General features: G+C 38.0%; 60 protein-coding genes, 1 other RNA gene and 1 pseudogene (1 of these 62 cut by a window edge). 28 read left to right on the top strand and 34 right to left on the bottom strand.

The annotated features are described in order from the left end of the window. The first annotated feature begins 39 nt into the window (after positions 1 to 39). A complete protein-coding gene (locus AC1M87_RS00615) occupies positions 40 to 306 on the top strand; it encodes a helix-turn-helix domain-containing protein (protein ID WP_481589973.1) in 267 nt (88 codons plus the stop codon). Positions 307 to 320: 14 nt separating this feature from the next. Here the strand turns inward: AC1M87_RS00615 and AC1M87_RS00620 are convergent, their stop codons facing one another. After that, positions 321 to 1,583 (bottom strand): tyrosine-type recombinase/integrase, encoded by a 1,263-nt coding sequence (locus AC1M87_RS00620; RefSeq protein WP_481592658.1) that lies wholly within the window; start codon positions 1,581 to 1,583, stop codon positions 321 to 323. 310 nt (positions 1,584 to 1,893) lie between these two features. Beyond that, positions 1,894 to 2,127 carry a hypothetical protein gene (locus AC1M87_RS00625; protein ID WP_035270711.1) on the bottom strand — a complete coding sequence of 78 codons (234 nt, stop codon included), beginning with the start codon at positions 2,125 to 2,127 and terminating at the stop codon, positions 1,894 to 1,896. Positions 2,128 to 2,399: 272 nt separating this feature from the next. Here AC1M87_RS00625 and AC1M87_RS00630 point away from each other — a divergent pair, with 272 nt between their 5' ends. Together AC1M87_RS00630 and AC1M87_RS00635 are read left to right on the top strand one after the other, a co-directional pair. Then, positions 2,400 to 2,948, top strand: a complete 549-nt coding sequence (locus AC1M87_RS00630) for a hypothetical protein (RefSeq protein WP_481592659.1) — start codon at positions 2,400 to 2,402, stop codon at positions 2,946 to 2,948. Between the two features lie 148 nt (positions 2,949 to 3,096). Further along, positions 3,097 to 3,573 carry a hypothetical protein gene (locus AC1M87_RS00635; protein ID WP_035263591.1) on the top strand — a complete coding sequence of 159 codons (477 nt, stop codon included), beginning with the start codon at positions 3,097 to 3,099 and terminating at the stop codon, positions 3,571 to 3,573. Positions 3,574 to 3,617: 44 nt separating this feature from the next. On the opposite strand, the gene AC1M87_RS00640 is transcribed toward AC1M87_RS00635, so the two are convergent. The 3 genes from AC1M87_RS00640 to prmB form a co-directional block, all read right to left on the bottom strand. Then, positions 3,618 to 3,971, bottom strand: coding sequence for a hypothetical protein (locus tag AC1M87_RS00640; protein ID WP_143047393.1), 354 nt, complete (start codon positions 3,969 to 3,971; stop codon positions 3,618 to 3,620). A gap of 98 nt (positions 3,972 to 4,069) precedes the next feature. Then, on the bottom strand, positions 4,070 to 5,155 hold the full coding sequence (gene aroC / locus AC1M87_RS00645; protein ID WP_481592660.1) for a chorismate synthase: 1,086 nt from the start codon (positions 5,153 to 5,155) through the stop codon (positions 4,070 to 4,072). A gap of 14 nt (positions 5,156 to 5,169) precedes the next feature. Further along, on the bottom strand, positions 5,170 to 6,180 hold the full coding sequence (gene prmB, locus AC1M87_RS00650) for a 50S ribosomal protein L3 N(5)-glutamine methyltransferase (protein ID WP_481592661.1): 1,011 nt from the start codon (positions 6,178 to 6,180) through the stop codon (positions 5,170 to 5,172). Between the two features lie 371 nt (positions 6,181 to 6,551). Here prmB and AC1M87_RS00655 point away from each other — a divergent pair, with 371 nt between their 5' ends. The 6 genes and pseudogenes from AC1M87_RS00655 to AC1M87_RS00680 all read left to right on the top strand — a co-directional run bounded on the left by AC1M87_RS00655 (position 6,552) and on the right by AC1M87_RS00680 (position 12,018). Next, positions 6,552 to 6,761: a cold-shock protein gene (locus tag AC1M87_RS00655; RefSeq protein WP_035263597.1), complete on the top strand. Its 210-nt coding sequence runs from the start codon at positions 6,552 to 6,554 to the stop codon at positions 6,759 to 6,761. 123 nt (positions 6,762 to 6,884) lie between these two features. After that, on the top strand, positions 6,885 to 7,190 hold the full coding sequence (locus tag AC1M87_RS00660; protein ID WP_481592662.1) for a hypothetical protein: 306 nt from the start codon (positions 6,885 to 6,887) through the stop codon (positions 7,188 to 7,190). 143 nt (positions 7,191 to 7,333) lie between these two features. After that, on the top strand, positions 7,334 to 8,707 hold the full coding sequence (locus AC1M87_RS00665; RefSeq protein ID WP_481592663.1) for an ABC1 kinase family protein: 1,374 nt from the start codon (positions 7,334 to 7,336) through the stop codon (positions 8,705 to 8,707). Between the two features lie 227 nt (positions 8,708 to 8,934). Beyond that, on the top strand, positions 8,935 to 10,230 hold the full coding sequence (locus tag AC1M87_RS00670) for an acyl-CoA dehydrogenase family protein (RefSeq protein WP_481592664.1): 1,296 nt from the start codon (positions 8,935 to 8,937) through the stop codon (positions 10,228 to 10,230). A gap of 30 nt (positions 10,231 to 10,260) precedes the next feature. After that, complete coding sequence (locus AC1M87_RS00675; protein WP_035263603.1) at positions 10,261 to 11,460, top strand: acyl-CoA dehydrogenase family protein; 1,200 nt, start codon at positions 10,261 to 10,263, stop codon at positions 11,458 to 11,460. Positions 11,461 to 11,533: 73 nt separating this feature from the next. Next, positions 11,534 to 12,018 (top strand): annotated as a pseudogene (locus tag AC1M87_RS00680) (GNAT family N-acetyltransferase). Between the two features lie 38 nt (positions 12,019 to 12,056). Here the strand turns inward: AC1M87_RS00680 and AC1M87_RS00685 are convergent. Continuing rightward, positions 12,057 to 13,268, bottom strand: a complete 1,212-nt coding sequence (locus AC1M87_RS00685) for an alkane 1-monooxygenase (RefSeq protein ID WP_035263607.1) — start codon at positions 13,266 to 13,268, stop codon at positions 12,057 to 12,059. 188 nt (positions 13,269 to 13,456) lie between these two features. On the opposite strand from AC1M87_RS00685, the gene AC1M87_RS00690 reads away from it, so the two are divergent. Then, positions 13,457 to 14,389 (top strand): AraC family transcriptional regulator, encoded by a 933-nt coding sequence (locus tag AC1M87_RS00690; protein WP_481587489.1) that lies wholly within the window; start codon positions 13,457 to 13,459, stop codon positions 14,387 to 14,389. Positions 14,390 to 14,464: 75 nt separating this feature from the next. On the opposite strand, the gene AC1M87_RS00695 is transcribed toward AC1M87_RS00690, so the two are convergent. The 3 genes from AC1M87_RS00695 to AC1M87_RS00705 all read right to left on the bottom strand — a co-directional run bounded on the left by AC1M87_RS00695 (position 14,465) and on the right by AC1M87_RS00705 (position 17,328). Then, positions 14,465 to 16,330, bottom strand: coding sequence for a SurA N-terminal domain-containing protein (locus AC1M87_RS00695; protein ID WP_481592665.1), 1,866 nt, complete (start codon positions 16,328 to 16,330; stop codon positions 14,465 to 14,467). A 128-nt stretch (positions 16,331 to 16,458) separates the two neighbouring features. Beyond that, the gene (locus tag AC1M87_RS00700; RefSeq protein WP_035263613.1) at positions 16,459 to 16,731 is read right to left on the bottom strand and encodes an HU family DNA-binding protein; all 273 of its coding nucleotides are present in this window, start codon (positions 16,729 to 16,731) and stop codon (positions 16,459 to 16,461) included. Between the two features lie 168 nt (positions 16,732 to 16,899). Continuing rightward, positions 16,900 to 17,328 (bottom strand): phasin family protein, encoded by a 429-nt coding sequence (locus AC1M87_RS00705; protein WP_092766445.1) that lies wholly within the window; start codon positions 17,326 to 17,328, stop codon positions 16,900 to 16,902. Positions 17,329 to 17,561: 233 nt separating this feature from the next. Between AC1M87_RS00705 and AC1M87_RS00710 the strand changes: the two genes are divergently transcribed. From AC1M87_RS00710 to fdx, 8 genes are all read left to right on the top strand, one after another. Beyond that, the gene (locus AC1M87_RS00710) at positions 17,562 to 18,212 is read left to right on the top strand and encodes a hypothetical protein (protein ID WP_481592666.1); all 651 of its coding nucleotides are present in this window, start codon (positions 17,562 to 17,564) and stop codon (positions 18,210 to 18,212) included. 139 nt (positions 18,213 to 18,351) lie between these two features. Beyond that, positions 18,352 to 18,825: an Rrf2 family transcriptional regulator gene (locus tag AC1M87_RS00715; RefSeq protein WP_035263618.1), complete on the top strand. Its 474-nt coding sequence runs from the start codon at positions 18,352 to 18,354 to the stop codon at positions 18,823 to 18,825. A 1-nt stretch (position 18,826) separates the two neighbouring features. Then, positions 18,827 to 20,044 carry an IscS subfamily cysteine desulfurase gene (locus tag AC1M87_RS00720; RefSeq protein ID WP_035263620.1) on the top strand — a complete coding sequence of 406 codons (1,218 nt, stop codon included), beginning with the start codon at positions 18,827 to 18,829 and terminating at the stop codon, positions 20,042 to 20,044. A gap of 103 nt (positions 20,045 to 20,147) precedes the next feature. Further along, positions 20,148 to 20,534, top strand: coding sequence for a Fe-S cluster assembly scaffold IscU (gene iscU, locus AC1M87_RS00725; RefSeq protein ID WP_035263622.1), 387 nt, complete (start codon positions 20,148 to 20,150; stop codon positions 20,532 to 20,534). 30 nt (positions 20,535 to 20,564) lie between these two features. Beyond that, positions 20,565 to 20,885, top strand: a complete 321-nt coding sequence (gene iscA, locus AC1M87_RS00730) for an iron-sulfur cluster assembly protein IscA (protein WP_035263624.1) — start codon at positions 20,565 to 20,567, stop codon at positions 20,883 to 20,885. Positions 20,886 to 20,986: 101 nt separating this feature from the next. Next, complete coding sequence (gene hscB / locus AC1M87_RS00735; protein WP_092766335.1) at positions 20,987 to 21,502, top strand: Fe-S protein assembly co-chaperone HscB; 516 nt, start codon at positions 20,987 to 20,989, stop codon at positions 21,500 to 21,502. 37 nt (positions 21,503 to 21,539) lie between these two features. Beyond that, the gene (gene hscA, locus AC1M87_RS00740) at positions 21,540 to 23,399 is read left to right on the top strand and encodes a Fe-S protein assembly chaperone HscA (RefSeq protein WP_481592667.1); all 1,860 of its coding nucleotides are present in this window, start codon (positions 21,540 to 21,542) and stop codon (positions 23,397 to 23,399) included. A 16-nt stretch (positions 23,400 to 23,415) separates the two neighbouring features. Then, on the top strand, positions 23,416 to 23,754 hold the full coding sequence (gene fdx, locus AC1M87_RS00745; RefSeq protein ID WP_035263630.1) for an ISC system 2Fe-2S type ferredoxin: 339 nt from the start codon (positions 23,416 to 23,418) through the stop codon (positions 23,752 to 23,754). A 65-nt stretch (positions 23,755 to 23,819) separates the two neighbouring features. On the opposite strand, the gene AC1M87_RS00750 is transcribed toward fdx, so the two are convergent. The 7 genes from AC1M87_RS00750 to AC1M87_RS00780 all read right to left on the bottom strand — a co-directional run bounded on the left by AC1M87_RS00750 (position 23,820) and on the right by AC1M87_RS00780 (position 31,989). Further along, a complete protein-coding gene (locus AC1M87_RS00750) occupies positions 23,820 to 25,262 on the bottom strand; it encodes an adenylate/guanylate cyclase domain-containing protein (protein WP_481588186.1) in 1,443 nt (480 codons plus the stop codon). A 52-nt stretch (positions 25,263 to 25,314) separates the two neighbouring features. Continuing rightward, on the bottom strand, positions 25,315 to 25,752 hold the full coding sequence (locus AC1M87_RS00755) for an HIT domain-containing protein (protein WP_035263634.1): 438 nt from the start codon (positions 25,750 to 25,752) through the stop codon (positions 25,315 to 25,317). 224 nt (positions 25,753 to 25,976) lie between these two features. Continuing rightward, complete coding sequence (gene mfd / locus AC1M87_RS00760) at positions 25,977 to 29,435, bottom strand: transcription-repair coupling factor (RefSeq protein ID WP_481592754.1); 3,459 nt, start codon at positions 29,433 to 29,435, stop codon at positions 25,977 to 25,979. Positions 29,436 to 29,536: 101 nt separating this feature from the next. After that, positions 29,537 to 29,887 carry a hypothetical protein gene (locus tag AC1M87_RS00765; RefSeq protein WP_180027816.1) on the bottom strand — a complete coding sequence of 117 codons (351 nt, stop codon included), beginning with the start codon at positions 29,885 to 29,887 and terminating at the stop codon, positions 29,537 to 29,539. 99 nt (positions 29,888 to 29,986) lie between these two features. Beyond that, complete coding sequence (locus AC1M87_RS00770; RefSeq protein WP_180027815.1) at positions 29,987 to 30,772, bottom strand: glutathione S-transferase N-terminal domain-containing protein; 786 nt, start codon at positions 30,770 to 30,772, stop codon at positions 29,987 to 29,989. Between the two features lie 30 nt (positions 30,773 to 30,802). After that, complete coding sequence (rraA, locus tag AC1M87_RS00775) at positions 30,803 to 31,312, bottom strand: ribonuclease E activity regulator RraA (RefSeq protein WP_180027814.1); 510 nt, start codon at positions 31,310 to 31,312, stop codon at positions 30,803 to 30,805. An 11-nt stretch (positions 31,313 to 31,323) separates the two neighbouring features. Beyond that, positions 31,324 to 31,989, bottom strand: a complete 666-nt coding sequence (locus AC1M87_RS00780) for a Rossmann-fold NAD(P)-binding domain-containing protein (RefSeq protein WP_481592668.1) — start codon at positions 31,987 to 31,989, stop codon at positions 31,324 to 31,326. A gap of 215 nt (positions 31,990 to 32,204) precedes the next feature. Between AC1M87_RS00780 and rpsT the strand changes: the two genes are divergently transcribed. Beyond that, entirely contained in the window at positions 32,205 to 32,474 is a 270-nt protein-coding gene (gene rpsT / locus AC1M87_RS00785; protein WP_035263646.1) for a 30S ribosomal protein S20, read from the top strand. A 78-nt stretch (positions 32,475 to 32,552) separates the two neighbouring features. Here the strand turns inward: rpsT and AC1M87_RS00790 are convergent, their stop codons facing one another. From AC1M87_RS00790 to AC1M87_RS00800, 3 genes are all read right to left on the bottom strand, one after another. Next, on the bottom strand, positions 32,553 to 33,290 hold the full coding sequence (locus AC1M87_RS00790) for a histidine phosphatase family protein (protein ID WP_481592669.1): 738 nt from the start codon (positions 33,288 to 33,290) through the stop codon (positions 32,553 to 32,555). A gap of 61 nt (positions 33,291 to 33,351) precedes the next feature. After that, the gene (locus tag AC1M87_RS00795; RefSeq protein ID WP_180027811.1) at positions 33,352 to 34,200 is read right to left on the bottom strand and encodes a 3'(2'),5'-bisphosphate nucleotidase CysQ family protein; all 849 of its coding nucleotides are present in this window, start codon (positions 34,198 to 34,200) and stop codon (positions 33,352 to 33,354) included. 322 nt (positions 34,201 to 34,522) lie between these two features. Then, the gene (locus AC1M87_RS00800; RefSeq protein WP_171076720.1) at positions 34,523 to 34,660 is read right to left on the bottom strand and encodes a hypothetical protein; all 138 of its coding nucleotides are present in this window, start codon (positions 34,658 to 34,660) and stop codon (positions 34,523 to 34,525) included. A 297-nt stretch (positions 34,661 to 34,957) separates the two neighbouring features. On the opposite strand from AC1M87_RS00800, the gene AC1M87_RS00805 reads away from it, so the two are divergent. The 4 genes from AC1M87_RS00805 (at position 34,958) to AC1M87_RS00820 (ending at position 37,958) form a co-directional block, all read left to right on the top strand. Then, on the top strand, positions 34,958 to 35,650 hold the full coding sequence (locus AC1M87_RS00805; protein WP_180027810.1) for an HAD-IA family hydrolase: 693 nt from the start codon (positions 34,958 to 34,960) through the stop codon (positions 35,648 to 35,650). Then, positions 35,634 to 36,074, top strand: coding sequence for an RNA-binding S4 domain-containing protein (locus AC1M87_RS00810; RefSeq protein ID WP_035263651.1), 441 nt, complete (start codon positions 35,634 to 35,636; stop codon positions 36,072 to 36,074). Before AC1M87_RS00805 ends, AC1M87_RS00810 begins: the two co-directional genes overlap by 17 nt. Positions 36,075 to 36,220: 146 nt before the next feature. Beyond that, on the top strand, positions 36,221 to 37,264 hold the full coding sequence (gene recA / locus AC1M87_RS00815; RefSeq protein WP_035263652.1) for a recombinase RecA: 1,044 nt from the start codon (positions 36,221 to 36,223) through the stop codon (positions 37,262 to 37,264). 67 nt (positions 37,265 to 37,331) lie between these two features. After that, positions 37,332 to 37,958 (top strand): regulatory protein RecX, encoded by a 627-nt coding sequence (locus AC1M87_RS00820; RefSeq protein WP_481592755.1) that lies wholly within the window; start codon positions 37,332 to 37,334, stop codon positions 37,956 to 37,958. Between the two features lie 27 nt (positions 37,959 to 37,985). Here the strand turns inward: AC1M87_RS00820 and ffs are convergent. Beyond that, positions 37,986 to 38,082, bottom strand: an RNA gene (gene ffs / locus AC1M87_RS00825) — signal recognition particle sRNA small type. 285 nt (positions 38,083 to 38,367) lie between these two features. Here ffs and AC1M87_RS00830 point away from each other — a divergent pair. After that, complete coding sequence (locus tag AC1M87_RS00830; protein WP_481592670.1) at positions 38,368 to 39,195, top strand: YbgF trimerization domain-containing protein; 828 nt, start codon at positions 38,368 to 38,370, stop codon at positions 39,193 to 39,195. Between the two features lie 48 nt (positions 39,196 to 39,243). Here AC1M87_RS00830 and lpxA read toward each other — a convergent pair whose 3' ends face one another. The 12 genes from lpxA to rimO form a co-directional block, all read right to left on the bottom strand. Continuing rightward, positions 39,244 to 40,032, bottom strand: coding sequence for an acyl-ACP--UDP-N-acetylglucosamine O-acyltransferase (lpxA, locus tag AC1M87_RS00835; protein WP_481592671.1), 789 nt, complete (start codon positions 40,030 to 40,032; stop codon positions 39,244 to 39,246). Continuing rightward, positions 40,029 to 40,511: a 3-hydroxyacyl-ACP dehydratase FabZ gene (fabZ, locus tag AC1M87_RS00840; RefSeq protein WP_035263658.1), complete on the bottom strand. Its 483-nt coding sequence runs from the start codon at positions 40,509 to 40,511 to the stop codon at positions 40,029 to 40,031. The genes lpxA and fabZ overlap by 4 nt, the downstream gene beginning before the upstream one ends. A gap of 1 nt (position 40,512) precedes the next feature. After that, the gene (lpxD, locus tag AC1M87_RS00845) at positions 40,513 to 41,583 is read right to left on the bottom strand and encodes a UDP-3-O-(3-hydroxymyristoyl)glucosamine N-acyltransferase (RefSeq protein ID WP_481592672.1); all 1,071 of its coding nucleotides are present in this window, start codon (positions 41,581 to 41,583) and stop codon (positions 40,513 to 40,515) included. A gap of 3 nt (positions 41,584 to 41,586) precedes the next feature. Continuing rightward, positions 41,587 to 42,075, bottom strand: a complete 489-nt coding sequence (locus AC1M87_RS00850; protein WP_481592673.1) for an OmpH/Skp family outer membrane protein — start codon at positions 42,073 to 42,075, stop codon at positions 41,587 to 41,589. 28 nt (positions 42,076 to 42,103) lie between these two features. Then, positions 42,104 to 44,599, bottom strand: coding sequence for an outer membrane protein assembly factor BamA (gene bamA / locus AC1M87_RS00855; RefSeq protein WP_481592674.1), 2,496 nt, complete (start codon positions 44,597 to 44,599; stop codon positions 42,104 to 42,106). 41 nt (positions 44,600 to 44,640) lie between these two features. Then, positions 44,641 to 45,996 carry an RIP metalloprotease RseP gene (rseP, locus tag AC1M87_RS00860; protein WP_481592675.1) on the bottom strand — a complete coding sequence of 452 codons (1,356 nt, stop codon included), beginning with the start codon at positions 45,994 to 45,996 and terminating at the stop codon, positions 44,641 to 44,643. A 1-nt stretch (position 45,997) separates the two neighbouring features. Beyond that, positions 45,998 to 47,194, bottom strand: a complete 1,197-nt coding sequence (ispC, locus tag AC1M87_RS00865) for a 1-deoxy-D-xylulose-5-phosphate reductoisomerase (RefSeq protein ID WP_481592676.1) — start codon at positions 47,192 to 47,194, stop codon at positions 45,998 to 46,000. After that, a complete protein-coding gene (locus AC1M87_RS00870) occupies positions 47,195 to 48,019 on the bottom strand; it encodes a phosphatidate cytidylyltransferase (RefSeq protein WP_481592677.1) in 825 nt (274 codons plus the stop codon). It abuts the gene before it with no gap. Positions 48,020 to 48,021: 2 nt separating this feature from the next. Then, complete coding sequence (gene uppS, locus AC1M87_RS00875; RefSeq protein ID WP_481587503.1) at positions 48,022 to 48,768, bottom strand: polyprenyl diphosphate synthase; 747 nt, start codon at positions 48,766 to 48,768, stop codon at positions 48,022 to 48,024. An 8-nt stretch (positions 48,769 to 48,776) separates the two neighbouring features. After that, positions 48,777 to 49,331, bottom strand: a complete 555-nt coding sequence (frr, locus tag AC1M87_RS00880) for a ribosome recycling factor (RefSeq protein ID WP_035263669.1) — start codon at positions 49,329 to 49,331, stop codon at positions 48,777 to 48,779. A 76-nt stretch (positions 49,332 to 49,407) separates the two neighbouring features. Further along, positions 49,408 to 50,136, bottom strand: a complete 729-nt coding sequence (gene pyrH / locus AC1M87_RS00885; protein ID WP_035263670.1) for a UMP kinase — start codon at positions 50,134 to 50,136, stop codon at positions 49,408 to 49,410. Between the two features lie 47 nt (positions 50,137 to 50,183). Then, positions 50,184 to 51,527, bottom strand: a complete 1,344-nt coding sequence (gene rimO / locus AC1M87_RS00890; protein ID WP_035263671.1) for a 30S ribosomal protein S12 methylthiotransferase RimO — start codon at positions 51,525 to 51,527, stop codon at positions 50,184 to 50,186. Positions 51,528 to 51,888: 361 nt separating this feature from the next. On the opposite strand from rimO, the gene glnL reads away from it, so the two are divergent. From glnL to AC1M87_RS00905, 3 genes are all read left to right on the top strand, one after another. Beyond that, on the top strand, positions 51,889 to 52,998 hold the full coding sequence (gene glnL / locus AC1M87_RS00895; RefSeq protein WP_180027802.1) for a nitrogen regulation protein NR(II): 1,110 nt from the start codon (positions 51,889 to 51,891) through the stop codon (positions 52,996 to 52,998). After that, positions 52,985 to 54,475, top strand: coding sequence for a nitrogen regulation protein NR(I) (gene glnG / locus AC1M87_RS00900; protein ID WP_481592678.1), 1,491 nt, complete (start codon positions 52,985 to 52,987; stop codon positions 54,473 to 54,475). Before glnL ends, glnG begins: the two co-directional genes overlap by 14 nt. A 104-nt stretch (positions 54,476 to 54,579) precedes the next feature. Next, entirely contained in the window at positions 54,580 to 55,233 is a 654-nt protein-coding gene (locus AC1M87_RS00905) for an aminotransferase (RefSeq protein ID WP_481592679.1), read from the top strand. Between the two features lie 32 nt (positions 55,234 to 55,265). Here the strand turns inward: AC1M87_RS00905 and prpC are convergent, their stop codons facing one another. Together prpC and prpB are read right to left on the bottom strand one after the other, a co-directional pair. Beyond that, complete coding sequence (gene prpC / locus AC1M87_RS00910; protein ID WP_092766353.1) at positions 55,266 to 56,396, bottom strand: bifunctional 2-methylcitrate synthase/citrate synthase; 1,131 nt, start codon at positions 56,394 to 56,396, stop codon at positions 55,266 to 55,268. A 4-nt stretch (positions 56,397 to 56,400) separates the two neighbouring features. Then, positions 56,401 to 57,285: a methylisocitrate lyase gene (prpB, locus tag AC1M87_RS00915; RefSeq protein WP_035263679.1), complete on the bottom strand. Its 885-nt coding sequence runs from the start codon at positions 57,283 to 57,285 to the stop codon at positions 56,401 to 56,403. A 219-nt stretch (positions 57,286 to 57,504) separates the two neighbouring features. On the opposite strand from prpB, the gene AC1M87_RS00920 reads away from it, so the two are divergent. After that, positions 57,505 to 57,671 carry the 5' portion of a TetR/AcrR family transcriptional regulator gene (locus AC1M87_RS00920; RefSeq protein ID WP_092766355.1) on the top strand. The gene runs 487 nt beyond the window's last position, so the window shows 167 of its 654 coding nt (coding positions 1–167); its start codon is at positions 57,505 to 57,507; its stop codon lies beyond the right edge, outside the window.

The following is a 57,671-nucleotide window of genomic DNA, read 5'->3' on the forward strand; positions in this document are numbered from 1 at the left end:
TCAAAATGAAAAACAAATACAAACAACAGAGGTGTTTTCATGGCTTTGAAAAGTTTTAAGAATATCAACGAAGATGAACGATCTAAATTATTAAAACCATTTTTAGATGCACCTAATGATCAAAAGTTTGGACAAGATTTGGTAGCTCTATATTTAGATTGTTCGCCTTGGACTTTAGCTAGAATGCGCTGTGATGGGTCTGAACTTCCCTACACCAAAATTGGTCGTCGAGTTGCTTATAGAAAAGCTGATGTACTCGCTTTTGAAAAAAGAAGAACTGTCACCTGCACAGCACAATACGCATAATTAAAAAGGCAGGTTTATCCTGCCTTTAATTGTTTGAGTCTTTCATCCCAGACACTTTCGTAGTTAAAACAATCAATTTTTCCTTGGTATACAGCCTCAATCATATTCATGGAAGCTCTTAATTCCTCCATCGGTATTTGTACATATCCACCTGTGACATCTAAACGCGGTCTAGCAGTATGGTTTAGCAGTCGTTTAGTCACATAGATATTAAATCTTAGTAAATTACATATTGACGCGAAGGTACGCCTAAAATCGTGCATCGATACATAAAAATTAACCTGAGCACCTATTTTCTTGAGCGCGGTATCTACAACAGTGGCGTGAATATTATGAGAAGTTGGAAGTTTAGTCGCTGGGAATACCCAATCATTTTCTTTTAGTAAGTATCTTTCTTTAAGTATGGATAGTAAGTGGTCCCCTACTGGAAATTCATGATTAGAACCATTTTTGGTATCTCGAAAAATAACTATACCTTCTTTAAAATTCACATCTTCCCATTTAAGACCGCACACTTCTTGACGACGGCAACCGGTATACATGGTAAATAAAATGATATCTCGATGCGTGTTGGATCGTGCTGTATTTTCAAGATTAAGCTCATCCTCATAATTCAAAACGGCGTTGTAGTACTTATGAATGATACTTTTATCTAAATGCCTATTACGACTTTCAATCTTATTCCAACCTTTAGTTACGGCAATAATATCTACCGGATTGCTTTTTAAAATTGGGTTTTCATCGGTTGAATAAAGTACATGAATATATTTCCATACCGTGCCAAGCAATGAAATAGCACCATTGGCTGATGACTTGCTGAGCTCAGATACTTCGATAAATTTATCCAGGACTTCTTTTTTTGTTATTTCAAAGAGCTTACGATCTGACCACTTTAAGTATAAATCAAAGTATTTTTTATACTGCCTAATTGTTTTAGGTTTGAAATCATTTCTATCTATATAAATCTTTAATGCTTCATCGACAGTGATATTTAAAAAATTATTTACGCTGACTTTTTCATTTGGACTAATGTATTCCCCATTGGAAATTTGAGCCAAAATCATTTGGGCTTTTGCTCGAGCAGAATTTACGGACATTTCATTCGCTTTCCCAATCACGACTCGATAAAGTTTACCCTCGTGTCTACGTTCAACAATATAGGATTTTGATTTCGTGGTGACTCGAATCGCGAAACCGATCAAATCTGTATCTCTGATAATTTTTTGACCAGAATCCGTCAATGGGATAGCATCAACATTAGACTTGTTGAGTTTCATGATTAATCCAATAAACCTTCAGTAAGTTTATTAAATCATGCTTCTCAACAGTCTACAAATAGTCTACACGTGATTTTTTAAGACTTTTATATCATCGTTAAAATTAATATAAACTACTAATAAATATATAATTTTAAGTTAAGAATAATCCACAATGGTGTTATAGAAAAAGTAGAATCCACCTAACCTACTTTGGATTGGGAATGTTTGGTGCATATTGAACCGTGCTTAATTTCGAATAGAACTATATTATAAGATAGATAATGAATAGTGATGAGAATAAGAAAGGCAGCTCAAGGCTGCCTTTAAATTAATTCAGTGCGATGACTTTAACTAAGATTGTTTGTGATTCTTCAAAGTCATCAAATATTTGCTTTCGATTAAGTTCTTTTGACTTCACTTTAAACTCATGATTCTGGTACTGAATGACTGATGGAATTGAATCGAAATACGCATAGTCTGCCTCGATGGTTTCTTCAAACAATGGAGTGCCCAATTGATAGTCTTTGCTCTTCAGCACCACATATTTCACAGTCGTTTTCATTTCATACTCTTTTATTAACGCTTTATTTTTAGTTATATCACCTTTTGAAAAGTGTTCAATCAAAAATAGAAACGTTTGACCATAAAGGACTCAATCAATTATTTTTTACCACCTTTAAACTTAATTCAAGCAACCTGACAAGCATCACAAAAAGAAAAATAGCAAAACACGACAATAAATATATATTTTTTGATAACTGGTTAACATTTATATGGATTGTATGCTAAATTTAGCATATACAAAAACAACATCTATTTAACTGGTTGATAATAATGAAAGTTCAATTTATATCTATTCTTACTGCTCTTTCACTGAGTGGGTGTATCGTTGTATCCAATAAACCAAATGCAAGTTCTGCAAAAGCTTATGCATCTAATGTTATTGATTTTAAACCTTCAGAAAATGCCAAGCGAATTGAAACACGTGGTCAGGTGATTTGTGAACCATCAAAACCATGTACTGAGTTAACATTTGATTGGAAACAGCAGAGCAATAATTTATTTAGAGTACATACCAATCTATTTGATCGAAATACTTTTGATATCAAGCAAATTATCTTCACGCTAGATGGTCAAACTTATCCTTATGCAACCACAACCCAAACCAGCACCCGAACAGTCAACAATTCTGATCTCATTAACTCTACAAATTACATTGATGTACCAATGAATTTTATTGTTATGTTTGATCAAGCCAAAGCCATTGATATTGCTGTAGTGACAGATCAAGGTGCCATAACGCATAGCATTTTAAAAGATGGGCATGCATCGTTTGCCTATCAAACATTTAAAAGTGGCTACCAACAATTTAAGCAAAAGTAAAAAAAGACCCACTATGGGTCTTTTTTTAATCATCGATACAAAACTGCAACGTGTTATTAGACTGCTAGGCATTTCATTTTTTAGAATTTTTCGTTAGATTTAACAAATTGTGTACACAGTTATAATAAACAAGACAATAGGTAAAATCATGAAAATCAAACTAGCGCTTATTTCAGCATTGGTTGTATTAACAGGTTGTGCAGGAAGTTATCCAGAACGTGTTGTAACCAAAGGACCTCTCATCTGTGCTACTGATGAAATTTGCCCTGAGCTTGCACTCCGTTGGAATGATGAAAAGCGTAATGGTTTTAAAATAACTGCAGATGTAAATGACACTATACAGCACGATATAAAACAATTGAACTTTATTGTTGATGGTCAGCCTTATGTCTATTCAACAATTCAACCAACCCAATATGCAACTGCAGCTGGTGTAACGAATTCATCTAATTTTATTGTCGTTCCTGTAAGTTTTTTAAACTCATTTAGAGACGCAAAACAAATTGATCTAAAAATCGTGACAGCTAACGGCGAAGTGACTCGTCCCATCCTGCAAGCTGACGGTCAGAAGTCTTCTGCTTACTTAACATTTATCAAAGGTTATACAGGTCAAACTATCGAATAAATGAATTATTCACTAAAAAGCCAGTTCGTTGAACTGGCTTTTTTTTAAGGCTTACAACTTTTTTGATAACTTGTTCCTAAATCTTGGAATGATAACTCAAAAGAATTTCTCATTTTTTTTGCAAATAATGCTTCTTCTTTTGCTTTAGCCATATGAATATTCTTTTGTGCTATTCGCTCTAAAGCATTTAATGCATCTGCATATTCACAAGCTCTTTGAATGATCAACGAAATATTCTGCTTACTATCGACCGATTGATGTAATCGAATTTGACTCGCTTCAATTTCGTTATAAATTGACTTCACTTCAATATCAAACTGAGATTGTGTTAAGCCATTCGCATAACTATACGATAATCCGCATAAGACCATCGCCCCAACCAATATCCTTATTTTCAATTGAATTCCCCATAAAACGTTCAATTGCAATTTTAAAATTATATTAAAAAGCCAGATCAATCATCTGGCTTTTTACATCATACGCTTTTTTACTTTGGTTAAATTGGCTCAAATGGCGCAACAACGTCGGCATTTTGGGCACGATGACGCATAAAGTGATCCATTAACACGATTGCAAGCATCGCTTCAGCGATTGGTGTCGCACGAACACCCACACAAGGATCGTGACGACCTTTAGTAAGAACATCCGTATCTTCACGATTAATGGTAATCGTTTTGCCTGGTGTGGTAATAGAAGCAGTAGGTTTTAGTGCAATTGATACACGAATATCTTGACCACTTGAGATACCACCTAATATACCACCAGCGTGATTCGCTAAGAAGCCATCAGTTGTCAGTTCATCACGTGTTTCATGACCAAATTGTTCAGCCACGCCAAAACCATCACCAATCTCTACACCTTTAACCGCATTAATTGACATCATCGCATGAGCGATATCAGCATCTAAACGGTCGAAAACAGGTTCTCCCCAGCCTACGGGTACGCTTGAAGCAATAATTTCAAGTCGTGCTCCACAGCTTGTTCCTTTTTCACGCAATGATGTCACAAGTGCTTCAAAGCGTGGTACGGCATCAACATCACCACAAAAGAATGGATTATTCGGCACTTCATTCCAATCTAGTTTTTCTGTTTTTTCAGTTCCGATTTGTGTTACATGCCCTCGGATTTCAATACCAAACTTTTCAAATAAGAATTTTTTAGCAATTGCACCCGCTGCAACACGCATCGCTGTTTCACGTGCGCTTGAGCGACCACCACCACGGTAATCACGGAAACCATACTTTTGTGTATAAGTATAGTCTGCATGACCTGGACGGAAAGTTTGTGCGATATTACCGTAATCTTTAGATTTTTGGTCTGTATTACGAATTAAAAGACCAATGGATGTCCCAGTGGTTTTACCTTCGAACACACCTGAAATAATTTCAACTTCATCTGGTTCTTTGCGTTGTGTTGCAAATTTAGAGGTACCTGGTTTACGACGATCTAAGTCTATTTGTAAGTCCTCAGCTGATAACTTTAGACCTGGTGGAACTCCATCTACAATCGCCATCAAACCAACACCGTGAGATTCACCACAAGTTGTTACACGGAACAATTGTCCAATACTATTGCCAGCCATGTTCAACAACTCCTTTAAACTTGAACAGATTGAATGAATAAATCACGATATTGACGGCATTGTGCTGCAGTCAGTGCAAAAATACCTGATCCACCACGTTGGAATTGCAACCAGTAGAAATCAACAGTATTAAAGTTTTGCTTCATCGCCCATTCTGAGTTGCCCACTTCAATGACGATTAAACCATCTTCAGTTAAATAGTCTGCGGCTTGAGCCAGCATTTTACGCACAAGATCCAAACCATCTTGACCCGCTGCCAATGCCAATTCTGGCTCGTGATGAAACTCATCTGGTAAATCTGCCATATCTTCAGCATCGACATACGGCGGATTAGAAACAATTAAATCATATTGATTTTCGGCAGGTATTTTAGCGAAAAGATCAGATTCCAATAAAGCGACTTGATACTGTTTATTATGATGCTCACAGTTGATCTGTGCAACTTCAAGGGCTTCTTTCGAAATATCAGTAGCATCAACTTCAGAATCAGGGAATGCATATGCCAAAGCAATTGCGATACAACCAGAGCCAGTACACATATCCAAAATACGCTGTGGAGTTTTAGGATTTGGATTCACTGGCAAATTATTGACCGCTTCACCCATTTCACTGTTTTCAGTCAAACAATAAGGTGCAAAACGATTTTCAATCAGCTCAACGATTGGTGAGCGTGGAATCAGTACACGCTCATCGACATAAAATGGTTTACCAAAGAAATAAGCAAGATTTAATAAATATGAAGTAGGAACACGGTCATTGATACGACGTTCGAGTAAGCTCAAGAATTCCGCAACTTCGCTTGGCAGCAATTTTGAGTCTAAAATCTCAGCATCGGCATTCCAGTCCAGTGACAAAGTTTGTAAAACTAAAGCAGAACTTTCAGCAAAATAATCTTCAGTACCTTGACCTAAGTGTGCATCGTATTGACGTAATGCTGTAACTCCAAAACGAATAAAATCTCGAATAGTTGTTAAGTTTTCAGCGGCTTCCTGTAGATGTTCAGGGCTAATAGTCGGTCGATCCACTTAAGGCGTCTCCAAGGTCAAATTTTTAAAAACGGTCTATGATACCTTGTTTTATCCTTTTAATAAAAAGTTCTATCCGTGTTATTCGGCAAATTTGTATTGAAAATTTGAATAGTTAGAATTATCCATTGAATAAGGTCTACTCATTCAAGTTTTAAAATAGCGAGAAAGTTGATTAAAACTAACGATATTGAAAATAATCGTGTATACTCGAAGCCAACTAGAAAATTTATGTTGTTTCATTAAATCTTTTATTTCGCAGTGTTAGTCATAATCCTACGTTTGGTTTCAGATTTTAAGTTTCATTTTTTTTCCAAGTTACATCATTGAGTTCAAACTCATAACATTAAAGTTTTATTAGGATTCCTATTATGTCTAATACTGTTAAAGGTACAGTTAAATGGTTCAACGAAACTAAAGGTTTCGGTTTCATCCAACAAGAAAACGGTCCTGACGTTTTTGCTCACTTCAGCGAAATCAAAGGTTCAGGCTTTAAAACTTTGGCTGAAGGCCAACAAGTTGAATTCAGCGTAACTCAAGGTCCTAAAGGTCCTAACGCTGTTGACATCGTAGCAGTTTAATTAACTGTTAAAAAAAAGCGGGCTTTGCCCGCTTTTTTTGTCTCTCGAAAAGCTCACCAGACTTGAAAAAGAAAATTTAGACTCAAACTAATAAAAGTTAAAGTGGATTTCAAAAGTTGAAGTATGAGTTATAAACACAATAATTTAATGGCAATCCGTCAAAATTACTGGAGTGATGATTCTTCCCCTCGTGTCACAACAGAAAAACAATTTCTTAAGCAATTTTTGATGGATCATCAAGTTTTTGAAAATCCAAGTTTGGATGATGTTAAATATTTTGTCTTCAGCTTACCTAGCGTCATTATTATCAAAGCATATGCCCTTGGATTTATTCATGAAACTGTTGTCAACTTAATGAAGTTATTCATCTCTGAGTATCGCGTGTCTCTGTCTAATCGAGCTCAACTCCCAGTTAAATATCGACTTTAAAAAGCTTAGGCTATTTCAGTTTGAATAAATTGACCATTTATACACCTGATATTGAAATACTTGAACTATTTTAATACGTTCATAACATGTAATATTCAATACAATGATTTCTCTGCGCGATTCGCTTAAAGGACCTAAACTTCATGTCAGATCAGAATGAAAAGCTTAAACAATTAAAAACTTCTTCAATGGATCGCCGTCTTTCGATTGCGAAAGCTTCTCTACTGGCTGGCACACGCTGGGCTGCTTCAAGTGCGAGTTCTATTTTTTCAAGCGAAGAAGAAAAAGAAAAAAAACGTAAACAAGCGATGAAAGAACAAGCTGACTATCTCGTTGCTGAAATCGGTAAATTAAAAGGCTCTATCGTCAAAATTGGTCAAATGATGGCGTTATATGGTGAGCATTTTCTACCTGAAGAGATCACGCAAGCCTTAAATACTTTAAATAATCAGACCGTTGCCCTCGCGTGGCCTGCAATCCATGAGCAACTGCGCAACCAACTTGGATCTAAACTCGATGATCTCACCATTGATCATGAGCCTTTAGGCACCGCATCATTAGCACAGGTTCACCGTGCAACACGTAAGTCTGATGGACTTGAATTGGTGCTCAAAGTTCAATATCCAGGTGTAGCAAGCGCAATTGACTCAGATATGAGCTTGTTTAAGAACATGCTCAAACTTACACGCATGGTTCCTCAAACTCGTGAATTTGATCAATGGTTTGATGAGGTTCGCGAAATGATGCACCGTGAAGTAAATTACAAAATTGAAGCTGAAACAACACGTCGTTTTAGAGCGCGTTTAAAAGATGATCCGCGTTATGTTGTTCCACAAATTATTGATCAATATTGTACAGATCAAGTGCTTTGTATGACTTTTGAGCGTGGTGTTCCGATTAATAGCCCAGTCATGCTTTCACTCCCTCAGGAACGTCGCAACAAATTAGGTGAGGCATCGCTTGAAATTGCCGTTCGTGAAGTGTTTGAATGGGGCGAGATGCAGACTGATCCTAACTTTGGTAATTACCTAGTACGCTTAGGTGACGGCGCGCAAATTGAAGATAAAATCATTCTTTTAGACTTCGGTGCGATCCGTCAATTTGATGATCAACTCCTCAAGGTAGCTCGTAATTTAATTACCGCGGGCTATCATCATGATGCTCAAGCCATGGTCAATGCTATGACAGGTTATGAGTTTTTCGATGCAATGCCATTAAGCATTAAACCTGACATGGCAAAAGTGTTCCTTCTAGCTACTGAAGCTTTTAGTACTTATAGCAATAACCCAGACCTACCAACAGGCATTATGGATGAACAGCAGCGCTATGATTGGAAACAAAGCCAGCTGCATAGCCGTGTGATGCAACGAGCATCCAAGTCGATGGCATCGCGCTATTTTTCAGTTCCACCAAAAGAATTTATGTTCATCAGTCGTAAGTTCATAGGTGCATATACATTCATGACTGTGATCGAAGCAAAAACAAATGTACGTAAAATGATCCAATCATATATTTAATGAACTAAGACCATAGTGATCTATCGTGTCACTATGGTCAATTTATTAAATAAAAAATTTAATTACTAAAAAGAATATATCTTAAATTTCATTAAAATACCTATTGAATTACCATTTATCTGTTTGGTCAAAAAAGTCTTTTAAGCTAGTCATTTTCGACATAGTCATTTCACTAAACACATGTCACGATCTTGTTGTATAAAAAAACCATCAGGGAATTTACAACAATGAATGATATCGCAAACAAAGCGCAAGGTTTAGGCTTAGCCTTGATCACTAAGCTCGCAGGCAGTGATTTAATCGATCAATTAAAACTAAGAAAAATTATCGAACGCTCGCTTTATCAAGGTTCTAAGGCTGGATTTAAAACCTTGGGCTCTACACAGAAAATTTTTAAACAAAAATCCAATACTCCGACTCAACGTCTATCCAATCAGCAAAAAGGGTTATTTGATCTCAGCCTTTCTGAAGAACAACAGATGACTGTTGATGCGATGCAACAATTTGCTCATGAAGTTCTCTACCCCCTAGCACATACAGCCGACCACCAAGCTACTTTTCCAGAAAACTTATGGGCTCAATTTAAAGATTTAGGTGTCAATTATTATGCATTGCCTGAACAATACGGCGGCGTTGCTTCAGAAAAGAATGTGGTTACAAATGTGCTGATCGCAGAGCAACTTGCACAAGGTGACTTCTCATTAACAGCTACATTACTCTCCACGTTCTCAGTCATTAATGCAATTACACAGTGGGGTTCAGCAGAGATTCAAAATAAGTATTTGTCGGCATTTAGCGAACAAGATGATCTATTTGCAACTTTTGCTGTTCAGGAAAATACACCTGCTTTCAACCCTTTCCAATTAAAAACAAAAGCGACACGCCAAGGCGATCATTTTGTCATTAATGGTGAAAAAACTATCGTTATTCTAGGTGAGCAGGCAGATCTTTTATTGGTTTCCGCAGATTTAGATGGAACAGCTCAGGTTTTCATTGTTGAGCGAAATGAAACGATTTCATATAAAGCAAATCCAGCAATGGGGCTTAAAGCAACCCAATCTGTGAGCCTAAAATTTAACAACACACCAGCATTTAAACTAAATGAGCAAGATTTTGATTATTCAGCGTTCATTGATCTGGGCAATTTAATGTGGTGTGCAATGTCAGTGGGTACATGCCAAGCGGTTAAACAATATTGCATTCAGTATGCCAATGAACGCACCGCATTTGGTGAACCAATATCCCACCGTCAAAGTGTTGCATTTATGATCGCGGATATGGCTATTGAAATTGATGCTATGAAAATGTTGGTTTTGAATGCTGCAAGTCGTGCAGAATCAGGTTTAAGTTTCCATCGCGAAGCATATTTAGCACGAATTTTATGCGCAGAAAAATCAATGAAAATTGGCACTGATGGCGTACAACTCTTAGGTGGACATGGCTTTACCAAAGAACATCCAGTTGAACGTTGGTATCGAGATTTGCGTGCTACTGCCATTATGCATTCTGGTTTACATGCTTAATCAAATAATAAAAATTTAAGGACAAAGATAATGAATTTAGAAAATCCGAAAAAATTTAAAATGCTTGTTGATCAAGCTCATCAGACAGCGTTAAACGTGCTTCGCCCTATTTCACGCAAATATGATAAAGCTGAACATGCTTATCCCAAAGAACTCGACATGTTAGCATCCCTATTGGATGGTATGAATGAAGGTGGCGATGGCATGAATGCTGGCGCTGCGGTCAATAAACGTGGAGATACGACTCAAGGCAACAAAAATGGCGTGAACATGTCTACTGCTTTGGGTGTAATTGAGATGTGTTATGGCGATACTGGTTTATTACTTACCATGCCTCGCCAAGGATTAGGTAACTCTGCAATTGCTGCTGTAGCCAATGAAGAGCAACTTGAACGCTTCAAGGGAACTTGGGCTGCGATGGCAATTACCGAGCCAGGCTGTGGATCTGATTCTGCAGCAATACGCACCACAGCGACTAAAGATGGTGATGATTATATTTTAAATGGCGAGAAAATTTTCGTCACTTCTGGCGAACGAGCTGATTCAGTCGTGGTTTGGGCAACACTCGATAAAAAACTTGGGCGTGCAGCAATCAAATCATTTGTTGTTCCTAAAGGCACGCCTGGCATGACCGTTGAACGTCTTGAACATAAACTCGGAATTAAAGCTTCAGATACTGCTGTCATTCGCTTTATCGATTGTCGCGTCCCTGCTGCAAATTTATTAGGTAATGCTGAAATCGATGTTGCAAAAGGTTTCGCAGGCGTCATGGAAACTTTTGATAATACACGCCCTCTTGTGGCTGCAATGGCAGTTGGGTGCTCTAAAGCGTCTTTAGAGCGTATCAAGGAAATTTTTAAAGACCAACTAGATGCTGAATATGCCACTCCTTACCTTCAATCCTCAAATATTGCAGCTCAGATTTATCGCATGGAAGCAGAATGGGAAGCTGCACGTTTATTAACCCTAAAAGCTGCATGGATGGCAGACAATAAAAAGCCTAACTCGCGTGAAGCTTCTATTGCAAAAGCGAAAGCTGGACGCATTTGTAATGAAATTACATTGAAGTGTGTCGAACTTGCTGCAAGTGTAGGCTACACCGAAGATGAGTTATTGGAAAAATGGGCGCGCGACTCCAAAATTCTAGATATCTTCGAGGGCACACAACAAATTCAACAGCTTATTGTTGCGCGCCGTGAACTTGGAAAATCATCAAGCGAATTGAAATAAATCACGTTGAATTAAATTCAACTGCGATGAAACTTAGATATACTCTATGAAGATTTACTAAGTTTCATCAATTATGTACTTTATTCGAACTATTCAACCCCAAGATAATCCCCATATTGCAAAAATCATCCGTGAAGTCTCAGTGGAGTTTGGTCTCGCTGCTGAATCAGGCTTCGCAGTTGCAGATCCAATTCTAGATCAACTCTATGACGTTTATACAAAACCTCACTCCATATATTGGGTTATTAGCAATGACCAACACGAGGTCTTTGGTGGTGGGGGCATTGCACCTTTGCTGGGCGACGAAAACACCCTAGAGATACAAAAATGTATTTTATGCCCTCAATACGATGTTTGGGTTTTGCAAAACAAATTCTAGAAAAATGTATCCAATTTGCACGAGATCAGGGTTACACGCAAATTTATCTCGAAACCACAGCATCTCTCTGGCAGGCTGTAAAATTATATGAAAAATTAGGTTTTCAACATCTACAACACCCATTAGGAAATACTGGACATAGTGATGCATGCGAAATACGCATGTTAAAAGTATTATAAAAAAACCGACCCATGATCGGTTTTTTTATTTTTGAGTGTTAGCCCAATAATTTATCAATAACACCAAATTTTTTAAAAATTTTTGCTCGTCGTTTTGGATGAATATTGGCTTTATTTAAATCGCCACCATAATGGTCAAATACGCGCTTATCCATAATTTTAAACCATAACTTAGGTATTAAAACTGGGATCAACATCGTCGCATATCCACTTGGCAACACTGGCGCTTCTTCAAAGTTTCTCAATGCTTGGAATGGTCGTGTCGGATAAGCATGATGATCCGAATGGCGCTGCAACTGGTATAAGAATAGATTGGTTGTGATGTTATTATTATTCCAACTATGTTCAGGCATAGTACGCGAATAACTTCCATCTTCTTTCTTTTCTCGCAATAAGCCGTAGTGCTCAAGATAGTTGACCATTTCAAATAAAGTCACACCGTAAAGTGACTGTATGGCTAAGAATGGTAAAATTTTCTTACCATACAGTTTTAGCATCGTTGCGTGAAAAGTTGCACTAATGGCTGCGCCGTGAAATAACTCATTTTTCAGTGAAAAGAACGACTCACCCTTACGATTTAGTCGATGTTTTTCAATCTGTATTGCTGACTTCAAGCCACCGCTAATGGTTCTTGGAAGAAACTCGTAAAAGGTCTCACCCATCTTAGAAGTCGCTGGATCTTCTGGAGTAGCTGCGCGCTTATGATGCCCATATGGGTGCTCAATACGGAAATGATTGTATCCAAGTGGTGCTAGTGTCACGTGTGACCAATAATGATCTGCACGCTTCGGTCGATGGCATAGTTCATGGGCAGTATTCACACCAATACCGTTGATCAACCCCATAGTACAACCAATCAACAACTGATCCAACAATGGGGTTTCTTTACGAGAGACCACGTACCCAGCAAAAAAATTGGCTGCATATTGTAAAGGAACAAACATTTTTACTATACGATCATAGTAAGGATCACTGACTAATTTTTTGATCTGCTCATCACTCGGATTATTCTCATCAGTACCGACCAAAGCATCAATGGTGGGAATAATTACGTGTAATAATAAAGGTCCACCTAATGCAAACAATTTTTTAGTTGCTTTAGGTCCGTATTGATATCCAGCCAAAAAGCCCATCCCTAATACAGGCAGTGCTGGACTAAGCAACCATAAGTAACGCTTCTTATCCAGTTGTAAGCCTTGCGCTATCGGGTTCTGACTCAATAACTCTTCAACTTTTACCTTTGCATTCACTTGCAATTTTCCTTTTCTATTTCTTATTTTTATCTTTGGTCATTTCAAACTTCAAATACAGTCGTAATCGTCCAAAAAAGCTATTGAGTCGTATTTCCACGATGATTTTGAAGTTAAAATACATTATAGAAATCTTTACACATGTTAAGATTCAGCAATTGTAAGCGTATAGGGAATATACAAAAAACATGGATGCCCTCAGTCAAGTTTTTGAAGATATTCACCTCAAAAATACGGAATATCTCTACCTTCAAGCACAAGGTAAATGGGCTTTTGAGTTAAGTCATCAAACAGCCATGATTACCTATATTTTATTATACGGTGAAGCCTTTTTTAAATTTCAAAATGGCGAACAGCTACATTTAAAAGCTGGAGATATGGCAATTATTCCTTCTGGAATGTCACATCAAGCCTATAGCCATCAAGAACAAAGATTAGTCAACATTACTCAAATAGATCATTTATTTAAAGGTTTAAGAGATGATGAAATTATCCTCGGTGACGAAGATGATAAATCTGAGAAATCTCTCATCTTCAGTATACGATCTAATATGGACAGTATTATGGGTGGACCATTGATTCAAGCCTTACCCACTTATATCCATTTAAACAATGCACTGAATGCTAGAGAGCCGGAGTGGTTAAGGATCGGGCTTTATTTCGTGGCTGATGAAACCAAGATGAACCGACCTGGTCGCCATAAGATTATGGATCACGTGGTGAGTATTATGTTAATCGAATGCGTGAGAGATTACATTTCCACGCTTACAGACCAGAATAACTGGTTAAATGCACTTACTCACCCAGAACTGAGCCCTGCATTTTCAGCGATTCACAGCCAACCAGAACGAAACTGGACTGTAGAATCATTGGCAGAAACTTGCTTTATGTCGCGTTCAAAATTCGCTCATTTATTTCAAAATATGGTGAATGAAACACCATTAGCATACTTACAGAAACACCGTTTAAGATTAGCCAGTCAACTTTTACGCTTGAGCCAGCTTTCAATTCAACAAATCGCGCACAAAGTTGGTTATTCATCAGAGACTGCATTTAGTCAAGCCTTCAAAAAACATTATCTATGCAGTCCAAGCCAATATCGTAATACTTATTTGAATTAATCGAATTGAATAAATCATAGCAAAATAAAAAAAGCACCGAAGTGCTTTTTTTATGAAGATAGAATTACTGGTGAGTTACTTGATTTTTGCAACTGTCTTTAAATACTCAGTGTAATCTTTAAGTAATTGTGTACCACGATAGTTTTGATAAAGCTGTGCAAGCTGCTGTTTTTCTTCAGCCGAAATCGAATCCATAGATGGTTTATTTACCTCAGCCACACCGATAATTACCATTTCATTTGGTAATTGAGCTGTAGTCACAGACCACATTCCTGCTTTAGGTGCAGGCACACTAAATGCAGCACGTTCAATTTCTCGCTTAAGACCTTGAGAACGAGTAAAAACACCAGCATTTACGAAAGATTGCTGATGCTTAGTTAAAACCTGCTGTGAAGGTAGTGTTTTAAAATCCTTTAACATTGCAGCAACTTTTGCTTGAGCAGCTTCATATGCCTTTTGATTCAACAGCTTTTCTTTAACCTTCGCTTTGGCTACTGATAAAGGTTGAACACCAGCTTCACGGTATTCACGAACTTTCAACCAAACTGTATCACCATTAGCCAATTGTATATTGCTGGTCGCGTTACGATCACCATTTTTTACATCTTGACTAAAGATTTTAGCTTTTACAGCAGGATCGGCTAGGACTGAATTTTGAGTTGCGAGAGTTACATTATTCGCAGTAACCAATTTAGCCGATTTTAATTCCTGAGGGACTACATCTAATGCATCGCTACTTACAACGAGCTCATTCAAACCATTCACTAGATCAGAATAAGCATTGGCATTTTTAGATTTTAATAAATCAGCTTCAAGACGTGCTTTTTCAGACTCAAAACTAGCAACATTCACTTGAGCAGCTTTAGCTTGAATAATATGTACACCAAAATCGGTTTTTACTGGCTTAGAAATCGTACCTTTTGAAGCTTGAACTGCATTATCAAAAGCATCACCGAATACACCGGCTTCATAACCATCAACTCGACCCGCATTATCTTTGGAACTAGAATCTTCAGAATACTGTTGAGCAGCCTCTGCAAAAGATAATCCTGATTGAATTTTTGCATAGACATCATTGGCTATTTTTTCAGCCTCAAGCGCAGTACGATTATCTGTTGTAATCAAAATATGTTGGACTTCAACTTTGGCATTTTTATTTTGTTGAGTTACATATTGATCATAAGCTTGTTTTAATTCTGCATCTGTAACAGTTGTTGTGGCATTTGCTACCATAGCAGGCGTTACCAATACATAATCAAGATCAACTGAGGCAGGTTGCTTAAACAGCACTTTATGTTTTTCATAATAAGCAGCGACTTCAGCATCAGTTATTTTTACAGACGTTTTGTAATCATCCAATTTTACAGATGACATAAATAACGTACGTTGCTCACCTTGTAGATTTGCGATTTGCTGAATATCACTTTGGCTTACCAAAGAATTATCACGAATGCTTGAAACTAACATTTGAAGCGCATGATCTTGTCTTAAATTTTGGATTAGACCCTGGCTCGTCATATTAATTGATCGAAGATAGTTTTCATAAGCTTGTTGTGAAAATTTACCATCAACCTGCAGACTTGGCTGTTGAGCAATCATTTGTTCAATCTGAGCATCACTTAAACTGATGCCTAACTTTTCAGCCTGCTGAACCAATAAAGCACGATCAATTAAACTATCTAGAGCCATTTGTTCAATATACGATTGATTCAGAAGTGATTCATCACCTTGAACCATTTGTAAGAATTGATCTTTATAATTCTTCGTTTGAACTTCTAGCTCTTTATTAGAAATTTCTAAATCATTAACGGTTTTAGCAATCCCATCTTTGTTTCCACCACCGAAATAGCCTTCAATACCGACCAATGCCAATGGTGTCAAAAATAATACTAGAAGGACTTTGCCGAGCCACCCTTTAATGAGTTTACGAAACGATTCCATAGGTATTCCAATATTTTATTTCAAAGCGATTCTAACTGATAATCCAAACCGAATATATCAGATGAAGCCATAAATTTTCTTTTTAATAAAAAACGCGCCAAGTCGGCGCGTTTTGGACTTAATAAGAATTAAGCTACAGAATCTTTTAAACCTTTACCAGCTTTAAAGCTAGGAACTTTGCTTGCTTTAATTTGTAATTCTTCGCCAGTTTTCGGGTTACGACCAGTGCGTGCAGCACGATCTTTAACGCTGAAAGTACCAAATCCTACTAAAGTAACAGAGTCACCTTTTTTCAGCGCTTCGCCAATAGAAGCAATAGTCGCGTCCAATGCCTTACCAGCATCAGTCTTAGACAATCCCCCTTTCTCTGCAATCGCATCAATCAATTCTGATTTATTCATGAAGATTACGTCCTCTTATATCGTTTGTTTAAAATCCAAGGCTTGTATTTTAAAAGGCCATGACGACTTTATAGCAATGCTTTGGGGGGAAACGCAATACTGCTCGACCTGTTTTGATCAAAATAAGCGACAAAAAATACCAAAATTACAGTTTTATCTCTAAATCCATCATTTTTTTTCGAGTTTGGCTCGTAAAGCTTGATTTTCAGCAATGAGCACATCTAATTTCTGGTGAATATCTAAAATCATATTCTCAAGATGTTGTACATCTTTAGTTGAGACGAGCCCAATACGATTAAGCGAAGTACTCACCCCATGATCTAAAAGTTTTTCCACCTTATCTTTTTTATCCGTAACAGACTCTTTAGTTTTTTCCGCAACTTTGTTTACTGTTTGATCTGTAAATTCAACCGTTTTTGATTCAAGCTCTTCACCAACTTTGACTAAAGAGTCAAACATTTTATTACCTTCTTCCTCTGCGCGAGAAAAAGCACCTAAACCAGCAAGCCAAATTTGTTTAGTATATTTACGAAAATCAAGTGTGGACTTGCGTTGATGCTTTGTTTTACGTGAGTTTGCAGGTTGTGAGTTGTCCATTAATTCCTGTTCTTTATTGTTATTTACATCTTGATCCACCGTTACACTCCTGTATATTTTAGCCTCTAAACTGACTATTCGTGCATAAAATACATTGATAATATCAAATATCGCTATTGAACCTTGTTCAAAACTGTTCTACAAAGCAATGATAAATGATGTAATCTTAGACTTAATTTAAGTTTGTGTTAATAGAACTTTTTAGATTTATTAAATTTGAATAGGATTTTTTTATGAGTGAATCGCAACAACAACAAGGTCATACCCGTTTGTTGCTTAACATTGTTATGTTAGTTTTAGAGACATTCTATTCTTTCGTCTTAAAACATGACCGTGTTGTTCGCCTTCAAGCAAAAAAATTTGTAGAACAACAAATTACAATTAAAATGAATAGCTATATCCCCTATTTTGACTTTTATATCCAATTTACGGATAAAGGCATCTTATTTGACCTTCAAGCGCCAGAAAAAGAACCTGACCTCAAGGTAAGTAGTACTTTAGTCGATATCATTCAAATTTTCGGGTTTGCAAACCGCAGAAGTTTGAAAAAAATGCGTATTGAAGGTGATCAAAAGCTTAAAGACGAATTCAGAGATTTAGCATTACATCTCTCAACACCGAAATTACTTTCAGATTGGAAAAACTGGTTAACAACAGCTTCTGAAGACCAAGATACAAAGGCTTCGAGAAAACGCATTGCACCATTACTTGAAAAAATTGACTTACAAAGATCTAAAATCAATACACTTCAAGTAGCGGTAAAACAATATAAAAATCGTATTCGTCGCATGCAAACCAACCAAAAACGTACCAATATTGCGTTCGGGATAGTTTCCGTTCTATTCGTGGCTTTAATCGTGTATAATTTATTGAATATTTATTAAAATAATAAAGTTTTATCTGTTTAAATCCTCGCCATATTTAATTCCGATTAATTTAGTTGGTTTTTAGAAAAAATACTTGACTAAATTAGTCGGAATTCATAAAATTTCATCATCTAGCCTTTTACACGTGTATCGAATCATGCGCTTAACCACTCGCGGTCGCTACGCAGTGACTGCATTACTTGATCTAGCTTTGCAGCCGACTGAACAAACCATTACTTTGGCAGAAATTGCTACTCGCCAAACTATTTCTGTGGCTTATTTAGAACAACTATTTGCTAAATTAAAGCGTCATGGCTTGGTTTCGAGTGTACGTGGTGCTAATGGTGGATACCATTTAGCGCGTAATGCTTCTGATATTACGGTCTTAGAAATTATTGAAGCTGTAAACGAAACTGTTGATGCAACACGTTGTGACCACAAAGGTAACTGCCAAAATGGCGCAATGTGTCTAACTCACGATTTATGGCAAGAACTCTCCCTCCACATTGCCGATTACTTAGCTAAAATCTCTCTTGCTGATTTAGTTGCTCGCGATAACGTTCAAACTGTTGCGATCCGCCAGAATACAGCTCCATTAGATTCAGCCCTTTTATCGGTTACAGGTATTTGACATGAAACGTCCAATTTATCTTGATTATGCTGCAACGACTCCAGTCGACCCACAAGTTGCTGAGCGCATGATGGAATGCCTTACATTCGATGGGACTTTTGGTAACCCTGCATCACGTTCGCACGCATATGGTTGGCAAGCTGAAGAAAAAGTTGAATACGCTCGTGAGCAAGTTGCAAATCTTGTAAAAGCAGATCCACGCGAAATCGTTTGGACATCTGGCGCTACAGAATCTGACAACCTTGCACTAAAAGGTGTTGCACAGTTCTACGCTTCAAAAGGCAAACACATTATTACGAGTAAAATTGAACATAAAGCAATTTTAGATACTTGCCGTGAATTAGAACAAGAAGGCTTTGAAATTACCTATCTTGAACCAGAAGCTCAAACAGGTCTAATTACTCCTGAAATGGTTCAAGCTGCTTTACGTCCTGATACAATTCTTGTTTCATTAATGATGGTCAATAATGAAATTGGTACTGTGACTGATGTTGCCGCTATTGGTGAATTAACTCGTGCGAATAAGACATATTTCCACGTAGATGCCGCCCAAGCTGCTGGTAAAGTTGAAATCGATTTATCAACCATGAAAATTGATTTAATGAGTTTCTCTGCTCACAAAATTTATGGCCCTAAAGGTATCGGTGCACTTTACGTACGTCGTAGTCCACGTGTGCGTCTTAAAGCTCAAATGCATGGTGGTGGTCATGAGCGCGGTATGCGTTCTGGTACGCTTGCAACTCACCAAATCGTTGGTATGGGTGAAGCATTTGAACTTGCAGGTAAAAACCTAGTTGCTGAACAAACTCGCTTACGCACTCTACGTGACAAACTTTGGAATGGTCTACAAGATCTTGAACAAGTTTTCTTAAATGGTCATCCGACTCAAAACGTAGCAAACTACTTAAACGTAAGTTTTAACTTCGTTGAGGGTGAATCTTTAATGATGTCACTTAAAGACGCTGCTGTTTCATCTGGTTCAGCTTGTACTTCTGCAACATTAGAACCTTCTTATGTTCTTCGTGCATTAGGCTTATCTGATGAGTTAGCACACAGTTCAATTCGCTTCAGTTTTGGTAAATATACGACTGAAGAAGATATTGATCATGTGCTAGAAGTAACTAAAGCTGCTGTAGAAAAATTACGTGACCTTTCTCCACTTTGGGATATGTACAAAGAAGGGATTGATCTGTCGAAAGTTGAATGGACAGAACACTAATTTAAACCAAACACATGCATCTTATTAAGCTTAAATATTGAAATTTAATAAGATGCACCCATATTAAATATTATCAGCCGACCCTGAGGTTTGGAGACGCATCATGGCTTATAGCGAAAAAGTGATTGATCATTACGAAAATCCTCGTAATGTTGGTGTTTTAGATAAAAACGCAGAAAACGTAGGTACAGGTATGGTCGGTGCACCAGCTTGTGGTGACGTTATGCGTCTTCAAATCCAAGTGGATGAGAATGGTGTAATTGAAGAAGCTCGCTTCAAAACTTACGGATGTGGTTCTGCAATTGCTTCAAGTTCACTTGTAACTGAATGGCTAAAAGGTAAAACTTTAGACCAAGCACAGCAAATCAAGAATATTGATATTGCAAATGAACTTGCGCTTCCTCCTGTAAAAGTACACTGCTCTGTACTTGCAGAAGATGCAATTAAAGCTGCTGTAGAAGACTACCGTAGCAAAAAAGCGAAAGCTTAATTTAGCGCTTGATGATTGAATGGAGTTTTCATGATCAATTTAACTGAAAATGCTGCAACTCATATCAGCAATTATTTATTGAATCGCGGTAAGGGTGAAGGTATTCGCGTTGGTGTGAAAACTTCAGGTTGTTCTGGACTGGCTTATGTTCTCGAATTCGTTGATGAAGTTGACGAACATGATCAAGTCTTTGAACAGTTTGGGGTTAAAGTTTTCGTTGATCCGAAGAGCCTTGTTTATCTAGAAGGTATGGAAATGGACTATGTTAAAAATGGTCTAAACGAAGGTTTTGAATTCAACAACCCAAACAAAAAAGGTGAATGTGGTTGTGGTGAATCTTTCACTGTTTAAGATAATCATTCTCTTTTTACCTGATTAAAACAGTGCCCTGCACTGTTTTAATTCTATTCAGCGCCCACTTTTATTTTTCACTATTTTGGAATTCCAAATCCATGAATCATTTTGAGTTGTTTAATCTCCCTGTAGCACTCGATATTGATTTAGCAACTTTGAAAGCTAACTTTCTAAAATTGCAGCAACAATATCATCCAGATAAAGCTGAAAATAAAGACCAAGCCTTGATCAAATCTAGCGAAATCAATCAAGCTTATAAAGTTTTATCTCAAGTTGACAGCCGTGCTGGATATTTACTTACACTCAAAAAACAAGACTATCATTTAGATCAATCCATCAATGATTTCGAATTTTTACAATCTGCATTAGAAATTCGTGAACAGTTAGATGAAGCTCAAAGTTCTGAACAACTTTCATCTTTAAAAACTGAAGTGCAACAATGGATTGATGGTTTAGTTCGCGAATTCAAAATAGACTATGAAGCTGAAGATTGGGCTGAGTCTCGCGATACTGTTCGAAAATTACGTTTCTTCCAAAAAGTGATGAATGATATACATCAAGCTGAAGATCGTATTCTCGATGATGAAGATTTTGACTTAGATGACGAATTCTAATTTTATTTTTTTGTTTTATTTTCAAGGGATTTAACACATGGCACTCTTGCAAATTGCTGAACCTGGACAATCAAGTGCGCCACATGAACATCGCATTGCTATTGGTATTGATTTAGGTACGACCCACTCTCTTGTAGCAACTGTGCTTTCTGGCAAACCTAAAGTTCTAAATGATGAACAAGGTCAAGTGTTACTTCCTTCTATCGTACATTATGCTGAAAACTCTACTGTGCTCGGCAATGACGCAAAACCGTTTGTAACTCGTGACCCACAGAATACTATTGTTTCTGTAAAACGTTTTATGGGACGCTCAAAAGCTGATATTAAATTTCAACACCCATATCAATTGGTGGGTGAAGACAATCAGATGCCTGCTTTTGAAACAGCGCAAGGTCGTAAAACACCTGTCGAAATTTCTGCTGAAATTCTAAAAAACCTAAAAGATCGCGCTGAAGCAAGTTTAAAGAATCCCATAAATGGTGCTGTCATTACAGTACCTGCCTATTTTGATGAGGCACAACGCCAAGCAACACGAGACGCTGCACAGCTCGCTGGTTTAAACGTACTGAGATTATTAAACGAACCTACAGCAGCAGCTGTAGCGTATGGTTTAGATCAAGCAACAAATTTAAGTACAGATCAAAACTATGTGATTTATGACTTAGGTGGTGGTACTTTCGACGTATCCATCCTAAGTTTCTCACAGGGTGTATTTGAGGTACTCGCTACAGGTGGACACACTGCACTTGGAGGTGATGATTTAGATCGTCTTATCGTCAAGTGGGCTAAAAAATCGCTCAATATCGAGACCTTAGATGATAACGAGTATGCACACTTCCTTGTTGCAGCACGTAAAGCGAAAGAAGCTTTATCGGACCAAGATCAAGTTAATCTTCAGCTTTTAGAAAACGAATTAACATTGGATCGTGCAACGTTTGAAAGCATCATTAAAGTTGCTCTAGATAAAACGATTTCAGTGTGCAAACGAGTATTACGTGATGCTAAATTGGAATTAGACGATATTAAAAATGTCGTTTTAGTTGGTGGCTCTACTCGCTCTTATGCGGTACAAAAAGCTGTAGCAGAAGTATTTAGTCAAGAACCCCTGTGTACCATTAATCCAGATGAAGTCGTTGCAATTGGTGCTGCAATTACTGCCAACCAGTTAATTGGTAATAGCACCGATGGTTCTTTGCTACTTGATGTAACACCATTATCACTTGGTATTGAAACCATGGGTGGATTAGTAGAGCGATTAATTTCACGTAATACTGCAATTCCTGTCGCTCGTCGTCAAGAGTTCACCACGTATCAAGATGGTCAAACTGCGATGTTAATCCATGTTGTCCAAGGTGAGCGCGATTTAGTAGAACATTGCCGTAGTCTCGGACGTTTTGTTTTACGCGGCATTCCACCGATGACTGCTGGTCAAGCACGCATTGAAGTGACTTATCAAGTCGATGCTGACGGTCTCTTATCGGTATCTGCTCGTGAAACAACATCTAACGTCTCAGCTCAGATTGATATTAAACCATCGTATGGTTTATCTGATACTGATATGGAGCGCCTACTGGTTGATGGTTTTAAATTTGCAGCAGAAGATAAAGCCCTTCGTCATTTACATGAAACTAGAGTTGAAGCTCAACGAGAACTTGAAGCTCTTTCTCAAGCGCTTAAAGCTGATATTAAACTCTTGACTGAACAGGAAGCTCAGGATTTAATTTCTGCACAAACTCATTTGGCTCAACAACTTGAAACTTCTGATATTGAAGCAATTGAAGCTGCTGTTGCTGCGTTAAAAGTTCATAGTGATGCATTTGCTGCAAAACGAATGAATCAACATATTGATCATGCTCTCAAAGGCACTAAGCTTGACGATTGGTCAAACTCAAACTAAACATAGGTAAAAATTTATGCCACGTATTAAAGTTCTTCCACATGCGCAAATTTGCCCTGAAGGTGCTGAGTTTGAAGTTGAGCAAAATGCCAATCTTTGCGAAAGCCTTCTAAAAAATGGTATCAAAATTGAACATGCTTGTGATATGTCTGCAGCTTGTACGACCTGCCATGTCATTGTTCGTAAAGGTTTTGACGGTCTTGAAGAAATGAATGATGTAGAAGCAGATTTACTCGATCGTGCTTGGGGTTTAGAGCCTGATTCACGTCTTTCTTGTCAAGTAAAAATTGAAAATGATGATTTAGAAGTTGAAATTCCGAAGTACACGATTAACCATGCTTCTGAAAATCATTAATCATTTGTAAAACCATATAAAAAAGGTCACTTAAGTGACCTTTTTATTTATGTAGATATAAAATCCTAATTTAGATATTTTACTTCATCAGATAGTTTTAACTTCACAATACCAGAAGAGTTGGTTAAATCCTGCTGAAGTTTAATACGTTCAATCATTTTTTCTAAAACTGCGATTAATTCAGCATATTCGTAATTTTGTACTTCTTCCATATTCAGCACCAGTTGAAACCCTTTGTACTCGTAATCAAACCAATGTTGATGGGTTTGCTTGGTGCTATATTTTTCCATGACCTGCCAACTTTTAATTGAACCATGAATCCCTTTCAGCTCTATAGGTTCCTGAGGTGCACAAAGATAATAGTTTTTAACTAACTTATAAGTCTCATCCGAGATTAAAATTTCATCAATTTCTGCAGCATTTTGAAGTCTTGCAGCTAAATTTGCATCCCGCCCAACAATGGTATATGCCATTCGATGAACTGCGCCATAGTTACCAACGTGACAATAACCTGTACTAATGCCCATACGTATATGCAGTGCAGAGTATCCCATTTTCACCCAGCGTTCACGCAAAAATTTCATTTGTTGACGCATTGCCATCGCCATATCGATGCAATTTTTGGCATCTTGTTCAACCCCTTGCGAATCTGGATCTCCAAAGAAAATGAGAATCGCGTCTCCCATAAACTTGTCAATTGTTCCACCATATTGCTTGGCAATTTCAGTCATATGGCTCAGATAGTCATTCAAAACAAAAGCTAAGTCATCTGGAATAAGAGTCTCTGAAAGCTCAGTAAATCCCTGAATGTCAGAGAAAAAAATCGTAATTTTTTTTCGTTTATATTCAAGTTTCGCTTCAGTTTCACCACGCATGATTGATTGCCACAATTGAATTGGTGCATAGCGGCTTAACTGATTCGATAACTCAATATATCGATTCATTTCTTTAAAATAAGTTTGACGTTGAACATCTAATTTTTTTACACGTCGATTCTGATAATAATTAGCAAAATTCACAAAAAGAATCGCACATATACACGAGACTACGGACAATTCGATTGAAGTTTGCTGGAAATAATCTTCAAAACCAAAAATAAAAATTGTACAAATATAAAAAACAATGATCGCAACTAAAATTGCAATCGAACTCACCATCATCGAAATTTTATTATTAACGGCGGTATACACTAATCCAAACAGGAAAACAAATGTTGGCAACAAACTTAAATGCACTGCTGCTAAGGCGGTAGCTACAACAACAACATCAATAATAAAGAACGCAAAACGTCTGGTTTTACTACCATAACGATATTGGATACTGTGTGAAATTCGGGGCGCTAATAGAATCAGCAAGAAAATAAATAGAGGGTATAAAATCTGATAATTTTGGTTTTGTGAAGTGAAATAATAGATCACAACAAGAATCGCGATCATCACATACCCCATCATCCTGAGGAGTACTTCAAATTGCTGTGGCTCTTTATCCAGCATTCGTTCAAATGGCAATTGCTATTACCTCAATTCACATTATTTTTATTCTTCCCTGAAATTGACGTATTTACTCCATACGCCAATCGAAAGGCATGTCACCTTGACCACGTAGCGCGAGCATGAGCGTTTGACGCATATGCGCTAAAACATCATTACTGTAAGGAACTGCAGGTGAAGCACCCCAAACAGGCTTAGGCCATGCAGAATCATTCTGATAACGAACTACATGATGAAAATGAAGTTGAGGAACCATATTTCCTAGTGCTGCAACGTTCATTTTATCCGCACGGAAAACTCGAGATAATTGACTAGATAACCAGCTAGATTCTCTTAAAAATTGTTCTTGGTCTGCTTGGCTTAATTCATATAATTCAGTTACACCAGGAACACGCGGTACCAAAATCAACCATGGAAATTGCATGTCATTCATTAAACGACAAGTTGAAAGTGGAAAGTCGCCAACAAAAAAAGTATCTTGAGCAAGTTGTGGATGCAAACTAAACATATATTTATAAATGACGCAAAAATTAAATGGATAGCTAATACTAACACAACAGTTTTAGACTGAGTATTATTAGTCATGTGTTTCGATACAAAAAAATATGTATTTCATTGATTTGAATCTCACTCATTCATTGCAATGCATCGCTAAAAAATCAACCTATAAGGTTGACTGTCAGCCAGTGCATTTTGAGCAATGAACAAGTATTGATTCAAGCCCAACTTAGATCAGTTGAGCCCTCTCATCAATTCATCTAAAAGATCATTAATAAACTGAATTCTTTTGTCATTTTCCTCAAGCATAACCATCACTTTCAGACGTTGACCACCGTCCATTCTAAAAAATGTCGGATGTTTTTGCATCATTTGGATAATACTCATCGCTTGAACAGGAGTATCAGGTGAAAATTCAATTTGGCCACCCTGCTTACTCAAGTCAATCTTGGTAATACCTAATTTTTCTGCTTTTATACGCACCTGATGAACAGTAAAAAGATATTTCACTTGTTGAGGTAGCACACCAAAACGATCGATAAGCTCCATACGGATATGATCGAGTTTTTCTTGTGTATCCGTATTACTAATTCGCTTATAGAACAATAAACGCTGATGCACATCACCTAAATATTCATCTGGAATTAATGCAGGCATATGTAAACTAATTTCAGCCGTGAGTGACAAAGGGGCATCAAAGTTAGGAGTCTTACCATTTTGGATAGCTTTAGTCGCTTTCTCAAGCATTTCCATATATAGACTATATCCAATTGCATGCATTGAACCACTTTGTTGCTCACCTAAAAGCTCGCCTGCTCCACGTATTTCTAAATCCTCTGTTGCCAATACAAAACCAGCGCCTAAAGTAGAAGCACGCTGAATGGCATCAAGTCGTTTTTCAGCATCACCTTTTAAGCCTTTAATAGACGGAACCATCAGATACGCATAGGCTTGATGATGAGAGCGCCCCACACGACCACGCAGTTGATGAAGTTGTGCCAAACCTAGCTTGTCTGCTCGCTCGATGATAATTGTATTGGCATTTGGTACATCAATTCCCGTTTCAATAATGGTCGAACACACCAATACATTATATTCTTTATGATAAAACTGCTGCATGACCTGTTCTAACTCACGCTCACGCATTTGACCATGCGCAACTGCAACCCGAGCTTCAGGAACTAACAACCGAATATTTTCAGCCGCTCGTTCAATGGTATCCACTTCATTATGCAAAATATAAACCTGACCACCACGTAATAGTTCACGCAAGATCGCCTCTTTCATCGTGGCATCGGTCTGCTCATTGACAAAGGTCTTAACAGCGAGACGGCGTGCAGGTGGTGTAGCAATAATTGAGAGGTCACGCATACCTGAAAACGCCATATTTAAGGTACGCGGGATTGGCGTAGCGGTTAGCGTCAGCATATCTACATCGGCACGCATCGCTTTAATACGTTCTTTATCTCGCACACCAAAGCGATGTTCTTCATCAACAATCATCAATCCAAGTTGTTTAAACTGGACATTTTCCTGCAAAATTTTATGCGTTCCAATGACGATATCAACTTTACCCTCTGCCAAATCTTCGATCGTTTTTAAGTGTGTTTTATTTGAGCCAAATCGAGATAACACTTCAATACGGATAGGCCAATCAGCAAATCGATCTTTGAAAGATTCATAATGCTGTTGCGCAAGTAAAGTTGTTGGAACTAAAACAGCAACTTGCTTATTGTTCTGTACAGCAACAAAAGCAGCTCTCATCGCCACTTCTGTCTTACCAAATCCAACATCACCACAGACTAAACGATCCATTGGTTTAGCTTGTTGCATGTCGTATAAAGTCGCTTCGATAGCATTCGCTTGATCAAGCGTTTCTTCATAAGCAAAACCACTAACAAACTGCATATAAGCAGTGTGATCTAATTCAAATTGAATACCTGGTTTTGAGTGGCGTCTTGCTTGAATATGAAGAAGTTCGGCTGCAACATCATGTATTTGCTCTAGTGCTTTGCGCTTAGCTTTATTCCAAGCATCAGTACCAAGTTTATGCAGTGGTGCTAAATCAGGATCACCTCCACTGTATCGACTAATCAGATGCAAATTGGTGACAGGAACATAGACTTTGGCATCATCAGCATAATTAAGTTGCAAAAATTCGTGGTCTTGCTCATCAATACATAAAGTCACTAATCCCGCATAGCGACCTACACCGTGATCAATATGAACTACAGGAGCACCTATACTTAATTCAGTTAAACTTTTAACTAAGAACTCTTCAGAAACTTCATGCTGGCGTTTTCTACGGCGTTGTACAACACGATGCTCATAGAGTTGATTTTCTGAAATGACAGATATTTGTCCTTTAATCTCCAAGCCACGTTCAAGTGGTGCATGCGTTACTGCTACTGAATATTGTTGATTAATAAACTCCTGATAATGCTCTACAACAGGAATTTCACCCATACTTGCTCGCAAGGAGTCCTTTAACGATTCACGACGTCCCGCACTTTCAGCAACGAGTAAGACAGGGTGTTGCGCAGCATCAATAAATGATTTTACAGCATGAAATGGCTGTTGATGTTTAGGCTCTACCGCTAAACGAGGTGGCTGTTCAGCAGAGGTATTAATTACACCCGCTTTAGGTTCAAAAACTTCGTCAGATGCGATAATACGAGGAAACTGATTGAGTTGTTCAAAAATTTGATTTTGTTGAAAGAAGATTTGTTCTGGAGCTAATAAAGGTTGATCAACATTATGACGTCGGTCTTCATAACGCTGATAAATATCTTTCCAAAATTGAGTTAATTCACTTTCAATATTTCGATCTGTAATGACAATGGAATGATTTGGTAAGTATGATGTAATACTACTTTGTTCTAGCATTTCTTTTTTTGAAAAGAACAGCGGAAAGTAATAGTCCAATCCGGGTGAAGATATACCCTCCATTACATCCTGATAAATCGGATTTTTTTTCGGGTTCGCCGTTGGAAACTCTTCAGCATAACGGTCTCGAAATTGAGCTCTACCTTCTTTTAAAGGAAACTCTTTAGCTGGTAAAACCTTAAAATGTTCAAGTTTCGTCGTGGTCCTTTGAGTTTCTGGATCAAAAAATTTCAAAGAATCAATTTCATCATCAAACAAATCTATTCGAATTGGAGCATCTTGCCCTGAAGCAAAAATATCAACTAAACTTCCCCGAACAGCAAACTCTCCATGATCATATACAGTATCGACCAAATGATAACCAGCCTGAATCAGGCGTTGTTTCTGCTTTTCTAAATCAAATTTTTGCCCAACGCTAATATCAAAATGCTCACCTAACACCCAAGACGTCGGCGCAACACGTTGTGCCAAAGTTGTGCTTGAAATGAGTAGTATCCCTTTTGCTGGCATATTAGAGAGCACTGATAATCTTTCTGAGACAATATCTTGATGCGGAGACAACCGATCGTAAGGTAAGATCTCCCAATCTGGAAAGATGGTGGGCTTCACACCATAAAATTCAAGTTCACTCTCAAGTTGAGCTAAATGTTGATTATTTCTAGCTACCAGAACAAAGAGTCGATCAGAGTTTTGACTTATTTCTTTTAAAAGCAAAGCGATGGCAGAGCCTTTAAGCGCCCCTAACCATCTTTTTTCGCCAGATTTTATTTGTGATAGATTAAGTTGAGAAATTTCTTTTTGGAACATGAAGATCGCTTTAAAAGTCTGGTAGGACATTGCACTATTTTATCATGTTCAAAATCGAGAATGAGTTATTTTTAGATATCACAAACATTCAGTCGCAAACATTAGCGCTCACGTTTGAATTCACGATAATAATCATTGAGCAATATCACGAATTTTTTTAACTGTTCTAGATTCTGTTGATTATTACCTAATCTCGTAGTAAAACGACCTGTATTCAACTCGAGATCTATTTTCTCTTTGATCAACATTCCCCGATAAAATAAATTTTCCAAATCATCAAAACGAGTAACCTTTCGGTTCGAAAAATATGACAATCTTTCATTTAGTTCATTCAAAACAACGTCATCGATAATATATCCTAATTCAGGATCATGACGAATTTGATGGGTCTGTAAATAAACTTGCTCAGCCGATGGTTTTTTTTGAAACAAATCAGAAATTTTTTTAAACATAGTTCGGTAAGAAAAGCTGAAAACTCAAAATAATGTTTTATCTTAGCATTTGGTCACGAATACACCTATATTCATGACCAAAAAGCACTCAAACTAAAATTAACCGTAATTTTTTCTTAAATATTCTACAATCTTCTTCGATTCGAACAATTTTACGCCTGTATTAGGATCAACTAAATACGGGACTTGTATATCCTTCCCCTTGCGATTCATTACCTTTACAACCTGCTCGCGTTTACCGCCAGCCAAAGGAATATATTTCCCAGGCTTCAATCGTAAAATCGCTGGTCCTTGATCCTGCCAACGTTCTTTAGCAACATTATGAAACTTAAATGGTAATTCAAGTTCTGTGAGTTCAGCGCGCACGATTCTGGTGTATGGACTCGCTTCAAACCCCCACAGCTCAATTAAATGCTCGGGTTGTGGTCTCTGCTTAATCGCTTTATTTATAAAAATCCCACGAGCACCATTAATCAGTGTTCCAGCTAGAGCAACTACAGGCAATTTGGGGTAGTGTGAGAATTGCTTCGGTGTTTGACCTGTCTCACCATAATGCTTAAAAAGATAGTGAATAATATCCTGAGACTCGTAAAGTTTAGCCCCAGTATTTTCATCAATTAAAAAAGGAAATTGAATCTTACCACCAAGTGTTTTTACTTGATCTCGATAGACCCTTCCACCTTTCGGACAAGGATACACTTCGTAGTCAAGATTAAGTAAAGTCAACACCTCTCTTACACGACGACAGAATGGTGATCCTTCAAATTCGTAAAGCTTTAATGCTTTTTCTGGCTGTTTAGGAAACGGTGTACCTGAAGTCCCACGTCCACCTTCTGCAACAGCTGAAGCTAGCGCCTGAGCCACTTTTAATTGATGAATCACCATACTGATTACCTCGTTTTTGTTTTATTTAAATTAATCGACTAATTTTGTCTTGGACACAATAATTCCATTATTGTCTGCATAGATATAATCACCTGGTTGGATTGTGATATTTCCAATTTGAATCGTGATATTGGTTTCGCCCACCCCTTTGCGATTACTTTTTTGAGGTATAGCCGCAAGTGCGTGCACGCCTAGATTTAAACTCGCAATAGCATCAACATCTCTAACACAACCATTAATAATGACACCACCCCATCCATATTTAACGGCAGACTCAGCAATCATATCTCCCATCAATGCACAACGCATGGAAGAACCACCATCTACAACTAAAACTTTGCCTTGCCCATCTGTAGCGAGTAACTCTTTTACTCGTGAATTGTCCTCAAAACATTTAACAGTGACAGCTTCACCCCCAAAGCTTTTTACACCGCCGTAACTTTTGAAGAATTTTCCATCAATAGATGGATACAATACTTGAATATCTAAATCAGGATGGTCATCCAGTAAATCACACGTCACAAATGTTGGCGTTGTCACTTTTTATACCCTCAGTTATGTTTTTGAATCTCTAAATTATCATAAATCTTAATTTTTTCATTTTGAGTTCTTGCGCTCACGACCATAGTATTAGCGACTTGCTCTGCTGTCACTGGCTTATATTTGAATGTATTTGGCAGAAATTGCGATACTCGTTTGAAAATACTCTGAGAAATATCTTCGAGTGTCCTTGTTTCAGCTCTTTCACCAATTAAGAGTGAAGGTCGAATGATCGCCAATTGATAGAGTGATAATGATTTTAGATAATTTTCTAACTTTCCCTTCACTTGATTATAGAAGAATGGAGATCTTTCATTCGCACCTTCCGCACTTACAATTGCAAAAAAAGTATCGGTATTCACGAGCAAATCAGCAAAATGAGCATTTATCTCAAAATCGATATTGTAAAAATTTTCTTTAGAGCCTGCTTTTTTAATTGTACTTCCTAGGCAACTAAACGCATGTGAGAATTCAGAAGCGTCCTCATCATTTAACATTAAAAAGTCATCAATGACCAACTGATCAACTTTAGTGAACTTTTCAAATTGTTCATCATGCTTACGAACAACTACGACAATTCTTTCGCAATCTACCAATTGATTCAAATGATTTACCAAAGATCGACCAACTAAACCAGTTGCCCCTATAACTATTGCACTTTTAATATTTTTAATCATTTTTTCGCCATTCCTTCCAATATTCATATAATCTAACGCGCTAACCGCATTTTATCTGCATCAAAAATGTTGTCAAAGCATGTCAAGACTTGACTTTGCCGCATCATTTAATCACAATATGGCACTTGTTTACGGGCTGGTGTAAATTCTTCTAATGTTTGTATTTAGTTGAAATTTCAGCCCGCCCAGACCAATCAATTTCAAGGAGTGCACGAGTGGCAAACTCTGCTCAAGCAAAAAAACGTGCTCGTCAAAACGTTAAAGCACGTAAACACAACGCAAGCTTACGTTCTATGGTTCGTACTTACCTTAAACGCACAGTAGCAGCGATCGCTGCGGGTGACTACGCAGCAGCTTCTGAAGCTTACAAAACTGCAGTACCTGTAATCGACCGTATGGCTGACAAAGGTATCATCCACAAGAACAAAGCTGCTCGTCATAAGAGCCGTTTAAATGCACAAGTTAAAGCTTTAGCTTCTAACTAAGTTGCGTTAAAAAAAGCCCTTTAAGGGCTTTTTTTATATCTTAAATTTATCAATAATGCTTAAAAAATATTAAAATTACTATCTTTCTTGCTCTATAAATTCACGAATAGACAGCTCATTAGATTCACCACGCCATATCCATTTCAATTTTGCATCTATAAATGCTTCACCTTCAAACCAAACAAACAAACCTTCCATCATTTCTGGCCAATCATGTTGACCAATCTGTGTTTTACCTGAAATCACAGCCAGAATACCAGCCAGAATAGTGTCATGGCTAACCGCCAAACTTAATCCATGATTCTGTTGAGGGTGAGTTTGATAAAGCAAATGTAAAACATCAACCACACCTGTAATTGGCTGCTTCATCCCAGGTAAGGTATTGTTTACAAAGCTATTGATAAAGCCCAAAGCACCTTGTTGCTTAAAATATGGCGCAGCTTGATCGATATCTAAAACGAAGCTACCAGGCTCGACCAAAAGCCCCTGCTCAACAATCTTAATATGATGGGTATTTGACTTAGGATTGATTTGATCAGCACCTTGAATCATCAGTGCAGCAGTATCAATACAACGTTGAATTGGACTAGAAATACAGTGTTCTATCACACGATCTGTTTGTTCAATAAGATAAGCCCCCCAAGCCTGCGCCAGATCCTTACCTTGATCAGTTAATTGCAAATCATATCCAGCGAGTCCTTGACCCACCACCATTTCACGTATTGAGTGGCGAGTAAATAGTGTAACAGGCACAGCAACATCGGGCAGTAAATCAACCGCTCTGAGCATACTTGGAGGAAGCAACTTCAGCGACATAATAATTCTAATAAATGAAATTAATTTGACTATAACACGATGAAATTATAGTTCCACTCCCCTAAAGTACATTTGACAACGCATCTAAAGCCAATTGCCTCATTTCAGGATCACGATAGGCGATAAAACCATTATTCAAAACAGTATCACGCTGATTATAGGTAAATGGCACAGAATCTAAGGTCAATAAACCACCCCCTATACTCTCTAGCAAGCCTTGTCCAGCACTAGTGTCCCACTCAGAGGTTGGATGAAATCTTGGGTAAATATCTATCTCACCTTCAAGCATCATACAAAATTTGTAAGCACTTCCAGCTTCACGACGTATAACCGGTATTTCTCTTTCAATATAATCAATATAGTGTTGATACTTAGGATTTTTACTACTATGACTCAGCCCAATTTGGATGGCATCGACTGGTGAGGCTTTAAATTTGCAATATTTTTCCCAAATATTGTTCATAAATGAATATTTATAAGGAAGATCCGTCAAATAGCCCATATACATAACTTTCTCAGTCGGCACGACTATGACTGAAAATACAGTTTGATGGTTCTGAATAAGACTCAGATTAATTGTAAATTCATCACGTTCATGAATAAACTCCTTCGTACCATCCAAAGGGTCTAGCATCCAACATTGAGGCCATTCATGTCGCTCTGAATAATCACTTTCTTCAGAAATGATCGGAATATCAGGTGTAAGTTTTGCAAGCTCTCTGAGCAGATATTGATTGACCTTTAAATCTGCTTGAGTTACAGGAGAATGGTCATCTTTTTCGTTGATTTTAAAATCACGTCCAGCACAATAGTTTTGATATTCTTCTAATAATATTTGGCTTGCAACAGCCAAAATCGGAACCAAATTTAACATTTGTTGATCTTGGGGAGCATGCGTTGTGATAAACATGGATAAAACCTATTTTTTCTGGCGCTACACACTCTAAGCACGACGATGATATTAAGAACCTCAGCCTAAAATGCAGCGTGATTTAATTTGCATTGTTGGATTTATATTTATAGTAGCAAACCTATAAAATATAACCACTTTGAAACACATAACCCATTTCAATCATAAGAACTCTAACACTTTTAAAACAAAATCCGAAGCATGATTGCCAACAACCCTCAATACATCTTAAATAACACCCGCAATAGTTCCAAAAATCAGAGCGCGCCTTAGAGTCAGTATCAACATAAAAAAACAAGCCTTCTTAAAGAAGGCTTGTTTTTTATTTTTGCTCTTTGACTGGACTTTCAGGCTGTTCATTCGGTTTTTTTACAGGCTCTTTATTTTTAAAAGAGTCCTGATTCCCTTTATCCTCATTAGATTCTTTGTGTGGTTTCGAACTATTATCATGTTTTGTCATACTTCAAACTCCTATGCACCATTTTCAAAAAATATGATGCTTTCATAGCGACTTCTATACTATTTTTGTATTCATTATCAAGATCTAAATTTGTGACCTCACACATCTAATTCGATATAATACGAATGGAATGAAATATAGAAGTCACCACGCACACCCATTCTTGAAGTTCAATTTTAAAATGCTGATGCGAGTCCAACCTTTTGCATCAAATGATGGTGTAAATCGATATTTAAATAACACCCATTTTGTTGTTTTTATTTGTGCTAAATTGCAACAATACCTGAGGAAAGATGAATGAATAAACCCATCATCATGTTCGACATGGATGGAACCCTACTCGATCTTGCTTTTGACGATTTAATTTGGAATCACAAACTCCCTGAGCGACATGCCAAAACTCATCAAATCAGTTTAGAGCAGAGCAATCAAATTCTATTTAAATTTTATCAAGATCATAAGCACACGCTCGATTGGTATTCTACGCGCTTTTGGACAGCCAAAGTCGGCGTTAATACTTTTCAGCTTCAACACGATCACAAAGAATTCATCAAGCCGAGACAGGGATGCATTGCGTTATTATCAAGCCTTAAGCAAGCTGGATACCGAATGTGGTTAGTCACCAATGCTGATGAAAGAGGTTTGGCATTGAAAATGAATCAAGTTGACCTCACCTCTTATTTTGAAGTGATGATCAGCAGCGAAACGATCGGTTTTGCTAAAGAGCGTTTTGAATTTTGGGATCAATTACAGCAAATGCACCCATTTGAACCTCGTCACTGCGTTCTCGTTGATGATACTGCGGTTGTACTCGAAGGTGCTAAATCTTTTGGTATTGAGCATCTAATCACAATTACCCAACCATCTAGCGCTCAACCTGAGCGCGAAAGGTCTAAACTTCAGTATCCTGCAATCAATGATCTAAGATCATTAATCCCCTATTTAGACCAAATTAACCATGAGAAAGAAATGAATGTCAAAACAGCATGAAACTAAAATCACAGATTCAATGCGAATTGATAAGTGGCTTTGGGCAGCACGCTTTTTTAAAACCCGCTCAATTGCCAAAGCAGCAATAGAAGGTGGTAAAGTTCATCACAACAATGATCGTGTTAAAGTTTCCAGAGAAGTACGTGTAGGAATGGAGTTAACGATTCAGCAGGGATTTGAAAAGAAAACCGTCATTGTGAAAGCATTATCATCTGTACGAGGCGGGGCACCTACTGCACAATTACTCTATGAAGAAACTGAAGTCAGTATCGCGCGTCGTGAGTTGCTTTCTGCACAAAGAAAATTGCATAATCTTGCACGACCAGATCATCGACCAAGCAAAAAAGATCGACGTGATATTACAAGATTCCGTCAACAAAATGGTCAGCAATATGACGAAGTTTGGTCATACGATGATGAATAAGTTAAAGCGACAAATACTGTCGTTTTGAAGTTTAAAATTATAGAACAGTCCGATTTTTTCTGTCACTATAAATGCCGTGGACATTAGACTTAATTAAAGACATCCACTTAAGTTATCAGTGATTTACATCGTTTTGAGGTTATGAGATGGATGATAATAAAAGCAAAGCACTGAGTGCTGCTTTAAGCCAAATTGAAAAACAATTTGGTAAAAATACGGTAATGCGCCTTGGTGACAATACTGTTCAAGCTGTAGAAGCTGTATCTACAGGCTCTCTTACATTGGATATCGCACTAGGTATTGGTGGTTTACCTAAAGGCCGTATTATTGAAATTTATGGTCCAGAATCATCAGGTAAAACCACCATGACACTTCAAGCGATTGCGCAATGTCAAAAAGCTGGTGGTACTTGTGCATTTATTGATGCTGAGCATGCTTTAGATCCTCAATATGCTCGCAAACTTGGTGTAGATATCGATAACTTATTGGTGTCACAACCTGATCACGGTGAACAAGCACTAGAAATTGCAGATATGCTGGTCCGATCTGGCGCTATCGACTTAATTGTTGTCGATTCTGTAGCAGCCTTAACCCCTAAAGCCGAAATTGAGGGTGAAATGGGCGACTCTCATATGGGTCTACAAGCGCGCTTGATGAGCCAAGCATTGCGTAAAATTACAGGTAATGCAAAGCGCTCCAACTGCATGGTGATCTTCATTAACCAAATTCGTATGAAAATTGGTGTCATGTTTGGAAGTCCAGAAACCACTACTGGTGGTAATGCGCTCAAATTCTATGCTTCTGTACGCTTAGACATTCGCCGTATTGGTCAAGTAAAAGAAGGTGATGAAATAGTTGGTTCTGAAACACGCGTTAAAGTGGTGAAGAACAAAATGGCACCTCCTTTCCGTGAAGCATTATTCCAAATCATGTACGGTAAAGGTACAAATCAGCTTGCTGAATTGGTCGATCTCGCTGTACAACAAGAACTTGTTCAAAAAGCTGGTGCTTGGTATTCATACCAAGGCAACAAGATTGGACAAGGTAAGAACAACGTGATTCGTCACCTTGAGGAAAATCCTCAACTTGCACAAGATCTTGATCGCATGATTCGTGAACAGTTGTTAACCACAGCGACACCAGCCCCAACTGAAGAAAATGACGAAGAAGCAGATTTATTTGAAGTATAATTTTTCAAAAATTTGAAATCGAAGCGCCCAAATTCTGGGCGCTTTTGTTTAAGTGCATGGATTTAAAATGTCAGAGAAGTTTCCCAAGTTCATTCATTATGAGCAATTAAAATCAATAATGAATGAAGATGAACCTCAACATCTCATCAATGATCAACACTCGACTAGTCAACACCTAACCGATCAAGCACCAGATGAATGTGATTTAGATGATACTCATTCATCAGTTCTAGCACAGAATAAAGGCTTAACAGGGACTCGTTTGAGATCGTATGCATTTGCAGTCTTAACTCGCAAAGAATACTCAAAAAAAGACTTAATCGATAAACTTGCTTTGTATGCACAAAATAAGGAAGAGGTTTTGAGCTTAGTTGATGAGCTAGCGCGAGAAAATTATCAAAGTGATGCTCGCGTTGCAGAAATGACGGTACGCAGCCAATTACGTAAAGGAAAAGGTCCAAATCGAATAAAGCTAGCGCTTAAAAGCAAACACGTTGATAAAGCGTTGGCTGAACCAGAAATGGAAGAAATAGATTGGTATGAACAAGCATACTTATTGAAGGTCAAAAAATATGGCTATGAAGTTGCTCAGGACGCAAAATTAAAAGCAAAACAAATTCGCTTTTTACAATATAGAGGCTTTGAAATGGATGCGATTATGAAAGCTATAAAAAGAAAAGAGAATGAAGAATAAGAAATAAAATTATTATAATGGTGGCAACCCTACTAGCAAAACTCCGGCACATCATAGTTCTGATACCGTTGCTACCTTCCGGTCCTGGCGGGGTTCTCAGAGTACAATTGCGAAGCCACCAGCAGGGCTACCATTGCAAGAACAGAGTATAGAGATTTTTAACGATCTTGCAATACCATAATGGGCTTTAAAGGCACTAAAAAAGTTCAAGTGAATATTTACTAATCTATTAACAACAAACTTGATATTTTTCATCTAAATAACTTCAACTTAAATTTCTTCATTTATACAGTTTCATTGTAAATTTATATTGATTTTAAATGCTATGACGTTTTTAATGATCTGATTATTAAGAATTGAAAATACTCAAAGTTCAAATTTGAGTATGGATACAAATGGAATAATGAACATGCTCAATAAGCGTACTTTTCTTGCACTAGCATTGATGAGCTCAACATCAGTTTTTGCCAATATTCCTATCGAATCAAAAGGATTAAGCCAAAATTCAAGTTTGAACCAAACAGCAGTCGCAGTGAATAACACCGCTACCGCTCCTACCAACACCAGTTGGCAACTTATCCAACAAAATCAACGCTTAGAAAATCAAATTCGTGCACTTCAAGGCAAATTAGAAGAACAAGAACATCAAATTAATCAACTGACCAACGAATTAAAAAATCGCTATACAGATCTAGATCAAAGATTAGAACTCCTCCAACAAAAAATTGATCCTGTTGAAGAGTCCAATGCCGAAGATTCTAATGCCGCACCACCCGCTCCCAATGAGCCAACTGCACCAAACACTAGCACTAACTCAAATACCACAGCATCACAAAATGCAACGAACTTGAATCAAACCAACCAACAAGAACTTGATAAAGCAGCTTATACAGTTGCCTTAGATGCATACAAACAAGGTGGCGCAAAAAAAGCTATTGCACCTATGCAAAACTTTGTACGTAACAATCCAAATAGTGTGTATACAGGTAATGCCTATTTTTGGTTAGCTGAGTTCAATTTAGCAATTGAACCACCCAATTATGAAGAAGCAAGAAAACACTATGAAACTGTCGCTTCGAAGTTCCCAAATTCAGGAAAAGCAGCTCGATCTTTGTATCAGCTGTATAGCATCGCGAAAGATGTAAATAAAAATGTTCAAACTGCTGAAATTTACAAAAATAAATTATTAAGCACATATCCTGACTCAGAAGAAGCTGGATATTTCAAAAAAAGTTAAATAAAAAAGACATCATAAGATGTCTTTTTTTTATGTTAGCAAAAGCCCTTAACGAACAATACCGCGTTTAGATTCATTCAGAGAATCTATAAGGAGCTGTGCTTCAGAAACATTTGGTAGAATTTCAGCAGTAATCTGCTCAATGGCTTGTTGTGTCGTCAGACCACTTTTATAAATCAACTTAAATGATTCTCGCAAACCATTGATTACATCTTTGGACCAACCCTTACGACGCATACCTTCTACATTCATTCCAAATGCATGCGCCGGATTACCAGACACCATCACATAAGCAGGCACATCCTTCAAAATCAATGATGCTCCACCAATCATGCTGTATGAGTCGATCTTACAGAACTGATGAATACCTGAGTTGCCACCGACAACAACAAAGTCACCAACATGCACATGACCTGCGACACCAACATTGTTTGCAAAAATGTTGTTATTACCCACCACACAGTCATGCGCAATATGCGTATTGACCATCAACAGATTATTACTACCAATTTTAGTAATACTTTGATCCTGCACTGTACCGCGATGCAGACTGCAATGCTCACGAATTTTGTTGTTGTCGCCAATCTCAAGCCAAGTTTCTTCACCAGCATACTTAAGATCCTGACACACCTCACCCACACTGGCAAATTGGAAAATTTCGTTTGATTTACCGATGCGGCTATATCCACCAACCACCACATGAGAATGTAACACTGTCCCACTATCAATCGTCACATGAGGACCAATAATCGAATAAGGACCAATTTTTACATCAGAAGCAATCGTTGCCGTAGGATCAATAATTGCTGTAGGGTGGATTAAATCACTGTTACTCATGCTTGCTCTAATTTCTGATGAGAAATAATAATTTCAGCTGTCGCTGCAATTACACCATCAACGCTCGCACTACAAAGATACTTGTAAATACCACGTTTCTGCATTACAAGCTCTGATTTTAACACGAGTTGATCACCAGGAACGACTTGTTTTTTAAAACGAACTTTTTCAGCGCCAGCAAAAAGAAAAAGTGAACCAGGTTTGGGTTTTTCATTGTTCATGATAAAGCCAAGAACGCCAGAAATTTGTGCCATCGCCTCAACGATTAAGACACCCGGCATGATTGGATAACCTGGAAAATGACCTTGCATAAACTCTTCATTTATGGAGACATTTTTAAATCCGACAATTCCATTCTCAGTCACTTCTGTAACACGGTCTACCAATAAAAATGGATAACGATGCGGCAAATATTCACGAATAGTTTGAATATTCATCGGCAATTCAGGAATTGAAAAAGATAAAGTAGACTCTGTCATATTATTTACGCAATTTTAAAGTTGATTCGATTGACTCTAACTGAGCCTGCATATCATCTATTTGTTTGGCTAATTTGGTCAATGGCACATCTGCTAATTGTCTTAGACGAACAACTGTTCGTTTCCAGCGAGAATTTTCGAGTAATCCCATTCCTGAAGAATATGTCCCAGCTTCTAAAATGCTACCTGTGACCATTGACATTCCAGTAAGCGTTACATTATCAACAATTTTTAGATGCCCTGAGATACCACAAGCACCTGCAAGGATACAGTTTTTGCCAATCACAGTACTGCCCGCAATACCGCATTTTGCAGCAATCGCAGTATTTTCACCGATTTGAACGTTGTGTGCGACTTGCACAAGATTATCAATAATCACACCATCATGAAGTATAGTGTCATCCAAAGCGCCACGATCAATACTACAGTTAGAACCAATTCTGACATCATTTCCAATTTGAACAGACCCGAGTTGAGCAATTCGGTTCCACTTACCTTGATAAGGAGCAAAGCCAAAACCCTCTCCTCCAATTACGGTATTCGCATGGATACGGACACGTTTAGCAATTTTAGATCGACCCGTAATCGTGACATGCGAATCAATGAAACAATCCTCACCGATTTCAACATACTCATCAATTTTAGTTTGCGAATGAATTACTGTATTTGAACCAATCACTGCATGTGGTCCAACTACAACGTAATGACCAATGTATACATTATCTCCTATCATAGCACTCGGATCGATTACTGCGGTGGCCTCGATACCACGTTGCACAGTTTTAGATTCAAACACATGAGTTAAAATCGCGAAAGCAAGATAAGGATTTTGTACGACAATAAAATTATTATGCTGATTAAGCTGAGCCTGCATCTCAGAAGTGACAATTAACGCACCTGCTTGAGATGAAATCGCTTCGTCTAAATACTTATCAGAATTTACAAAAGAAATTTGGTTTGAGTTCGCTTGAGTTAAACTTGCAAGACCCTCTAGCAACAGATCTGCATCACCAATAACTTGGCCTTGTACAAGTTTGGCCAAGTGATCGAGACGAAATTGATTTGATTTCATTGACTATTTGATTGCATTAACCTTTTGAATCATTTTAGCAGTTAAATCGTATTTTGGGTCATATGCCAAGGCAGCATTTTTATTTAAAACTAGATCAAGATTATTTTCTTTGCGCAATTGTTCAGCAACTTGTTTAATTCTTGAGTCGAATACTTTATTTGTATTTTGAATGGTACTTTGAACACGTGATTGAACAGTCTGTTGCAAAGATTGGAATTCGTTCATCTTCGTTTGATATTGAGAGGATAGTTGCTGGGCATTCGATTGATTGGCTTGAGCTGATTTAGCCAACGCTTCAATTTCTTTACCCAATTGTTCTAATTTTACCGTTTGCGGTTTAATTGTCTGCTCAAGCTGAGTATTCTGCTGTTTTAAGTACGTGCTATTTTCAACGACTTTTTCTAAATCAATTACCCCATATCCTGCTGCATGCGCAAAGCCAATTACAGATGTGAGTAAAACCGTTGAAATCGTTGTTTTAAACATATTCATTATTATTCCTTAAAGGCAAAAGGCCGTACTAGAAAGTACGACCAATTTCAAACTGAACAGACTTAGTTTCATCACCAGGCTTATCATTCAGTGGGTACGCATAGCTTAATGATAGTGGACCAATCATCGTAATCCATGTGAAGCCTACACCAACACTATAACGCATATTCCCGGCATCGAAGCCAAAGTTATCTTTACAGTATTGTCTCGCACCAACTGGAGTTGCTGGAGAATTACCAAAATATATGTCCCCAGTTGGAACATCACATTGAGTGTCGAACACTTGAGCGCCTTCTGCAAAGATCACAGGACGTACTTGGCGTGCCCAATCACCTTTAAATGGTACTGGTAAAATCAATTCAGTACCAAATTGCACTAATGCATTACCCCCCACTTCTTCAGGGTTTCTATCTTCTCGAGTTAAAGCAGCATCTGTAATACTCGGGTATTTTGGACCTAATGTACTATTATCAAAACCACGGACAGACCCATAGCCACCAGCGTAATAGTTTTTATAGAATGGTAAATCATTACCGAAACCTAACTTACCATAACCACGCCATACAAAATCCTTGCCTAACGGAATAAAGGCTTGAGTATCGTATGTAACCTTCTGATATTCAACATCACTACCTGGCAATGCAATCTCAGCATTAACACGATGAGACATCCCAGACGATGGGAAGCGTGGATTATTTAATGTGTTATAAGACCAACCTAAATTTAAACTATAAGTAAAGAAATCACCTTTGAACTCAGTGCCAATCTCATCAGTTTCATTAACACATAATGTTGGGTCATCTTTACTATACTCGAGACAATATTTCTGAGCTTTCGTTTGTCGACCATCATTTGCAAGCAAATAATCACGCACATAGGTAGAAACAAATGGACCAGTCGTTACTTCAGTTTGATCAATATTAATACCAGCACTTAAGCTCTGATTCTCATCAATTGGGTAACCAAAGCTCAGACCACCACCGAAGCTATCTGTAACATAATTGTTAACGTTATAGTCTTCGTCTAATTTCGTCTTACGATAATAGAGATTGTAACCACGGCTGACACCATCAATTGTAAAGTATGGATCAGTAACACTTAGGTTATAATAATCTTGTGTCTCAGAACGAGAAAGATCAATCGCTACACGGTTACCTGTACCTAAGAAGTTAGTTTGACTTAAGCCTGCTTGGAATGTGATACCACCATTTTGCGAATAACCAACAGCTAAAGTACTTGATCCTGAGTGTTGTTCTTCAACAGCGATATTCAAATCGATTTGATCAGGCGCTCCTGGAACACGTACAGGCTTAACATCAACTTTGCTGAAAAATCCAGTACGCATTAAACGGACTTTAGAAAGATCAATTTTTTCATTACTCGCTAATGCACCTTCCATCTGGCGCATTTCACGACGTAAAACTTCATCAGCAGTCTTGGTATTACCTGTAAAATTAATACGTCTAACCGTAACTTGCTGACCCGGATTGATGTAATAATTCAAATTAACTTTTTTTGTTTCATTGTCAATTTGAGGCACAACATTAATTTCCGCATAGTAATAACCAGCATTACCATACTTACGCTGTAATAACTGTTTTACTGCATTCACCAACTCTTGTGAGTAAGTTGCATCATCTTTATAAATCTTTAGTGCACGAAGATCTTCGTCTTTGTATAAAGCATCACCTAAAAATTTGGTTTCACCAAATTTAAATTGCTCACCCTCATTCATTGAAACTTCAATGAAAATATTTTTCTTATCTTCACTGATATTTAAATTAGAGTTGGTAATTTCGAAATTAATATAACCTTTATTAAGGTATAAAGCTCTTAATGCTTCAAGGCTTGCTGCCATTTTTTCACGCGCGTAGCGATCATTTCTGGAAATGACAGATAACCACCCGCTTTCCTTGACGGCAAAGACTTGCTTAATTTCATCATCTTTAAATACAGTATTGCCAATTAAATTAATTTCAAAAACTTTAGCTGGTTTACCTTCAATGAAATTAATATTGACATCAACGCGGTTATTGGCTTTTGCAACAGTTTCAACCTGAATATCCGCATTGTAGCGACCTTGTTGTGAATACTGTTGTTCAAGCTCGGTTTCTAGCGTCTGAAGTGCAGATTTAGTGAGCACCTCACCTTCAGCTAGACCCATTTTCTTCAAGCCCTCTTCCAAGGCTTCTTTTGGAATGAGCTTATTACCCTTGAAATTGATTTTAGAAATAATAGGACGTTCAACAACTTTGAAAACCAAAACATCGTTTTCTTTGAAAGCTTGAATATCATCAAACGAATTAGAGGCATACAACGCACGAATCGCATTCGCAATCACTGGATCATTAATGCGATCCCCAGCATTCACGGGTAACATTGCGAGTACATTAGCTTGCGTTAGTCGAACTAATCCATCAACACGCACATCCCGCGCGATAAACTCGTCTGCTGCATATACTTGTTGTACTGCTGCCATTGCGCTAACGAGTGCCAATGGCATAAATAAATGTTTGTGCTGCATGCCTATTGTTTTCCAGTAAGTTAATTATCCATCTATAACGCTTATAAACGCATAAAATCATTAAATATTGCGAGAAACATCATACTTCCCAGCAACACCATACCAATTTTTAATCCAACCAATTGTATTTGTTCAGAAACAGGTTTACCACGAATTAATTCAATTATGTAATAAACCAAATGCCCACCATCCAACATCGGAATCGGAAGCAAATTTAATATACCCAAACTTACACTCATTAATGCCATAAATGAAATGAAAGTTTGCCACCCCATTTCAGCACTTTGACCTGCAACTTTAGCAATCGTAATTGGACCCGAGAGATTATCCAAGCCAATCAATCCACGAATCATTTTGACAATTGAGCCAAGGATCATAGAAGATAATTGACCCGTTTTTTCAACCGCAACCACAAAAGCTTCCGCTGGATTATATTGAATTGTATGCTTATATTCAGCAGGAATATTGATCTGACCAGATTGAGCTTGCACTCCCAACATTCCTGTCGTATTGCCCATATTGTCACGCTTTCCTTGCGGCATGACCTTTAATTGAACAATCTCGCCTTGACGCATCACTTCAATATTCAATAGTTTTTCTGGTGATTTTTGTACTATATCAACAACTTCAAACCAATCGTTAATTTTTTTATTATCAATCGCGACAATTACATCACCTTCTTTCATCCCTTGGCGTATAGCAGCACCATCTTCAGATAATTTATGAACGACTGGTTGAATATGAGGTCGATATGGTAAAAACCCCAAGACATCCAAAGGTGATTGAGACTGATCTTTTAGAAATTGCTGAATCGGTAAATTAAAAGTTTGTACCTGACCATCACGATCAGCTTGAATTTGAATCGTACCAGTTTCACCTACGCGATCAATCAGCGCATAATTCAATTTTTCCCAAGTTGGCGTCGCAGTTCCATCCACTGCTATGATTTTATCACCAGAACGCATTTCTACTTGTGCGGCTGGCGTATTTTCAATCACTTTACCAACTCGAGTGTTTAATTGTTCCTGAGCTGGTAAGAACAGAATCCAAAAAAGTAAAACAGCAAAAATTAAATTAACAAGTGGTCCCGCAGCAACGATTGCAATTCGTTTTAAAGGGGATTGCCGATTAAACGCATAAGGTAAATCTTCTGCACTTACATTACCTTCACGCTCATCTAGCATTTTTACATAACCACCTAAAGGTAATGCAGAGAGCTGATATTGAATGCCTGACTTTTTAGAGGTCCACTTTAGAACTGTTGGACCAAATCCAATTGAATACACAAGAACCTTAACGCCAAGTTTTCGTGCTACCCAGTAATGTCCAAATTCATGAATTGCAATCAATGGACCTAGAAGCAAAATAGCCGCGACGATAATGAAAAGTATATTCATCTTAGGTACTCAGTGAATTCGTGAGTTGAATAGCATAACGACGTGAAAGCGAATCAGTCTCTAGGATTAGCTCTAAAGAATCAGCATTTGAATTTTGAATATGGTTCAAAGTTGATTCAACAACTTTAGGAATATCTAAAAATTTGATTTTATTTTTTAAAAATGCTTCAACCGCGATTTCGTTTGCAGCATTCAAGATCGCAGGCGCCAATCCTCCAGATTTCATTGCTTCACGAGCCAATTGCAGCGCTGGAAAGCGCACAGTATCAGGCTGCTTAAAATTAAGCGTATCGTTTACAAATAAATCTAGCGGAGGAACATGTGTTTCAATCCGATTTGGCCATGCAAATGCATGTGCAATCGGCGTACACATATCAGGATTACCCATTTGAGCCAAAGTACTACCATCAACATACTGAACCATTGAGTGAATAATACTTTGTGGGTGCACAACCACTGTAACAAAATGTTCTTGAATTGAAAATAAATGACAGGCCTCGATCAACTCGAGACCTTTGTTCATTAGCGTTGCCGAATCAACTGATATCTTCTGCCCCATAGACCAATTAGGGTGCTTACAAGCCTGTGCAGGTGTCACCTTACTGAGCTCATCTAGCGTATGATGCAAAAATGGCCCCCCAGAAGCAGTCAACAAAATTTGTGAAACACCTAACTGGGGTTTACCACCTGTATCTAATTGTAAATAATTTTGAGGCAGGCACTGAAATATTGCGTTATGTTCAGAATCTACAGGTAATAATAAGGCTTTATTCTCTTTAGCGGCCTTCATCATAATGTCACCAGACATCACCAACGATTCTTTATTTGCTAGAAGAACACGCTTACCAGCTTGAACAGCAGCGAGTGTTGGCAATAATCCTGCCGCACCCACTATCGCCGCCATCACGATATCAACCTGAGGATGCTCAGCAACAGCGATTAAACCCGACTCATCAGAGAGAATTTCGGTTGAAGTGATATTTTTTAATTTGAAAAATTGATGTAGTTCATCCACCTTGCCTGAAGGTACAACAGCATACTGTGGATGATATTGTTGACATATTTCGCTTAACTGCTCTACACGACTAAATGCAGATACCGCAAAAACATTGTACTTCTCTGGATGTCGATCAATGACTTTTAAGGTACTTTGTCCAATTGAACCCGTTACACCTAATATACATACTGATTGAGACATCTATAAATCTACACCAACAAGTTTTAAAACAAATATTCCCGCAGCAAAAATAGGTGCGGCAGCAAGCAATGAGTCAATGCGATCTAATACACCACCATGACCAGGCAAAATACGACCTGAATCCTTAATACCTGCACGACGCTTAATCATTGATTCAAATAAATCACCTTGAACTGAGCTAAATACTGTTAGCACAGATAGGAGTAAAAATAGAATATGCTCTACTACGGTTAAATCTAAATAGTTAAATTGTACAAATAAGATAACAATGATGACTGTAATTACACCACCGATTAACCCTTCAATAGATTTATTCGGGCTCACTTCAGGTGCAAGCTTACGCTTACCAAGCTTCCTACCTACAAAATACGCCCCACTATCAGCACCCCACACTAAGAGGAATAGATACATGAGCCACCAAGGTGAACTTATCCAGACTTCGTATATTGCCGATACTGCAGCGCTAATAATCACTACACCAATCCAATTCAGTGAAGTGTTATACCACGCATCATAAAGAGGATATTGCTTAACCCAATAAATGGTAATAACCCAAGTAATAATCGAAGCACTCCACAACAGCAGTACTAGATCATCAAAATAAAGCGCAATTGCAGAAAATACCGCAGTGATTACACCAAAGCATCCTGCTTTAAATTTATTCACTTGATCAGTTTGACGAGGCATGAGTTTAAACCACTCATAGCCAGCCCCCCCGGCAGCGATAATCATTAACGCTAACATTGGATAAATGGATGTAGTTGCAAACATACAGCTCAAGACTACAGCCACTAAAATCAATGCGGTAATTATCCGCTCTAACATTATTAGTTCTCTATTTTCTCTTGTTGGACCTGCTCAGAGGTTTTTCCAAAGCGCCTTTCACGCCCTAAAAACACACCAAAGGCATGATCCAATTCTTCTGTTGTGAATTCTGGCCACAACGTCTCAGTAAAATACAACTCAGCATATGCAGATTGCCATAATAAAAAATTAGACAATCGATAATCACCACCAGTACGAATCAATAAGTCGACTGGAGGTAAGTCACCTAAACTGACATGCTGAGCAAACAAATCAACATCAACTTGATCAACATCAATTTTTTGTTCTTTGACGAGTTGTGCGATTGTTTTAGCAGTTTGTGCGATATCCCACATTCCACCATAGCTCACAGCAATTGTGAGCGTCATTTCTGTGAAAGTAGCAGTCCTTTGTTCTGCTTGCAACATTAATTGTTGCAATTCTGGCGATAAACGAGAGCGATCCCCGATGAATCTGAGCCCAATCTGAAACTTTATCATTCGAGGAATTTGTTCATTAATCGTCTCTTCCAACAGTTTCATGAGCAAATCGACTTCATATTGAGGTCGATTCCAGTTTTCACTTGAGAAGGCATAAACAGTAAGTGCTTTTACACCCACTTTACGACAATGCTCTACAATCGGATCAAGGACATTTTTTCCTTCACGGTGTCCATCACCTTTTTGTAGATGTTTCTTTTTTGCAAAACGATTGTTGCCATCCATAATGATGGCAACATGTTGTGGCAGAAGCTCTGCTGAGATGGTCATTATATAGCTTAGACCTTCATCAACTCTGCTTCTTTTGCTGCTAAACGCTTTTCAACTTCAGCAACAAACTTATCTGTGATTTTTTGGATTTCATCGCCAGCACGACGCTCATCGTCTTCAGAAATTTCTTTTTCTTTCAACAACGCTTTAATATCACCTAATACATCACGGCGAATATTACGAATCGCAACTTTTGCATTTTCAGCCTCGTTACGTGCCACTTTTTGCATATCACGGCGTGTTTCTTCAGTTAATGCCGCCATTGGTACACGAATTGAATCAGCAGTAATTGGGTTCAAACCTAAATCTGACTCACGAATTGCTTTATCAATTGCAGCAACCATGGTGCGCTCGAAAGGTTGAACAAGCAATGTACGCGAATCTTCAACACCAATGTTAGCAACTTGGTTTAATGGCACATCAGAGCCATAGTAAGGAACCATTACGCCGTTAAGAATTGATGGATGTGCACGACCTGTACGAACTTTAGCAAAACCATGCTCTAATGAGTCCAATGATTTATTCATACGCTCTTCAGCATCTTTTTTAAGATCGTTAATCATGTGATCTTCCTTACCTAATTCTCAAAATTTAAATCAAAATAGTGTTTAGTATAAATAGCTTTGAAAGCCACGTACATCAATTAGTAACGTGAGTACCTTCTTTTTCACCCATAACCACTGACAATAACGCACCTGATTTATTCATATCGAATACTTGAAGTGGAACATTATGGTCACGGCATAAGCAAATCGCGGTTAAATCCATTACACCAAGTTTCTCATCTAAGACTTGGTCAAATGTTAATGCATCATATTTAACAGCATCTTCGTATTTGCTTGGATCTTTATTGTAGACACCATCTACCTTAGTCGCTTTAAGAATTAAGTTGGCCTCAATCTCAATACCACGTAAGCAAGCAGCGGTATCTGTCGTAAAGAATGGATTACCAGTACCCGCCACAAACACACAAACTTCACCATTATTTAAATGACGAATCGCATCACGGCTAGAATATGATTCTACAACTGTACCGATTGGTAATGCTGACATTAAACGGGTTTTAATATTACGACGTACCAATGCATCTCGTAACGCCAAACCGTTCATCACAGTTGCTAGCATACCCATTTGATCACCTGTTACACGACCAACCAACCCATCTTGCTGTAATTGGCTACCACGATAAAGGTTACCACCACCCACAACGATACCTACTTGCACACCTAGACCAACCAAATGAGCAATAGATAAAGACATTTGATCAAGCACTTGTGCGTCGATACCCATATCTTTATTGCCTGCTAGCGCTTCACCCGAAAGTTTTAGCAGAATACGACCAAAGCGTGGTTTTTTAGAATCTAACATTACAAACTCCAATATCCGAATTCATTTATATGTATTACTTCAAACAATTATGCGGTTTTAATTTCAATCAATTCTGCATAAAGGTCGTATTCATCCGCATCAGTGATTTTAACAACCAGTAAATCACCTGCTTTAATCTTGCTCTTATCAATATCTTCTACAAAGACATTTCCATCAATTTCTGGAGCATCTGCATAAGAACGCGCTACTGCAACTGGAAACTCTTCTTCTAGATCATCAACCAGCACGGTCATGGTTTGACCAATACGCTTTTGTAGCTTTGCAGCAGAAATTTCTTGCTGAACCTGCATAAAGCGTTCGTAGCGTTCCTGTTTAATTTCTTCAGGCACATGATCTGGCAGATCATTTGCAGTTGCACCTTCAACTGGAGAGTATGTAAAACAACCAACGCGATCGAGCTGAGCTTCTTTCAACCAATCTAGAAGTTGCACGAAATCTTCTTCAGTTTCACCCGGGAAGCCAACAACAAATGTTGAACGAATGACTAAATCAGGACACTTTTCACGCCAAACTTTTAAACGCTCTAGCGTGTTTTCACTATGCGCTGGACGCTTCATTAGTTTTAAAATTTTAGGGCTAGCGTGTTGGAATGGAATATCTAAGTAAGGCAAGATCTTACCCTGTGCCATCAAATCGATAACCGCATCAACATGTGGATATGGGTAGACATAATGCAGACGCACCCAAATACCCAATTGACCTAATGCTTCACACATATCATAGAACTTAGTTTTTACAGGCTGACCATTCCAAAAATCAAGTTTGTATTTTGTATCTACACCATATGCCGAAGTATCTTGAGAAATAACCAAGACTTCCTTTACACCAGATCGTTTTAAAGCCGCCGCTTCTTCTAATACAGAACCAACTGGGCGAGATACGAGATCGCCACGCATACTTGGAATAATACAGAAGGTACAACGGTGGTTACAGCCTTCAGATATCTTCAAATATGCATAATGTTTTGGTGTTAATCGAATACCTTGTTCTGGCACAAGATCAATAAACGGATTATGTTTAGGAGGTTCAGGAACATATTGATGCACAGCTTCCATTACTTCTTGATAAGCTGCTGCACCAGTAACTTTAAGTACGTTTGGATGCATTTGACGAATTTTTTCTTCATCTTTACCCAAACAACCTGTTACGATGACGCGACCGTTCGCACTCATCGCCTCACCAATCGCGTCTAATGACTCTTGTACTGCAGATTCAATAAAACCACAGGTATTAACAACAACTAAATCAGCACCGTCATAATCCGACGCTACATCATAACCTTCAGTTTTTAACTGAGTAAGAATTCGCTCGGAATCTACCAATGCCTTAGGACAACCTAAAGAAACAAAACCGACTTTGGGGGATTTCATGAATCTGCGCTCCACTAGAATCCGCGTATTGTATGTCTTTTCAATTCATAAAAACAGTTGAAAACCCCACTCTTTGCATAACGCACCAAAATATTCCCATAAATTTTAAAAAATATTGCAATCGCACCAATATGATGCATTATTAAATAAACCCAACTTTGCATGAATATTTTGCAATCGCTTCGCGCTTTTTTTCTTAATAAATGAGTTCATTTTAGTTGTTTTTAACGATTTCAAACAAAGTTGGCTCATATTTTGCTTTATTTGAGGACGTTAAAATTAAATAACTCCCTCTTTGTGAGCAGTGATGGAAAAACACATAGATGCAATTGCTCTATTTTAAGACAGGATTTTGAGGTTAATGAATCAACAACCAACGATTGATTACCGTTTACTCGTAGACAACTTGAGCACTGCGATACTTTTAGTCGATAGTGAATTAAATATTTTTTATTTAAATTCCTCATGTGAAGCACTCTTTGATATCAGCTTATTAAGAGCATCAGGTCAATCTGTGCTCAGTATTTTACAATCTCCAGGCGATTCATTTAACACCGAAGAAGCGCTCACAAATACATTACTCACGGGGCAAGCTTATACCCGCCGTGAAGCGACTATTATTGTGAACTTTAAAGATGTACATGTTGACTATTCTGTTGCCCAACTTAACACTGGCAAAAGTTATCACCCCCTCCTTCTGATTGAACTCAATCCAATTGATCGAATGTTGAAAATTTCTAAAGAAGAAAATTTTATTCAACAACATCAGGTCGCACGCCAATTAATCAGAGGTGTCGCGCATGAGATTAAGAATCCATTAGGGGGCATACGTGGCGCAACTCAATTATTGGCACGTAGTTTAAATGATCCTGAATATAAAGAATTTACGGACATTATTATTAGTGAAGTAGATCGCCTGAGAAATCTTGCTGACACAATGCTCGGTTCTCGGCAGTTACCAAGCTATGAACCTGTAAATATTCACGAGCCTTTGGAACGCGTTCGTTCTCTGATTGTGAACCAAACAAAAAAGAAAATTAAAATTACTCGTGATTATGATCTTTCTTTACCTGATGTTGAAGCAGATCGGGATCAACTTATTCAAGTGATGTTGAATATCAGTGTAAATGCTATTCAGGCCATGACTGAAAATAAAGAGTTTTTTCAAGACACTCAACCTGAATTAACCCTGCGTACACGTATTCATCGCCTTGTCACGATTAACGGAACTTTACATCGCTCAACTGTTCGAATTGATATTGAAGATAACGGCCCTGGCGTTCCAGAAGAAATTTTGGAGTCCGTATTTTATCCATTAGTCACAGGACGTGCTAAAGGAACAGGCTTAGGTCTGAGCATCGCACAAAATATTATGCATCAACACAATGGAATGATTGAATGCCAATCCGTTCCGGGCAAAACCGTATTTAGTCTTTATATACCTTGGGAGTTAAACCATGTCGCGAAATAAAATTTGGGTAATAGATGACGATCGCGCCATGCGTTGGGTTCTAGAAAAAACATTTAAAGAAGAAGGTTTAGATGTTACCAGTTTCGAAGAAGCTCAATCTGCACTGAATCAGTTACTTGATGATACACCTGATGTAATTTTGACAGATATACGGATGCCAGGAATTGATGGTCTTACCTTTCTCGCTAAAGTCAAAGGTCATTATCCTGATCTACCTGTGATCATCATGACGGCACATTCGGATCTAGAGTCAGCAGTATCAAGCTATCAAACGGGTGCTTTTGAATATTTACCAAAACCATTTGATATAGATGAGGCTTTAGCACTTGTCAATCGTGCCATCATGCACATTAATAAGCTCCAACAACAAGAATCTGCGAAATCAACCGTACAGCCAATTCAATCAACTGAGATCATTGGAGAATCTCCTGCAATGCAGGAAGTCTTCCGAGCAATTGGACGTTTGTCGCAATCACACATTACGGTATTAATTAATGGTGAGTCAGGTACAGGTAAAGAGTTAGTCGCTCATGCATTACATCGTCATTCACCTCGTAGCAGCAAGCCATTTATTGCGCTTAATATGGCTGCCATTCCGAAAGATTTGATTGAAACTGAATTATTTGGTCATGAAAAAGGTGCATTCACTGGCGCTAATACTCAGCGACAAGGTCGTTTTGAGCAAGCCAATGGCGGTACATTATTCCTTGATGAAATTGGGGACATGCCATTCGAAACCCAAACGCGTTTATTGCGTGTTTTAGCTGATGGCGAGTTTTATCGCGTCGGTGGACACATTCCAGTGCGTGTTGATGTCCGCATTGTCGCTGCGACTCACCAAGATCTAGAAAAATTAGTACATGATGGACGCTTCCGTGAGGATCTTTATCATCGTCTGAATGTAATTCGTATTCATATTCCTAAACTTGCTCACCGCTCGGAAGACATTCCGATGCTCGCACAACACTTTCTCGCACGAGCAGGTAAAGAACTTGGTGTAAGTCCAAAGATTTTACGTACAGAAACTATTGAATACATGAAACAGTTGCCTTGGCAAGGTAATGTACGTCAACTTGAAAACACATGTCGCTGGTTGACAGTGATGATTACTGGACGAGAGGTTTACCCAGAAGATCTTCCTTCTGAGTTAAAACAACTACCAATCCAAAAATCTGATGATCCAAATCATCCACACAATCAAGCAGATCGTATCGCTATTCAGCATTGGGATGAGTTGCTTAGTCAGTGGGCTGTACAAAAACTCAAAAATGGCGAAATGAAATTATTGGATATCGCCACGCCTATGTTTGAACGCACCTTAATTAATGCGGCACTACAACAAACTCGAGGAAGAAAACGCCATGCTGCTGAGCTTTTAGGTTGGGGTCGCAATACCTTGACTCGTAAGCTAAAAGAATTAGGAATGGATACTGCTGAAGATGATGAAGATGAAGTTGTAAGCACTACTGCCGAGTAAACTTCTAGATTTAGGTTAATCAACACAATTGATTAACCTATTCTTCATCATAATTCTAAAATTTTAAATCATGCTCAATATAAAATACAAAAAGATGAGTCCAAATGAACAATAATCACTTAAAGCATAAAACTTATCTAGGTATCATCTTCTGCCTTATTTCTTCACCCTCCTTTGCCACAGTCAGCGGTCCGGAGACAATAGAAGTACTAGGTTCAGATATTAAAGATCATAAAATATATTATTTACACCATTACCATGATGAATCTGGTCGACTACCAACACTCTATTATTATTTGCTCAACAGCAGAAACCCACATAAAGCGATTGAGGTTCAATCCATTTATACCCCATTAAATAGCCGAAATCACATTACTGAAATTCAGCATACGCTACGCAAAATTCAAAGTATTCAAGCTCGCCTTGTCAAACCAACACCATTAAGTCCCAAGACTGCTAAACTAAAATTCAATAGACAAAGAGAACAGACTGGAAATTTTTGGTTAAACGTGCCTGAAATTAAAGTAAGTAAATTCCAATCTCAGGTACAACTCAGCCAAAGCTCTGATCCTTCAAAGTATAAAAGTCAACAATTCGAGAATATTCGATATCATCGTAATTTACCTCAGATCAAAAAACTTTACGCATTTCCTTACACTTTCCCCAATTATCGCGTTGCAGTCATTAGTTACATGGGTATTCCTACTGAAACAGGCTTCGAAAAACAAGATGCCATTTTACTCAGCTCAACAAAATAAAAAGCTCCCGAAGGAGCTTTTTATTATGCTTTTCAAGCACGCTGTTCAATTGGTACAACTTTGCGTAATTCAGGTCCTGTGTAATCTGCACTTGGTCGAATAATACGGTTGTCCGCACGCTGCTCCATCACATGTGCCGCCCATCCTGTTACACGAGACATCACAAAAATTGGCGTGAATAGCTTCGTTGGTATACCCATAAAGTGATAAGCAGAAGCATGGAAGAAATCAGCATTACAGAATAATTTTTTCTCTCGCCACATGACTTCTTCACAACGTACTGATACTGGATATAAAACAGTATCTCCTACGTCCTTAGCCAAGCGCTCAGACCATACCTTAATAATCCCATTACGTGGATCATTGTCTTTGTAAATTGCATGACCAAAGCCCATGATTTTTTCTTTGCGTTCGAGCATACCCAGCATTTCGCGCTCAGCTTCTTCAGGAGATTTCCATTGCTCAATCATATCCATTGCAGCTTCATTTGCACCGCCATGCAGTGGACCACGCAAAGAACCAATCGCACCTGTAATACACGAATGTAAATCTGATAACGTCGAAGCACACACACGTGCCGTAAATGTTGAAGCGTTAAATTCATGTTCTGCATAGAGAATTAAAGAAACATTCATGACTTGTTCATGCAATTCATTAGGTTTTTCGCCACGCAATAAATGCAAGAATTGAGCACCAATTGAGTCGTCATCAGTATTTTCTTCGATACGAACACCATCATGGCTATATCGATACCAATAACAAATAATGGCTGGCAATGTTGCCAAAATACGATCAGCTATATCTTGCTGTTCACCAAAGGACTGTTCTGTTTCTAAGTTACCCAACATAGAAACACCTGTACGCATAACATCCATAGGATGTGAATCTGCTGGAATACGCTCAAGCACTTCTTTTAGTGCTTGTGGTAATGCTCTCAGTGATTTTAGTTTTGCTTTATAGTCCGCAAGTTGTTGTGCCGTAGGTAGTTCACCAAAGAAAATTAAATATGCAACTTCTTCAAATTGGCAATTTTCCGCCAAATCCTGAACATCATAACCACGATATGTTAAGCCTGCACCACTTTTCCCAACGGTTGAAAGTGCTGTTTTACCTGCGACTTGTCCACGCAATCCTGCGCCAGTCAATACTTTTCCTTCAGCCATTTTTTTATTTCTCCTGAGTGAATAGCTTATCTAGTGTGTTTTCGAAAGTATGATAATCAAGGAACTCGTATAATTCTTTTCGTTGTTGCATTTTATCAATAACATTCACTTGCGTGCCGTCTTTACGAATAGAATGCATCACTTCTAATGCTGCTTTCTGCATCGCACGTGTCGCAGACAATGGGTATAACACCATAGAAATTCCCTGTTCTGCTAGCTCTTCGGTCGTATAATAAGGGGTATCACCAAATTCAGTGATATTCGCTAGCACAGGCACACCTACAGCATCACAGACTGTTTTATACATCGTTATATCAGTCATCGCTTCCGCAAAAATAGCATCAGCTCCAGCTTCAACACATGCACATGCACGATCAATGACGGCTTGAAGCCCTTCTTTTTGCAGCGCATCCGTACGTGCCATGACCACGAAATTAGAATCAGTTTTTGCATCAACAGCAGCCTTAATACGGTCTACCATTTCTTGTTGTGACACAATTTCTTTATTCGGACGATGTCCGCAGCGTTTTTGCGCAACTTGGTCTTCAATATGAACAGCAGCAGCTCCAGCAGCGATCATTTGCTTGATACTTCGTGCAATATTAAATGCACCGCCCCAACCTGTATCAATATCCACAAGCAAAGGCGTATCTACACGTTCAGTGATACGACGAACATCTTCAAGCACATTATCTAAACTCGTCATTCCCAAATCAGGAAGACCATAGGAATAGTTTGCAACACCTGCGCCTGATAGATAAATTGCTTTATAGCCAACTTGTTTTGCCATCATTGCTGCATATGCATTTACAGTTCCGATGATTTGTAATGGTTTTTCCACTTCTAATGCTTGTCTAAATCTTAAGCCTGCAGACGATTGTTCTGTCATATTCCTTTCCACAGTGTTTACTATAATTATCGAGTTTTTAGTATATCTATAAATTTAGTTTGATATATGACCGTTTAGTATTTTTGCTCTAAAACTTTAGTCATATAAAAATGAATTATCATTCATTTTTTGATTTTGTTATTATTTTGAGTGTCAGGCGTTAAGTGCTTTAATTTGTTATACTCCATCTTCAATTTCATTTTTCGCTATTGTTACTGCATGCAACATCCATTTCCGCATATTGAAACTTCTGGTTGTGATATGCCCCATACTCGCCGTGGTCAAGAACGACGTTTAGCATTATTGCTAAGCGCCAATACGCTATTCTTGGAACGTGGCTACGATGCTGTGTCTTTGGATGATATTGTTCAACATGCTGGAGGCTC

The sequence above is a fragment of the Acinetobacter sp. 24-47-62 genome (assembly GCF_056779765.1).

Coding starts and splice junctions, on each gene's coding strand:
- AC1M87_RS00615 (WP_481589973.1), top strand. CDS start 40: ATGGCTTTGAAAAGTTTTAAGAATATCAACGAAGATGAACGATCTAAA.
- AC1M87_RS00620 (WP_481592658.1), bottom strand. CDS start 1,583: ATGAAACTCAACAAGTCTAATGTTGATGCTATCCCATTGACGGATTCT.
- AC1M87_RS00625 (WP_035270711.1), bottom strand. CDS start 2,127: ATGAAAACGACTGTGAAATATGTGGTGCTGAAGAGCAAAGACTATCAA.
- AC1M87_RS00630 (WP_481592659.1), top strand. CDS start 2,400: ATGAAAGTTCAATTTATATCTATTCTTACTGCTCTTTCACTGAGTGGG.
- AC1M87_RS00635 (WP_035263591.1), top strand. CDS start 3,097: ATGAAAATCAAACTAGCGCTTATTTCAGCATTGGTTGTATTAACAGGT.
- aroC (WP_481592660.1), bottom strand. CDS start 5,155: ATGGCTGGCAATAGTATTGGACAATTGTTCCGTGTAACAACTTGTGGT.
- AC1M87_RS00655 (WP_035263597.1), top strand. CDS start 6,552: ATGTCTAATACTGTTAAAGGTACAGTTAAATGGTTCAACGAAACTAAA.
- AC1M87_RS00660 (WP_481592662.1), top strand. CDS start 6,885: ATGAGTTATAAACACAATAATTTAATGGCAATCCGTCAAAATTACTGG.
- AC1M87_RS00665 (WP_481592663.1), top strand. CDS start 7,334: ATGTCAGATCAGAATGAAAAGCTTAAACAATTAAAAACTTCTTCAATG.
- AC1M87_RS00670 (WP_481592664.1), top strand. CDS start 8,935: ATGAATGATATCGCAAACAAAGCGCAAGGTTTAGGCTTAGCCTTGATC.
- AC1M87_RS00675 (WP_035263603.1), top strand. CDS start 10,261: ATGAATTTAGAAAATCCGAAAAAATTTAAAATGCTTGTTGATCAAGCT.
- AC1M87_RS00690 (WP_481587489.1), top strand. CDS start 13,457: ATGGATGCCCTCAGTCAAGTTTTTGAAGATATTCACCTCAAAAATACG.
- AC1M87_RS00695 (WP_481592665.1), bottom strand. CDS start 16,330: ATGGAATCGTTTCGTAAACTCATTAAAGGGTGGCTCGGCAAAGTCCTT.
- AC1M87_RS00700 (WP_035263613.1), bottom strand. CDS start 16,731: ATGAATAAATCAGAATTGATTGATGCGATTGCAGAGAAAGGGGGATTG.
- AC1M87_RS00705 (WP_092766445.1), bottom strand. CDS start 17,328: ATGGACAACTCACAACCTGCAAACTCACGTAAAACAAAGCATCAACGC.
- AC1M87_RS00710 (WP_481592666.1), top strand. CDS start 17,562: ATGAGTGAATCGCAACAACAACAAGGTCATACCCGTTTGTTGCTTAAC.
- AC1M87_RS00715 (WP_035263618.1), top strand. CDS start 18,352: ATGCGCTTAACCACTCGCGGTCGCTACGCAGTGACTGCATTACTTGAT.
- AC1M87_RS00720 (WP_035263620.1), top strand. CDS start 18,827: ATGAAACGTCCAATTTATCTTGATTATGCTGCAACGACTCCAGTCGAC.
- iscU (WP_035263622.1), top strand. CDS start 20,148: ATGGCTTATAGCGAAAAAGTGATTGATCATTACGAAAATCCTCGTAAT.
- iscA (WP_035263624.1), top strand. CDS start 20,565: ATGATCAATTTAACTGAAAATGCTGCAACTCATATCAGCAATTATTTA.
- hscB (WP_092766335.1), top strand. CDS start 20,987: ATGAATCATTTTGAGTTGTTTAATCTCCCTGTAGCACTCGATATTGAT.
- hscA (WP_481592667.1), top strand. CDS start 21,540: ATGGCACTCTTGCAAATTGCTGAACCTGGACAATCAAGTGCGCCACAT.
- fdx (WP_035263630.1), top strand. CDS start 23,416: ATGCCACGTATTAAAGTTCTTCCACATGCGCAAATTTGCCCTGAAGGT.
- AC1M87_RS00755 (WP_035263634.1), bottom strand. CDS start 25,752: ATGTTTAGTTTGCATCCACAACTTGCTCAAGATACTTTTTTTGTTGGC.
- mfd (WP_481592754.1), bottom strand. CDS start 29,435: ATGTTCCAAAAAGAAATTTCTCAACTTAATCTATCACAAATAAAATCT.
- AC1M87_RS00765 (WP_180027816.1), bottom strand. CDS start 29,887: ATGTTTAAAAAAATTTCTGATTTGTTTCAAAAAAAACCATCGGCTGAG.
- AC1M87_RS00770 (WP_180027815.1), bottom strand. CDS start 30,772: ATGGTGATTCATCAATTAAAAGTGGCTCAGGCGCTAGCTTCAGCTGTT.
- AC1M87_RS00780 (WP_481592668.1), bottom strand. CDS start 31,989: ATGATTAAAAATATTAAAAGTGCAATAGTTATAGGGGCAACTGGTTTA.
- AC1M87_RS00790 (WP_481592669.1), bottom strand. CDS start 33,290: ATGTCGCTGAAGTTGCTTCCTCCAAGTATGCTCAGAGCGGTTGATTTA.
- AC1M87_RS00795 (WP_180027811.1), bottom strand. CDS start 34,200: ATGTTTATCACAACGCATGCTCCCCAAGATCAACAAATGTTAAATTTG.
- AC1M87_RS00800 (WP_171076720.1), bottom strand. CDS start 34,660: ATGACAAAACATGATAATAGTTCGAAACCACACAAAGAATCTAATGAG.
- AC1M87_RS00805 (WP_180027810.1), top strand. CDS start 34,958: ATGAATAAACCCATCATCATGTTCGACATGGATGGAACCCTACTCGAT.
- AC1M87_RS00810 (WP_035263651.1), top strand. CDS start 35,634: ATGTCAAAACAGCATGAAACTAAAATCACAGATTCAATGCGAATTGAT.
- recA (WP_035263652.1), top strand. CDS start 36,221: ATGGATGATAATAAAAGCAAAGCACTGAGTGCTGCTTTAAGCCAAATT.
- AC1M87_RS00820 (WP_481592755.1), top strand. CDS start 37,332: ATGTCAGAGAAGTTTCCCAAGTTCATTCATTATGAGCAATTAAAATCA.
- AC1M87_RS00830 (WP_481592670.1), top strand. CDS start 38,368: ATGCTCAATAAGCGTACTTTTCTTGCACTAGCATTGATGAGCTCAACA.
- lpxA (WP_481592671.1), bottom strand. CDS start 40,032: ATGAGTAACAGTGATTTAATCCACCCTACAGCAATTATTGATCCTACG.
- fabZ (WP_035263658.1), bottom strand. CDS start 40,511: ATGACAGAGTCTACTTTATCTTTTTCAATTCCTGAATTGCCGATGAAT.
- lpxD (WP_481592672.1), bottom strand. CDS start 41,583: ATGAAATCAAATCAATTTCGTCTCGATCACTTGGCCAAACTTGTACAA.
- AC1M87_RS00850 (WP_481592673.1), bottom strand. CDS start 42,075: ATGAATATGTTTAAAACAACGATTTCAACGGTTTTACTCACATCTGTA.
- bamA (WP_481592674.1), bottom strand. CDS start 44,599: ATGCAGCACAAACATTTATTTATGCCATTGGCACTCGTTAGCGCAATG.
- rseP (WP_481592675.1), bottom strand. CDS start 45,996: ATGAATATACTTTTCATTATCGTCGCGGCTATTTTGCTTCTAGGTCCA.
- ispC (WP_481592676.1), bottom strand. CDS start 47,194: ATGTCTCAATCAGTATGTATATTAGGTGTAACGGGTTCAATTGGACAA.
- AC1M87_RS00870 (WP_481592677.1), bottom strand. CDS start 48,019: ATGTTAGAGCGGATAATTACCGCATTGATTTTAGTGGCTGTAGTCTTG.
- uppS (WP_481587503.1), bottom strand. CDS start 48,768: ATGACCATCTCAGCAGAGCTTCTGCCACAACATGTTGCCATCATTATG.
- frr (WP_035263669.1), bottom strand. CDS start 49,331: ATGATTAACGATCTTAAAAAAGATGCTGAAGAGCGTATGAATAAATCA.
- pyrH (WP_035263670.1), bottom strand. CDS start 50,136: ATGTTAGATTCTAAAAAACCACGCTTTGGTCGTATTCTGCTAAAACTT.
- rimO (WP_035263671.1), bottom strand. CDS start 51,527: ATGAAATCCCCCAAAGTCGGTTTTGTTTCTTTAGGTTGTCCTAAGGCA.
- glnL (WP_180027802.1), top strand. CDS start 51,889: ATGAATCAACAACCAACGATTGATTACCGTTTACTCGTAGACAACTTG.
- glnG (WP_481592678.1), top strand. CDS start 52,985: ATGTCGCGAAATAAAATTTGGGTAATAGATGACGATCGCGCCATGCGT.
- AC1M87_RS00905 (WP_481592679.1), top strand. CDS start 54,580: ATGAACAATAATCACTTAAAGCATAAAACTTATCTAGGTATCATCTTC.
- prpC (WP_092766353.1), bottom strand. CDS start 56,396: ATGGCTGAAGGAAAAGTATTGACTGGCGCAGGATTGCGTGGACAAGTC.
- prpB (WP_035263679.1), bottom strand. CDS start 57,285: ATGACAGAACAATCGTCTGCAGGCTTAAGATTTAGACAAGCATTAGAA.